Source organism: Stenotrophomonas sp. RG-453 (assembly GCF_033843685.1).
Taxonomy (GTDB): domain Bacteria; phylum Pseudomonadota; class Gammaproteobacteria; order Xanthomonadales; family Xanthomonadaceae; genus Stenotrophomonas; species Stenotrophomonas bentonitica_A.
In genome coordinates, this window is the sequence record NZ_JAMYED010000001.1 from 57,672 (window position 1) to 115,342 (window position 57,671).

Here is a 57,671-nt window from a genome sequence, read left to right on the forward strand (position 1 = left end):
GAAGACGAGCCCAACTGCGAGGCCGCGTGCCCGTACTGCGGCGCCGTGTTCGTGCTCGCCGACTGATCCGCGGACCACACTGTGCGCCGACTGACCGTGGTGCAGCTGCTGCCGGCGCTGCACTCCGGCGGGGTCGAACGCTCCACGCTTGAGATCGCCTCCGCCCTGGTTGCCGCCGGCCACCGGGCCATCGTCGTGTCCGCCGGTGGGCGCCTGGTCGAGCCGCTGCTGGCCAGTGGCGCCGAACACCTGACCCTGGCTATCGGCCGCAAATCGCTGCTGACGCTGCGTCACGTGCTGACCCTGCGCAATCTCTTCAATGAGGTGGGCGCGGACATCGTGCACGCGCGCTCGCGGCTGCCGGCATGGCTGGGCCTGTACGCGGTGCGCAATCTGCCGGCGGCGACCCGTCCACATTGGGTCACCACCGTGCACGGCCTCAATTCCCCGGGCCGCTACAGCGCGGTGATGACCAGCGGCGAGCGCGTGATCTGCGTGTCCAACAGCGTGCGCGAGTTCGTGCAGACGCATTACCCCAGGGTCCCGGCCGAGCGGCTGCAGGTGATCCCCCGCGGTGTCGATGTCGCGCAGTTCCCGCGCGTGGGCCGCCAGGACAGGCGCGCGCGCCTGGCGGTGGCCGGGCAGCATCCGGCGCTGGCCGGCGATGCGCCGCTGCTGTTGCTGCCGGGCCGCGGCACCCGCCTGAAAGGGCATCGCCACGCCCTGACCCTGCTGGCCGGGCTGCATGCTGCCGGCGTGCCGGCCAGACTGTGGATGCCGGGCACGCGCGAGCCGGGTCGCGAATCCTATGTCGCCGAACTGGACGCCCAGGCACGCAGCCTGGGTGTGTTCGATGCGGTGCTGATGACCGCGCCGACCTCGCGCATCGCGCAGGCCTATGCGGCCAGCGATCTGGTGCTGCAGCTCTCGGACAAGGCCGAAGCGTTCGGCCGCACCGTGGTCGAAGCGCTGTCGGTGGGTCGCCCCGTGCTGGGCTGGAACCACGGCGGCGTGGGTGAGTTGTTGACTCAGCTGCAACCCTCCGGCGCGGTACCCTTGGGCGACGCCGATGCGCTGTTGGCGCGCGCGCAGCAGCTGTTGCTGCAGCCGCCGGCCTTGCCGTCGCGGATCCCGTTTACCTTGCAGGCGATGCAGCGTGACACGCTCCAGCTCTATGCCTCCCTCGTCGGCTGAGACGACCCTCGTGCCCGGGTCGCCGGCGTCCCGCGCTGGCCGCTGGGCGCCGTGGTGGGTCATCGCGTTCGTTGCGCTGTGGCCGTTGCCGGGCATCGCCGAAGGCGTGCTGGTGCTCGGCGCGCTGTATGCGGCAGTGCGCATGGTGCAGCTGCGGCTGCAGGGCAATCAGCGCCTGCTCAGCAGCCCGGCGTGGGCACTGACCAGCATTCTGTTCCTGGGCTATTGGCTGCCACAGGCAGTGTCTGCCTTCGATGCGATCGACCCCGGCACCGCGTGGCGCAAAACCGCCGCCGGCCTGCGCTACCTGCCCTTCATGTGGCTGGTGGCGATAGCCGTGGCCACCCCGCAGCGGCGCGCGCTGACCCTGGGCGGCCTGGCCGCGATCACCGGCTTGTGGACCGCCGATGCATTGGCCCAGGCCCTCATCGGCAGCAGTCCGTTGTTCTGGTCGATGGACCAGCTCAAGTGGGCCGTCAGTGGTCACGGCCTGTGCTCGCCTGAAGAGATGGCGCTGGTGGACCGGCTCAGCGGGGTGCTCGGCCCCTGCAATCTCAAGTTCGGCCAGGTGCTGGCCAGCCTCTCGCCGTTCCTGCTGTTTGCTGCCTCCCGCCGCGCCGGCATCCTCGGCTGGTCGCTGGTAGCGGCCGCGGTGGGGGTGGTGCTGGTGCTGGCCGGTTCGCGCGCGGCCTGGCTGACCTATGCGCTGGTGCTGGTGTTCTCCGGCTGGCGCCTGATCGGCGTGCGCGGGCTGCTGGCCTGCGTCGCCTTCGGTGCGGTGGCAGCGGTCGTCCTGACCGTGACCGTGCCCCAGGTCGGTGACCGCGTTGCGCGTACCGCCATGGCCTGGGAGGGTGAGAGCGATGGCGTCAATCAAGCCCTGTCCGGCCGCGCACAGATCTGGGCGGCAGCTGCCTGCATGATCGAAGCGCACCCCATCAACGGCGTCGGCGCACGTGGCTTCCGCGACGCCTACCCGGCCTGCAACCCGGACCCTGCCGCCCAGGAAGTCTGGGGCGCGGGTCCGGCACTGCATGCGCACCAGATCGTGCTCGAGATCCTGTCTGAAACCGGCATCCTCGGCCTGCTGCTGTGGCTGGCGGCGGTCGCACAGGCGTGGCGCGCGTGGCGCTTCGCGCCGGCCCAGGCCCGTGAGCGCGCACGCCCGGCGATGCTGGCGCTGGCGGTGACCGTGTTCCCGCTCAACACGCATCTGGCGTTCTATTCCACCTTCTGGGGTGGCCTCACGCTGTTGTTGGCCGCGCTGTATGCCGGCAGTCTGTTGGCACGCGACGACGGGTAGAGCCACGCCATGCGTGGCTGCTTGTGGCCCGGGTATGGGGACATGCCGACGCACATGCGCGCCATCCACCGATGGGCTCCATGCCCCGGCCAACGCACTCTCGTGCGATGGCCAGCCAACGCCTTCAACGCGGCCGATACTCGCATCCAGGGTATTGCTACGCGCTCACCACCACCACGCACGACAGGCGCAAGTGGTTCGAGGATCCCCTCAACGCAGAGGTAATCATCGACACGCTGCGCTACATGGATCGTTGCGGGGTCAGCTGCACGTTATCTTGGGTGGTAATGCCGGACCATGTGCATTGGTTGATCCAACTGCGGCAAGACACCTTGGCTCGTTGCGTGCTGCTGTTCAAATCACGCAGCAGCCGATTGTTGAATGAGCGTCTGCAGCGAAAGGGAAAGCTCTGGCAGCACGGGTACTTCGACCACGCCGTGAGAAATGAGGCATCCTTGCGCCGGCAGGCGCTGTACATCCTCGCCAACCCGATACGTGCGGGATTGGCCAGTGCGTTGGGGGAGTACCCGCACGCCTGGTCGCGGTGGCCCATGGAAGCGTAGAGCCACCCAATGGGTGGCTGTTCGCGGTCAGGCACCCTGCAGCCACTCATGGGGTGGCGCTACCGAGGGGGCAGCCACCCATGGGGTGGTTCTACCGGTAATAATCGCTGCGGCCGCCGGGCTGGCGCTTGAAGCGGCGGTGGATCCACAGGTACTGGTCCGGGGCCTCGCGCACCATCGCTTCGATGGCCTGGTTGACGCGCGCAGTATCAGCCTCGACATCCTCGCTGGGGAAATTCTCCAGCGGCGCGCCGATCTTCAGGAAGTACTTGCCGCCTTCGCGACGGTGGAAATACGGAATCACCGCGCAGCCGGTCATCCGGGCCAGCTGGTGCGTGGCGGTGATGGTCGAAGCGGTGTGGCCGAAGAACGGCACGAACACCGTGTCCTTGCCGCGCATGTCCTGGTCCGGCGCGTACCAGAGGAAGCCGCCCTTCTTCAGATGCCGCACCGTCGCGCGGATGTCCTCGTTGGCGTACATCGCCTTGGCGTAGCGCAGGCGGCCGAACTTCACCGCCCACTCGTACACCGGGTTGCGATGCTTGCGGTACATGCCGGAGAGCTCGACGTGGTCGCACAGCAGGCGGCCACACATCTCCAGCGTCATGAAGTGGCCGGACACCAGCAGCACCCCACGGCCCTCGGCCTGCATGCGGTGCAGGTGCTCCAGCCCCTCGATCTGCACCTGCGGGCGGATGCTGTCGATGCTGCCCCACCAGGCCCGGGCGAATTCAAAGATGCCCACGCCCAGCGCGTCGAAGCTGTCGCGCAGCAGGCGCTGGCGCCAGGCGTCGTCCTTCTCGGGGAAGCACAGCTTCAGGTTGACCTCGGCGGCGCGCCGGCGGCTGCTGGCCAGCCGGTAGGCCACCGTGCCGACGCCGCGGCCAAGCGCACGCTGCAGCATCCACGGCAGGCGGGCGATCGCGAAGGCGACCAGCATGAAAGCGAAGGTCGGCCAGTGGCGCGGATTGCGCAGGGACGGCCGGGTGGCGGTGGAAGCGTTATCGGACATGCCTCGATTCTAATGGATGCGCCCGGATGCGTCCCGGCAGGGCCATCACGGCGGCGCGGCGTGTCTTCCCCGCGCCGCTCCCGTATCCTTTGCCCATGCGTAAAAGCCCTGTCGAATGGATCCTGCGCGGCCTGTACTCGGCCGTGCTCTACCTGCTGTTGCCGATCACCGTGTACCACCTGGTGTGGCGGGGCTTCCGGGTGCGCGAGTACTTCCAGCGCTGGGATGAGCGCTATGCCTCCTATCCGCACTCCAGCGGCCAGCCGCGGGTCTGGCTGCACGCGGTCTCGGTGGGTGAGGTGAACGCCGCAGCGCCACTGGTGAACGCCTTGCGTGCGCTGCGTCCGGACATCCGCTGGGTGATCACCACCATCACCCCGACCGGCTCCGAACGGGTCCGCGCGCTGTGGGGCGATGCGGTCGACCACGTGTACCTGCCCTACGACGTGCCGGGCAGCGTCGGTCGCTTCCTCGGTCACTTCAAGCCGAGCCTGGCGCTGATCCTGGAAACCGAGCTGTGGCCGAACCTGCTGTTCGGGTGCCGCGACCGCAGGATCCCGGTCTACATCCTCAACGCGCGGTTGTCGGCGCGCTCGCTGCGCGGCTACCGCCTGCTGCGGCCGCTGATCGGCCGCGCGCTGCGTACCGTGACCTGTGTGGCGGCGCAATCGGCCGACGATGCCGAGCGCTTCATCCAGCTCGGCGCCCGCCCGGACCAGGTGCAGCCGCTGGGCAATCTGAAATTCGATATCGCCACGCCGAACGTGCAGGACTTCATCGCGCGCTTCCATGAGCTGGTGCCCGCCCAGCATCCGGTCTGGATCGCCGCCAGTACGCACGAGGGCGAAGAGCAGGCCACCATCGATCTGCACCGCCGCCTGCGCGAGGCGGTGCCGGGCCTGCTGCTGTTGTGGGCGCCACGGCATCCCGAGCGCTTCCCAAGGGTGGAAGCGCTGGCCCGCGAGCAGGGCTGGAAGGTGGCCACGCGCCGCCAGCAGCAGTGGCCGCAGGCCGATACCGATGTGTTCGTGATCGATACGCTTGGCGAGTTGATGTCGTTCTACGGGTGCGCCCAGGTGGCCTTCGTCGGTGGCAGCCTGCAGGCCATCGGGGGGCACAATCTGCTGGAGCCGGCGGCAATGGGCACCGCAGCGGTCACTGGCCCGCACCTGCACAACTTCGCCGAGATTTCCCGGCGCATGCGCGAGGCCGGTGCGGTGGTCATTGCCGAGGATGCCAACGGGGTCGGCGATGCACTGCTGACCCTGCTGCGCGATCCGCAGGCCCGCGAGGACATGGCCCGGGCGGGCTGCGCGCTGGTGAGCAACGGGCGCGGCGCACTGAAGCGCACCGTAGCCCTGATCGCCCCGCAGTTGCCGCCGCCGGTGGCCTGATTGCAGGCCTGATCGCAGGCCTGATCGCGCGATGCGACGACCGGGCCCGCGCCTGCGTCAGGCAGCGGCGACCAGCAGGTCGCCCAGGAAGGCGTAGGCAAAGCCGAAGTAGATGAACACGCCGAGCAGGTCCATCACCGAGGTGATCATCGGGGCCGACAGCGTGGCCGGATCCGCCCCGATGCGGCGTGCGGCGAACGGCAGCAATGCGCCGATGATGCCGCCCAGTGCGGTGCACACCAGCATGCTCGAGCCCACCACCAGCAGCACGTCCATGCCAACGCCCTTGCTGAAATAGGCCAGGACCGCTTCCAGCACGGCGATGCTGATGCCCAGCGCGGCGGCCACCGGCAGTTCGCGTTTGATCACGAACGCCACATCGCGCCAGCTCAGTTTCAATTCGCCCAGTGCCATGCTGCGGATCACCAGCGTGGCCGACTGGCTGCCGGTGTTGCCACCCATGTCCACGATCGGGGCGATGAAGGCGGCCAGCACGATCACCTGCGACAGCAGCTCTTCCTGCGCGGCCACAAAGGTACTGGTGACGATGCCGAAACAGGTCAGGATCGCCAGCCAGAACACCCGCACGCGGAACATCTGCTTCAGTGGCGTGCTGCGAACGTCCAGGTCGTTGCCGTGCGCGCTCACCGTGCCGCCGAAGCGCGCCAGCTGCGAGGCGTCCTGTTCCTTGTCGATGTCCATCGCATCGTCGACGGTGACGATGCCGATCATGCGGTCTCCGCCGTTGGTGACCGGCAGCGCGAGCAGATCGTAGCGACGGATCAGCTCGGCGGCCTGCAGTCGCGGCCAATGTGCCTTCGCGGCGATCGGCTGCTCATGCATGATCGAGGCGACCGTGCGGTTCTCGTTGGCCAGGACCAGATCGCGCAGCGCCACGGTGCCGCGCAGGCGCAGGGTGTGGTCGAGCACGAACAGGATGTTCACCGTCTCGCTGTGCAGTGCGGTGGCGCGGATGTGTGAAAGCGCCTGCGCGACCGTCATTTCCGGCGAGACCCAGACATAGTCGGACGTCGTCGCCGAACCGACCGTGCCCTCGGGATAGGACGCCATCTTGAGGATGTCGTCGCGTTCCACCTTGGTCAGCGCCGGCAGCAGTGTCTGCTTGGCGTCATCGCCAAGGCGGTTGAACAGATCGGCACGATCATCCGATGGCATGTGTTCAAACAGCTGCACTACCGCCTCGCGCGGCATCGCGGCCAGCAGTTGATCCTGGCGGAGCTCGGCGAAGTGCGCGAACAGAGCCGCGCGCGCCGGTGGCGTGAGCGTCATCAGCAACGGCAGCGTCCTGTCCACGCTCAGCGCGTCGAGCGCATCGACCAGATCAGACGGATGGGTGGTCGCGGCGATGCTGGCAAAGCCAGCGGCGTCGAGGGAGAGCGAGAGGGTGCGGATCGAGAACAGGAGGTCTTCGCGGTTCATGGTGGTTCTCCAGCAGAAAGCGGCGCGTGGGGTGACAACGCGCAGTGATGAGGTACAGGCGTGGGACGCATCGGCGTGCGCCCGTGCGAGGCAGGCAGGGGTGTGTGTGCGCGCCGCGTACGCAGCGCAGGCGGCCGGCAGGATCAGTCGGTGCGGTCAGCCGGCACGCGCGGCATTACGGCGCGGCGGCGAGATTGAGGCCGAGCGTGATCCACTGCCCGTCGCGCCGGTGGTGGGCACGTCCCGCGAGCAGATCCACGCTGGCGCCACGCCGGAGTTCGTGGCGCACGCCGAACTGGCTGCTGCGCTGGCGCGCCGCATCGCGGGCGGTTTCGGCCAGCAGTGACCACTGCGGTGCAGCCACGATTTCCACGCCGATGCCATCGGTGCGGCCCCGTGCATCGCCCGTGCGTGCCCAGCCCAGGTTGAGGTGCAGCAGGGTGCGATCCGACGCGCCGAGCACCACCGTCAGCGGTGCATTGAGGCTCCAGTCGTCGGCGCGCGGGCGGTGCCAGTCGCTGCCGAGGCCGGCACTGATCGCCACGCCCCAGCGGCGCTGATCCAGATCACGCAGTGCCCGCTTGGCGCCCACGGCCCACTGCGTCGTCGAGGTGGCGTGTTGATGGCTGACGCCGAGCGACCATTCGGTATCGGCGAACGTGCAGGCCGGGACGGCCGTCCAGTCGTTGCCGGCATCGGTATGGCGGCCCCAGCTTTCCAACTGGCAGCGACCGGCATCGGTGATGGAGGCGTCGTCCACCATCAGGCTGGCGGCGGCGCGGGTGTCGAGCGGAAGCATCGCCACGGCCACGAGGGGCAGGGCGAACACACGGGAAACGTGCATGGGCAATCTCCAGGCAAACGGAAACGCCAGCGGCACCCTTCTTGGGGTCGGTGGAACGGCGATACGGATGATGCGAGGCGGGCGAGCGTGTCAGCTGCGCCGGTGGGCCCCGTCCTGTGCGGACGGAACCGACCTTGGGGTCAGTGGGTCCGTCGGCTCAGGAGCAGCAACGAGATCGACTATGACTGTCCAAGGAGGGGGCCTCTGGAGGGAAAGGGAAGGTGGTGCGGGGCGGACCTTAGTCGGCCGCTGCCGGAGGGTCAAGCCCTTTTTCACGGCACGTGCCGGACTGTGGACCGGTTCACGGTGGAGAGTGTGCGCGGGTAGGCATCGCACGAAGCGGTCGCGATGGCGGCCGCCACGTGGGCAGCATCTGTGGCATGTCGCGATCACCACCTTGCACGCAAAAAAAAACCACCCGCAGGCGGGTGGTTTTTTCTCTCGCCGTGCGCCGTCGATCAGTTGACGGTGGTGCTCGGCGTGGCCGCCTTCTGGGTCAGCAGGCGGTTGATGTCCTGCAGTTCGGCGATGTCCAGCGTGCCGACGGCTTGGCCCAGCTGCAGACGGTTCTGCAGGAAGGTGTAGCGGGCGTTGGCGTAGTCCAGCTGCGCGGAGAACAGGATGCGCTGGTTCTGGATCACGTCCAGCACGGTACGCGTACCGACTTCCAGGCCGACCTGCGAGGCGTCATAGGCGCTCTGTGCCGACACGACCGCCAGGCGACGCGCTTCCACTTCGCTGATGCCCGCCACCAGGGTCTGGTAGGCGTTGCGGGTGTTGCGGTCCAGGGCGCGCTTCTGCTGCTCGTAACCGTCCTGGGCGATGTCACGCTGGGCCAGCGCCTGGCGCACGCCGGACTGGGTGGCGCCGCCGGAGAAGATCGGCACGTTCAGGGTCAGGCCGACGCTGTTGGTGCGGCGGTCCGGGCTGAAGCTGCCGCTGTCGCCGACCACATCACCCCAGCTGGCCGACTTGCCGGCAGTGGCACCGATCGACAGGGTCGGGTAGTGCGCGCCGCGGGCGGCCGAGACGCCGGATTCGGCAGCGTTGACCTTCAGTTCCTGCGCCTTCAGCGCCGGATTCTGCGCAACGGCCTCGTTCACCAGCGTATCGATGGTGGCGTACTTGGCCGGCAGCTCCGGACGGAAATCGGCCGGCAGGGCGCGCAGGTCGGTGACCGGCTGGCCGGTCAGTTCGGTCAGCGCCTGGTAGGCGTCGGCCAGGGTGTTCTGCGCGATGATCGTGTTGGCGCGCGCCTGGTCGTACTGGGCGCGGGCTTCGTGCACGTCGGTGATCGGGGCCAGGCCCACTTCCAGGCGCTTGTCGGCGAAGTCGAACTGCTTCTTGGCAGCGGCTTCGTTGGTCTGCGCGGCCGACAGCGATTCAATGCCCACCAGCACGTTGAAGTACGCCGCCGAGGTGCGCACGATCAGGTCGTCGTTGGCCGAATCCAGGGTGAAATCCGCTGCGCGGCTCAGTTCGCGCTGCGAACGCAGGTTGGCGAACTGGGTGAAGTTGAAGACCGTCTGGCTGCCGTTGATCGTGTAGTTCCGGCTCTTGGTGGTGAACGAGCTGGAGGTCAGATCATGGTTCGGGTTGGTGCGGCTGCGGTTGAGCGAGGCCTCGCCGTTGAGCTGCGGCAGCAATGCGGCACGCGCCTGCACGGCGCCTTCCTTGTCATACAGGCGGGTCGACTCGGCAGCCGAGAGCTGCGGATCGCCGTTGCGCGCCATTTCGTAGACCTGCAGCAGGTCGGCGGCAGAGGCGGTCATCGGCAGCAGGGCGGCGGCCAGCGCAAGGGCGAGGGATCGGCGGATCATTGCGGCTTCCTTGGACTCAGAGTTGGAACTGGGGTGCCGGGGCGGCACCGCGCAGGTAGTCGATATCGGTTTCGAACAGCGATTCAGTGGTGCCGTCCGCCTTGACCAGCACCGCTTCCATGACCGGGGACCGGCCACGGATCACGAACAGTCGACCGCCCGGACGCAGCCACTGGGCGAAACGTGACGGGATGACATCCACCGCGCCGGTGACGCAGATCGCATCGAAGCGGCGCTCGGTATCCCAGCTCAGCGCGTCGGCGGTTTCGATGCGGACGTTGTTGCCCAGGCCGGCGGCGTCCAGACGCGCGCGCGCGGTGGTGGCCAGCTCGGCATCGATCTCCAGGCTCAGCACTTCGCGGGCCAGCTCGCCCATGCAGGCGCTCAGGTAGCCGCTGCCGGTGCCGATTTCCAGCACTTCATCACCCGGCTGCAGATCCAGCGCCTGCAGGGTGCGGCCTTCGATGACCGGCTTCATCATCTTCTGCCCGTTGCCCAGCGGCAGCTCGATATCGGCGTAAGCCAGGGCCCGGTGCGATTCAGCGACGAACGCCTCCCGCGGCAAGCGTGCCAGTACATCGAGCACGCGGATTTCCAGCACATCCCAGGGGCGGATCTGCTGTTCGACCATCAGTTCGCGGGCGTGGGAGTAATCGATCGTCATGAGGTTCTATATCCAGCGCAGTGGGCCGGCCATTTTACCGGTGCCGGGAGCCGGCGGCGCGCTGAGAGCATCGCTGCCGTCGCGCCGGGGTCGCAGTGCCGGAAGTCACCGCGACCTCCGGTCCATTCAGTTTAGTGCCGCCGGGCATACGCCCGCAGGAAAAAGTCGACGCTGGCGCTCACATGAGCGTTGGCATCGCACTCGGCCGGGGCCGGCCGCAGCCCGCACATCATATGCGTATGCAGCTCGCCCTTGATCAAGGTCAGGAACTGGATGGCGGCCGTCGGGAAGTCGGTGATCTCCAGCTCGCCGCGGGCCGTACGGGCACGCAGGAAGTCGGCCAGCGCATCGGTGGTCCGCTGCGGGCCCGCCAGCCAGAACATCTCGCGGATCCGATCATCGGTATCGGGCGACATCATCACCCGCTGCACGGCGACGGCCGCATCGGAGGTGATCAGGGTGAAGAAGGCGTGGCCGATGCCCATCAGTTGGTCGCGCAGCGGGCCTTCGACGTCGGTGACGAACAGTTCGTCAGGCAGCATCTCGACGCATTTGGACTGCACTGCTTCGGTGAAAAGCGTCTCTTTGTCGCCGAAATGGCTGTAAACGGTCAGCTTCGATACGCCCGCTTGGGCGGCGATGCTGTCCATGCTCACCCCGTTGTAGCCTTGGTCGACGAACAGCGACTTGGCCGCTTCCAGGATGGCCGCGCGCTTGCCCAGATCCTTCGGGCGCCCCGGCCCGGCGGCCTTGGCGACCGGCTTGGAGGGCGATTTGGAGGAGGTCGGATCAGTCATCCAATCAATACTAGACCAATCGGTTCGATATTTATACTATACCGACTGGTTCAATATTGAAGCGATTGGAACAGAGCGTTTCCAATGGCTTTTCCCGGGTTACTTTCAGGTCCAGGACCTCATGAAAAACATGCGATGGATGGGTGGTGGGTTGCTGGCGCTGGCGTTGGCAGCATGTGGCAAGCAGGATGCCGAACCGGCCGCACCGATGCCGGTGCTGGTGGTCCACGCCGGCACCGTGGCCGGCCAGGAAGTGGCTGCCTATCCCGGTGAGATCCGGGCCCGCGAGGAAAGCCCGCTGTCGTTCCGCGTCGGGGGCAACCTGATCAAGCGCCACGTCGATGCCGGCCAGCGCGTGCGCAAGGGCCAGTTGCTGGCCGAGCTGGACGCCGCCGACTACGCCTCCCAGGCCAGCGCCTCACAGGCGCAGCTGGCCGCTGCCGAAGCCGACCTGATCCGTGCCCGTGATGACCAGAAGCGCTACGCCACCCTGGCCGAGCAGCAACTGGTCAGCCAGTCCGCGCTGGACAGCCAGACTGCTGCCTTCAAGGCCGCGCAGGGCCAGGCCAATGCTGCCCGCGCCAATCTGGCCGTGGCGCGCAACCAGGCCGAGTACGCGCAGTTGCGGGCGCCGGCCGATGGCGTGATCGCCAGTCGCCAGGCCGAAGCCGGGCAGGTGGTCAGCGCTGGGCAGACCGTGTTCACCCTGGCCGCCGACGGTGGCCGCGAAGTCGTGATCGCCCTGCCGGAGAGCAACATCCGCGATTACCAGGTCGGCCAGCCGGTGCAGGTAGAACTGTGGAACCGCCCCGGCCAGATGCTGCCGGGCACGATCCGTGAGATCGCCCCGGCCGCCGATGCACAGGGGCGCACCTATGCCACCCGCGTCAGCCTGGCACCGGAAGCGTTGACCGAAGTGGAACTGGGCCAGAGCGCGCGCGTGTTCGCCGCCGCAGGACGCCAGGGCACGCTGCAGTTGCCGCTGGCCGCCGTACAGCGCGGCGCCGACGGCCGCAGCAGCGTGTGGGTGGTCGATCCGGCCAAGCGCACCTTGAAGGCCACGCCGGTGACGATCGGGGCGTACGCCGTTGAATCGGTTCCGGTGCTGAGCGGGGTGACTGCGAACGACTGGGTGGTCGCCGCCGGCGGCCATCTGCTGCGCGACGGCCAGCCGGTGACGGCGGTGGACCGCCAGAACCGCCCGGTGCTGGCACCGGCAGCCAAGCCTGCCGCGGCCGACGCGCCTGCTGCCGGCAAGGGGAACTGATCCCGTGCGCCGCTTCAATCTTTCCGAATGGGCGCTGGGCAACCGGCCCCTGGTGCTGTTTGCGATGCTGGCCTTCGCGATCATCGGCGCGTGGTCGTACAAGCACCTGGGCCAGTCCGAAGATCCCCCGTTCACCTTCAAGGTGATGGTGGTGCGCACGAACTGGCCCGGCGCGACCGCCGAACAGGTCTCCCGCCAGGTCACCGAGCCGATCGAAAAAGCCCTGCTGAACACCGGGCAGTACGAGTTCATCCGCTCCTACTCGCGCCCGGGCGAATCGCAGGTGATCTTCGTGGCGCGCGACAGCCTGCGCTCCAAGGCGATTCCCGACCTGTGGTACCAGGTGCGCAAGCGCGTGGGCGACATCAAGCCGACCCTGCCGCGCGAGATCGTCGGTCCGTTCTTCAACGACGAATTCGGCGACACCTTCGGCAACATCTACGCGTTGACCGGGCGGGGCTTCGACTACGCCGTGATGCGCGACTACGCCGACCGCATCCAGCTGGAACTGCAGCGCGTGCCCGATGTGGGCAAGATCGAGCTGGAAGGCCTGCAGGACGAAAAGGTCTGGATCGAGCTGTCCAACACCAAGCTGGCCACGCTGGGCGTATCGCTGCAGCAGGTGCAGCAGGCCTTGGCCGACCAGAACGCGATTGCCGCCACCAGCTTCTTTGAAACCCCGACCGATCGCGTGCAGCTGCGCGTCACCGGCCAGTTCCAGAGCGTGGAGGACATCCGCAGCTTCCCGATCCAGGCCGGCGACCGCACCGTGCACCTGGGCGACATCGCCGAGATCAAACGCGGTTTTGCCGATCCGGCCTCGCCGAAGATGCGCTTCATGGGGGAAGACGCCATCGGCATTGCGGTGGCGATGAAAGACGGCGGCGACATCCTCAAACTGGGCAGTACGCTGGACGCCGAGTTCGAACGCCTGCAGAAGACGCTGCCGGCCGGCATGCAGCTGCGCAAGGTCTCCGACCAGCCGCATGCGGTGGAAGAGTCGGTCGGCGAGTTCGTGCAGGTGCTGACCGAAGCGGTGGTGATCGTGCTGCTGGTGAGCTTCTTCTCGCTCGGACTGCGCACCGGCCTGGTGGTGGGCGTGACCATTCCGCTGGTGCTGGCGATGACCTTCTTCGTCATGCATTACTTCGGCATCGGCCTGCACAAGATTTCCCTGGGCGCGCTGGTGCTGGCGCTGGGCCTGCTGGTGGACGATGCGATCATCGCCGTGGAGATGATGGCGACCAAGATGGAGCAGGGGTACGACCGCCTGCGCGCGGCCAGCTTCGCGTGGGAGTCGACCGCGTTCCCGATGCTGACCGGCACGCTGATCACCGCGGCCGGCTTCCTGCCGATCGCCACGGCCGCCTCCAGCACGGGCGAGTACACCCGCTCGCTGTTCCAGGTGGTGACCATCGCACTGGTGGTGTCGTGGATCGCCGCGGTGCTGTTCATTCCGTACCTGGGCGACAAGATGTTGCCGGACCTGTTCAACCCGCAGCCGCCCAAGCCGGACAGCCTGGTCGGGCGCTGGCACGCGCGTCGCATGCAGTGGGCCGACCGCCATCCCGCGTTCGCGCGCTGGATCGCACCGAAGGTGCATGCGCACGACCACGATCCGTACCAGCGTCCGTTCTACGTGCGCTTCCGCAGGTTCCTCGATGTCTGCCTGCGCCATCGCTGGTGGGTGATCGCCGCCACCGCCGCGCTGTTCGTGTTCTCGCTGCTGATCTTCCGCTTCGTGCCCCAGCAGTTCTTCCCGGATTCGACCCGCCCGGAACTGATGGTGGACATCGAACTGGCCGAGGGCGCCTCGCTGCAGGCGACCCAGGCCCAGGCGGCCAAGCTGGAAAAACTGCTCAAGGACCGCGAGGGCATCAGCAACTATGTCGCTTACGTGGGCACCGGCTCGCCGCGCTTCTACCTGCCGTTGGACCAGCAGCTGCCGGCCACCAACTTCTCGCAGTTCGTGGTGCTGACCGAGAACACCAAGGCACGTGAGGCGACCCGCGACTGGCTGCTCAAGGACGTGATTCCGCAGTTCCCGGACGTGCAGATGCGCGTGACCCGCCTGGAGAACGGCCCGCCGGTCGGCTACCCGGTGCAGATGCGCATCTCCGGCGAGCATATCGAGCAGGTGCAGGCCATCGCCCGGCAGGTGGAAGCCAAGGTGCGTGCGAACCCGCACGTGATGAACGTCAACCTGGACTGGAGCGAGCCGAGCAAAGTGGTACGGCTGGTGATCGACCAGGACCGGGCACGCGCACTGGGTGTGAGCAGCGCGCAGGTGAGCCAGCTGCTGGGCACCTCGTTGTCGGGCATGAGTGTGAGCACCTACCGGGAAGGCAACCGCCTGATCGAAATGCTGCTGCGTGGGCCGGACAACGAACGCGTGCGGCTGGACATGCTGGGCAGCCTGGCGATCCCGACCAGCAGCGGCACCTCGGTGACGCTGTCGCAGGTGGCGCGCCTGGAGTACGTGTTCGAGGACGGCATCATCTGGCACCGCAACCGCCTGCCGACGGTGACGGTGCGCGCCGACATCGCCGATGCGAAGCAGCCGCTGGACGTGGTGCAGCAGATCCTGCCGACACTGGAGGAAATCCGTGCCGGGCTGCCGTCCGGCTACCTGCTTGAAACCGGCGGCACCGTGGAGGATTCCACGCGCGGCCAGGATTCGATCAAGGCCGGCATGCCGCTGTTCCTGATCGTGGTGGCGACCCTGCTGATGCTGCAGCTGCGCAGCTTCTCGCGTGCGGCGATGGTGCTGGTCACCGCGCCGCTGGGCATCATCGGTGCGACCCTGTTCCTGTTGCTGTTCCGTGCACCGTTCGGCTTCGTGGCCCTGCTGGGCACGATCGCGCTGGCTGGCATGATCATGCGCAATTCGGTGATCCTGATCGACCAGATCCAGCAGGACATCGACGCCGGCCACGACCGCTGGCACGCGATCATCGATGCCACCGTGCGCCGCTTCCGACCGATCGTGCTGACCGCGCTGGCCGCGGTGCTGGCGATGATCCCGCTGTCGCGCAGTGCGTTCTACGGCTCGATGGCGATCTCGATCATGGGCGGCCTGATCGTCGGTACCGTGCTGACCCTGGTGTTCCTGCCCGCACTGTATGCGGCGTGGTTCCGAGTGAAGCCGGATGAGGCGGGCGCTGGCACGCCGCACTGACTGACGCGTCAGATGACGCCCAAAGGCGCAGCGGATGCCTTCCGCTGCGCCTTTTTACTGATCCGTGTCAGTAAACGCCCTGCGCCAGCATCGCATCGGCCACTTTGACGAAGCCGGCGATATTGGCGCCATCCACGTAGTTCACGCTGCCATCGGCCCGCTTGCCATGGCGCACGCAGTTGGCGTGGATATCCTTCATGATGCCGTGCAGGCGCTCATCGACATCGGCGTGGTGCCACGACAGGCGCTGCGCGTTCTGGCTCATTTCCAGCCCCGAGGTGGCCACGCCGCCGGCGTTGCTGGCCTTGCCCGGCGCATACAGGGTGCCTGCCTTGAGGAAGACCTCCATGGCCTCCAGTGTCGACGGCATGTTGGCGCCTTCGGCCACGCACAGCACATCGTTGTCCACCAAGGCGCGGGCGTCGTTCTCGTCCAGTTCGTTCTGGGTGGCGCAGGGCAGGGCGATCTCAGCCGGGATGTGCCAGGGGCGCTTGCCGTCCAGGTACTCGAAGCGTGTGTCGTCGGCCAGTTCGGACAGGCAGCCGCGACGTTCGTTGCGCAGTTCCATCACCTCCTGCAGGCCCGCTTCGTCGAAGCCCTCCCGGGCGTACAGCGTGCCGCCGGAATCGGAAAGCGTGAGGACTTTCGCGCCGAGTTCGATGGCTTTGATCGCCGCATGCTGGGCCACGTTGCCAGCGCCGGAAATCAGCACTTTCGCGCCATCGGTATTGCGCCGCGCATGGTGCAGCATCTGCTCGACAAAGTAGACCGTGCCGAAGCCCGTCGCTTCCGGGCGCATCAGGCTGCCACCATAGGAGAGGCCTTTGCCGGTGAACACGCAGGCGGCATTGTTGGTGAGCTTCTTCATCATGCCGGCCATGTAGCCGACCTCGCGCGCGCCCACGCCGATATCGCCAGCCGGTACATCGGTGTCTGCCCCCAGGTGGCGATGCAGTTCCAGCATCAGCGCCTGGCAGAAGCGCATCACCTCGGTGTCGCTGCGGCCCTTGGGATTGAAATCCGAACCGCCCTTGCCACCGCCCATCGGCAGGGTGGTCAGCGCGTTCTTCAGGGTCTGCTCGAACGCCAGGAACTTCAGGATCGACTGGTTCACCGAGGGATGAAAGCGCATGCCGCCCTTGAACGGACCGATCGCCGAGCTGTGCTGCACGCGCCAGCCACGGTTGACATGGGTCTTGCCGGCATCATCGGCCCAGGCAACGCGGAACTGGATCACCCGCTCCGGCTCCACCAGCCGCTCCAGCAGGCCCTGTTCCAGGTAGCGGGGGTGGCGCTGCAGGAACGGCCACAGGCTCTGGATCACTTCTTTGACGGCCTGCAGGAATTCCGGCTGGTGCGGATCACGCTGGGCCACGTGGTTGAGAAAGTCGTCAGAGGAACGATGGTTCAAGGGCTTTCCTTGTTGGGGGCCGGCCGCTGACTGCGACGTGGCCGACGGGACAGGGAGGCCGTGCGGGATGTAGAAACACGAACGCGGCCCTCAGGCCGCGCTCGTTGCGATCATTGCAGCTTGGCAAGGACCGCGTCGGTTGCGGCGGCGGTACTCACCGCGAAACCCTTGGCGGCGAGGTCGGCGGTGAACACGCCGTCATCCAGTACGGCGTACACCGCTGCCTCGACCGTAGCAGCCTCTTCGTCCAGCCCCAGTGAATGCCGCAGCAGCATCGCAGCGCTGAAGATCGTGGCGTAGGGATTGGCGATGCCCTTGCCGGCGATGTCCGGCGCCGAGCCGTGGATCGGCTCGTAGATGCCGACCGCGCCGGGCTCGCCCAGCGAGGCCGAGGGCAGCAGGCCGAGCGAGCCGGCCAGCATCGAGGCTTCGTCGGTGAGGATGTCGCCGAACATGTTCTCGGTCACGATCACGTCGTACTCGCGCGGCTTGGCCAGCAGGTGCATGGCCATCGAATCGACCAGCTGGTGCTCCAGGGCAATCTCCGGGAATTCCTCGCGGCCGATCCGTGCGGCGACGTCGCGCCACAGGCGCGAGGTCTCCAGGACGTTGGCCTTGTCCACCGAGGTGACCTTGCCGCGGCGGGTCTGCGCGAGCCGGAACGCGGTGCGCATGACGCGCTCGATCTCGCCCACGCTGTAACTGCACAGGTCGCTGGCGGTGTCGGCGGTGCGGGTCTTCTCACCGAAGTAGATGCCGCCGGTCAGTTCGCGCACGACGACGAAGTCCACGCCCTCCAGCAGTTCGGCCTTGATCGGCGAAGCGCCGAGCGCGGCGGCATGCGTGCGCACCGGGCGCAGGTTGGCATACAGCCCCAACGCCTTGCGGATCGCCAGCAGGCCCTGTTCCGGGCGCACCTTGGCGTTGGGATCGGACCACTTCGGCCCGCCCACCGCACCGAGCAGGATGGCGTCCGCCTTCCGGCAGGCCTCCAGCGTGGTGGCCGGCAGTGGTTCGCCGTGGCGATCGATGGCGATGCCACCGATGTCGTGCTCCTGGAACCCGAAGGTGTGCCCGAAACGGGTGGCGACGGCCTCCAGCACCGCCACGGCGGCGGCGGCGACTTCCGGACCGATGCCGTCACCCGGCAATACGACAATCTCAGCGTGCATGTTCACTCTCGTAACGTTCGATATCAGGGGTACGGCCCAACAGATACCCCAATTGGTCCACGCCTTCCAGCAGGCAGGTCTGCGAGAAGCCGTCCAGCGGGAAGGTATACACACGCCCGTCGGGCGTGCGCAGTTCGCGTGCGGCCACGTCGATGGTCAGTGCGTCATCCGGGCGCTGCATCAGCGTCTGCACGTCGGCTTCGTCCAGCACGATCGGCAGCAGGCCGTTCTTCAGCGAATTGCCGCGGAAGATATCGGCGATCTCGCTGCTGACGATGGCGCGGAGGCCCAGGTCGGTCAGGGCCCACGGCGCATGCTCACGTGAGGAGCCGCAGCCGAAGTTGCGGCCGGCCAGCAGGATGCTGCGGCCGGCGTTGTGCGGCTGGTTGAAGGCGAACGCCGGGTTCGGCACGCCTTCGCTCTGCCAGCGCCAATCATTGAACGCATGCTTGCCCAGGCCGACGCGCTCGGTGGTGGACAGGAAGCGCGCGGGGATGATCTGGTCGGTATCGATGTTGGTCTCGCGCAGCACCACGCTGGTCGAGGTCAGGGTACGGAAGCCGCTCATCAGGCCACCTCCAGCGTGGCATACAGTTCACGTGGGTCGGCGACGCGGCCGTTCACTGCGGCCCAGGCGGCTGTCATCGGCGAGGCCAGCAGGGTGCGCGAACCGGGGCCCTGGCGGCCTTCGAAATTGCGGTTGCTGGTGCTGACGGCCAGCTGCCCCGGGGCGACCAGGTCGCCGTTCATGGCGATGCACATCGAACAGCCGGGCTCGCGCCATTCGGCACCGGCAGCGCGCACCACCACATCGATGCCTTCGGCTTCGGCCTGGCGCTTGACGATTTCCGAGCCCGGCACCACCAGCATGCGCACGCTCGGGGCGACGCGGCGGCCCTGGAGTACCTGCGCCACTTCGCGCATGTCGCTCAGGCGGCCGTTGGTGCAGGAACCGACGAAGACCACATCCACCGGGGTGCCGGCCAGGGTCTGCCCGGCGTGGAAGTGCATGTAATCCAGGCCCTTCTGGTCGGCCGCATCGTTGGCCGCCGGAATCGGCTGGTCCACGGCGATGGCGGTGCCGGGGTGGGTGCCCCAGGTCAGGGTCGGCCGGATGTCGGCGGCGTCGATGTGGACCTCGACATCGAAGCGCGCACCTTCATCGCTGCGCAGCTGCGACCACGCGGCCACGGCGGTATCGAAGTCGGCGCCCTTGGGGCCACGCGGGGTGGCGGCCACCCAGTCGAAGGTGACCTGGTCGGGGGCGACCATGCCGGCACGTGCCCCGGCTTCGATGGACATGTTGCACAAGGTCATGCGCTGCTCCATGTCCATCGCTTCGATCGCGCTGCCGCGGAACTCCAGCACATGGCCGGTGCCCCCGTTGACGCCGATCACGCCGATGATATGCAGCACCACGTCCTTGGCGCCGACGCCCTGCGCCAGCGTGCCATCCACGGTGATCGCCATCGTTTTCGCCTTGCGCTGCAGCAGGCACTGGGTGGCCAGCACGTGGCCGACCTCGCTGGTGCCGATGCCGAAGGCCAGCGCGCCGAACGCGCCGTGGGTGGAGGTGTGGCTGTCACCGCAGACGATGGTCATCCCCGGCTGGGTAAAGCCCTGTTCGGGGGCGATCACGTGCACGATGCCGCGGCTGGCCGATTGCAGGTCGAACAGCTCGATGCCGTGCGTGGCGCAGTTGTCGGCCAGCATCGCCACCTGGGCTTCGGAGGCGGCGCTGGCATACGGCAGCTTGCCATCGGCAGCGGCCGGCAGGGTCGGGGTGGAGTGGTCCATAGTCGCCTTGGTCCGGTCCGGCCGGCGCGGGGAGAGGCCGCGCTCGCGCAGTTCGGTGAAGGCCTGCGGCGAGGTCACTTCGTGGATCAGGTGCAGGTCGATGTACAGCACGGCGGGGGCGCTGTCGGTTTCGGGCACGACGACGTGGGCGTCCCACAGTTTGTCGTACAGGGTGCGGGGAGCTGGGGTCATGGACTGGCCTTGCTGCGGTTCGGGGTACGTCATGGGGTGCTCAGGCCGCGGCGGTGGCCGTGGGCTGCTCGGTCGTCGCGCTGCGCTGGCGCAGCAGACGGTTGGCCACCTCCAGCCACGCCAATGCGGAGGCTTCGATGATGTCGCGGCTGGTGCCGGTGCCTTCGTACTCCACGCCTTCGTGGCGCACGCTCAGGTTGGCTTCGCCGCGCGCATCGGCGCCGATGCCCACACTGTGCACGTGGTAGCTGTCCAGCATCAACTGCACGCCGGTCGCGGCCGACAGCGCGCCGAACAACGCATCCACCGGGCCATCGCCCTGGGCGGTCTCGGCAACCCGGTTGCCTTCAGGATCGGACAGCTCGACCAGCGCATTGGCGCGGCTGCCGACGTCGCTGATCGTCATCGACGCCAGGCGGTAGCCGTTCTGGGTGGCACTGCCCTGCATCAGGGTCTGCAGGTCGGCATCGGTGACCACGCGCTGCTGCTCGCACAGCGCCTTGAACTGTTCGAAGACCAGCTTCAGCTCTTCTTCTTCCAGCCAGAAGCCCAACGCACGCAGGCGCTGGTCGACCGCGGCGCGGCCACTGTGGCGGCCCAGCACCATCTGCGAGGACTCCCAGCCCACGTCTTCCGGACGCATGATTTCGTAGGTGCCGCGGTGGCGCAGCATGCCGTGCTGGTGGATGCCCGACTCGTGCGCGAAGGCGTTGGCGCCGACGATCGCCTTGTTGCGCTGGACCGGCATGCCGACCAGGCGCTGCAGCAGCTGCGAGGTAGCTACGATGCGCTGGGTGTTGATGCGCGTGTCTTCGTCGTAGAAGGCGTTGCGTACCTTCAGCACCATCGCGATCTCTTCCAGCGAGCAGTTGCCCGCGCGCTCACCGATGCCGTTGATGGTGCACTCGACCTGGCGTGCACCACCTTCGATGGCGGCCAGTGAATTGGCCACGGCCAGGCCCAGATCGTTGTGGCAGTGCGCGCTGAAGATGATGCGGTCGCTGTCGGGCACGCCGGCGATCACCCGCTGGAACATGCCGCGGATCTCTTCGGGCGTGGTGAACCCCACGGTGTCGGGCAGGTTGATGGTGGTGGCGCCGGCGGCCACGGCCACGCGGGCAACCTCGATCAGGAAATCTTCCTCGGTGCGCGTGGCATCTTCAGCGGAGAACTCCACATCGCCCACGTAGCTGCGGGCCAGGCTGACGTGCTTGTGCACCGACTCCAGCACCTGCTCGCGGCTCATGCGCAGCTTGTGCTCGCGATGCAGGGGGCTGGTCGACAGGAATACATGCAGGCGCGGGTTCGCGGCGGCTTCCAGCGCCTTGGCCGAGGTTTCGATATCGGCGGCCAGGCAGCGCGACAGCACGGCCAGGGTCGGGCGACGGACCTCACGGGCGATCATCGCCATCGCTTCGCGGTCGGACTGGGAACTGGCCGGGAAGCCGGTTTCCATGACATCCACGCCCAGCTCGTCCAGCGCGCGGGCCATCACCAGCTTCTGCTGCGGGCTCATGCTGCAGCCGGGCGATTGCTCGCCGTCGCGCAGGGTGGTGTCGAAAATTCTGATTCGGGGGGAGTTGGGCATGGTCACCAGGAGGTCTCCTCGACGGCAATGTCGGATGGGATGGCAGAGGTAGGAATCGAAACGGAAATCGGGGGTGTCGCGAGCACGGTTGGTAGGGGCGGGCGTGTTCGCTCGCTGGCGCGGCGGCGCGGTTTGCGCGGGGGGCGGGGACGGATGTCGGCCAGCAGCTGGGCCAGGACCAGCGCATCGATGTTGCCGCCGGAGACCACCGCGCACTTGCGCTTGCCGGCCACGCGGCGGCCGGCCGCCAGCGCCAGCGCGCCGGCGCCTTCGGCGATGACGTGTTCTTCCAGCGCCAACCGCACCAGGGTTTCGCGCAGCTCGGCTTCGCGGACGATGACGATATCGTCCAGCAACGCGCTGCACAGCCTGCGGGTCAGGAAACCGGGGATCTTCACCTTGACGCCGTCGGCCAGGGTGGCGACCGGGGCGATCTCACGCACGTCGCCGCGGATCGCACGGGCCATCGAATCGACGCCCTCGACCTGCGCGCCGACGATGCGTACACCCTGCGATTTCAGCGCCAGCGCGACGCCCGAAGCCAAGCCACCGCCGCCGATCGGCACGATCACTACGTCGGGCGCATGCGGGGCCAGTTCGATGCCCAAGGTGCCCTGGCCGGCGATCACGTCGGGATCGTCGAAGGCGGACAGGAAACGGTAGCCGTGCTGGTCGGCCAGGGCGCGGGCGAAGGCGTAGGCCTCGTCGTAGCTCTCGCCGTGCTGGCGGACCGTGGCGCCCCAGTGGGCGACACCGGCAATCTTGGTGGCGGGCGCACCGTGGGGCATTACGGTGATCGCGGGGATGTTCAGACGGTAGGCGGCCCAGGCCACGCCCTGGGCGTGGTTGCCGGCGGAGGCGCAGATGACCGGGCGGTCATCGCCGCGCTCACGCCCGGCCAGCAGTGCGTTCAGGGCGCCGCGCACCTTGTACGACCCGGTGCGCTGCAGGTTCTCCAGCTTCAGCCACACGCCGAAACGTTCGGCGTAATGCAGCGGCGTGGGCGGCAGGAAGCGGCGCAGCCGCGCCTGCGCGGCCAGCACGTCGGCGACGCTTACGTCGCCTACATCCGGTTCCTGCGGGGTGCGGCTAGCCGGCATCGTGCACCCGGCCACGGTGATCGTCGCCATGCGGTACGCGCTGCGACGGCGCACGGTGGTACGACGTCGTGCATCCTGCACGCGCACCACTTGCACATCCCTGTGCTGCGAGAAGAGACCTCCGTGCCGGCACCGATGCAGCGGTGCGGGCGTTCATGCGGATACCCCGGGTTCCAGTGCGCTGATCCGCACCGAAACACAGTCGTAGATCTTCTCGATCTGGCGGCGCAGCGTTTCCGGTGGACGGGTGCTGTCCACCACCAGCTGCAGGTGCCAGCGGCCATCGTCGGCGGCATTGGGCGCGCCGGCGATCGCGCGCGGCGCGAAGCCGCGGCGTTCGGCCATGCCGATCACGCGCAGCAGCGCGCCTTCGGCCGGGGTCAGCACCAGGTCAAGCCGGTATTGCATTGGGGAACTCCTGGGACTGATGGGCGGGGTTGCTTTCCAGCATCGTGCTGTTGGCGTTGTTGGGCGGCACCAGCGGCCACACGTTGGCACGGGCATCGATGGCCACATGCAGCAGCGCCGGGCCGGGCTGGGCCAGCATCGCGGCCAGGCCACCTTCGACATCGTCACGTGCTTCGATGCGCGTGGCTGGAATGCCGAATACCTGCGCCAGCGCAGCGAAGTCCGGGTTGTCGGACAGATCGATCTCGCTGTAGCGCTCGGCGAAGAACAGCTCCTGCCACTGGCGGACCATGCCCAGCGAGCTGTTGTCCAGCAGCACGATCTTCACCGGCAGGCGGCAGCGGGCGATGGTGACGAGCTCCTGCACGTTCATCATGAAACTGCCATCGCCGGAGACCAGCACCACGGTGCGGTCGGGGCAGGCGAACTGCGCGCCCATCGCTGCCGGCAGGCCGAAGCCCATCGTGCCCAGCGCGCCGCTGGTCAGGTGGTTGCGTGGGTGGTTGAAGCGGCAGTGCTGGGCGACCCACATCTGATGCTGGCCGACATCGCAGGCGATGATCGCGTCGCTCGGGGCCAGTTCGCTCAGGCGCTTCAGCAGCGCCGGTGCATAGATGTGCTTGCCCGGTGCGTCGTAGCGCGGCGCGAAGCGTTCACGATGGCCCTGGCAGCGCTTCGCCCAGGCTTCCTGCGTGGCCGGGGCGGTGGCCGCGGCGGTCAGGGCGCGCAGCGCCGTACCCACGTTGCCCGGCACCGCGATGTCGGCGGTGCGCAGCTTGGAGATCTCGTACGCGTCGGCATCGATATGCACGACGCGCGCAAACGGAGCGAACTCGTTCAACTTGCCGGTGGCGCGGTCATCGAAACGGGCGCCGACCACCACCAGCAGATCGCTTTCCTGCACCGCCATGTTGGCCGCGCGGGTACCGTGCATGCCCAGCATGCCCAGGTAGTGCGGATGCTGCGGCGGCAGCGCACCCAGTCCGCGCAGGGTCAGCACGGTCGGGATCGCCGTGGCCTCGACGAAGGCACGGAAGTCCTCCACCGCATCGCCCAGCGCCACGCCACCACCGGCATAGATCACCGGCTTCTCGGCCTCGGCGATGGCGGCGATGGCGTGCGCGATGGCCTCGTCCTGCGGCGCAGGCGGTGCCACCACGGTGGAGGGGACGTGGTCGGGCAGATGCGACGCATCGGCGACCTGCACGTCCTTGGGCAGATCGATCAGCACCGGACCCGGGCGACCCTCGCGGGCGATCCGGAACGCATCGGCGACCACCTGCGGCAGGTCATCGACCGAGCGCACCAGCCAGCTGTGCTTGACGATCGGCAGGGTCAGCCCGAACACGTCCAGTTCCTGGAACGCGTCGGTGCCCAGCAGCGGGGTGGCGACCTGGCCGGTGATGCAGACCATCGGCACCGAATCCAGCATCGCATCGGCGATGCCGGTGACCAGGTTGGAGGCGCCCGGGCCGGAGGTGGCGACGCAGACGCCGACCCGGCCACTGGCGCGGGCGAAGCCGTTGGCAGCCAGGGCGGCGCCCTGTTCGTGGCGGACCAGGATGTGCTTCAGCCCGGAATCCACCAGGGCGTCGTAGAACGGCATGATGGTGCCGCCCGGATAGCCGAACAGCGTATGCACGCCCTCGGCTTCCAGGGCCTGCGTCAACCAGCGTGCGCCGTTGCGGGGCGCGGTGCTGTGTGCGGAGGTGTTCATGCGGTGACCTTTACGAAAGCGGGTGGGGGAGCCGCGCGTTTACGCGGCTTGACTTTGCAACCAGACCATCTTGGCGCGCAGTTCCTTGCCTACCTTCTCGATCGGGTGCTCCAGGTCGGCCTGCTTGAACTTGTTGTAGTTCGGCAGGCCCGCTTCGTACTCGGCCACCCAGTTCTTGGTGAAGGTGCCGTTCTGGATGTCGGTCAGCACGTCCTTCATGCGCGCCTTGGTACCGGCATCGATGACGCGCGGGCCGCTGACGTAGTCGCCGTACTGCGCGGTCTCGGAGATGAATTCCAGCATGCGGGTGATGCCGCCTTCGTAGAACAGATCCACGATCAGCTTCAATTCGTGAAGTACTTCGTAATAGGCGATTTCCGGCTGATAGCCGGCTTCGACCAGGGTTTCGAACCCGGCCTGGACCAGTGCCGAAGCACCGCCGCACAGCACGGCCTGTTCGCCGAACAGATCGGTCTCGGTCTCTTCCTTGAAGGTGGTCTGGATCAGGTTGGCGCGCGCGCCGCCCAGACCACCGGCGTAAGCCAGCGCGAACTCGGCGGCCTTGCCACTCTTGTCCTGGTAGACCGCCCAGATGCACGGCACGCCGCGGCCGATTTCATACTCGCGACGGACCAGCGCACCCGGGCCCTTCGGTGCGACCAGCACCACGTCCAGATCCTCGCGCGGGGTGATCATGTCGAAGTGGACGTTCAGGCCATGCGCGAACAGCAGCACCGCGCCCTGTTTCATGTTCGGTGCGAGCACGTCTTCGTAGAGCTTCTTCTGCACCATGTCCGGGGTCAGCACCGCGACCAGATCGGCATCCTTCACCGCTTCGGACGGGGCTTTGACGGTGAAGCCGTCGGCCTGTGCCTTGACCTCGGTCGGACCGCCCGGGCGCAGCCCGACGACGACATCGAAACCGGATTCACGCAGATTCAGCGCGTGCGCGCGGCCCTGGCTGCCGTAGCCGACAACAGCGATCTTGATCTGGGGCAGGTCGTTGGTGCTCATGGGGGAGGTCCTTTGGAGGCAAGAAAAAAGAGGGCCGACGGTCAGCGACGCGTCGGCCCATCAGGGGAAGGGGTGGCACCGGCCTGGCCGCGACCACACGCGAACTCACCCGCCGTGGGGGCGGTGGGCGTCGGCTGGCTCGGGGCGGGCTGGCGGGTCATGGTGGAAGGCAACTCGGAGGGGAGGATGGAAAACAAAGGGTTCTGAAACGAAAAAACCCGCACCTGGTCGGGTGCGGGTTTTGATGGATACCTGGCAGTCTTGCTTACACGCCGGTCCGTCCCGCACCTGTTGGTTGGGTAATAAGTACGAGGACGAAAAGCGAATGGATCGCGGCCGCGCCGGGGTCGGCGTGCTGGATGGATTCGCGGGTGGCTGTGCGCTGCAACATGAGATCGAGAAAACCACACGGGTTTTGGCGGTGTCAACCCTGGCAGGACAATTTCCATCGGTTTCGTCTGCATCCACCGCAATGCCCCGCCAGACAAGGATGGTTGCGGCTGAAAGCGTTCCGGTGAACCGGAATTCAGTATTTTGGCGCTGCCGATTGCGCGGATCCGGGGCCGATTTCCACCCCGGTACATGACCATTGTGGGATGTCATCACAGGCCATCTGCCGCCACCATCGATGTCGCTACCACCCTTCAGGAATTCCCCCGTGTCCCCACGCCTCGCCTGCGGCCTGCTCGCCGCCGCCCTGCTGTCCACGCTGCCCGCCGCGGCGATCGCCGCAGACCGGATCACCGGCCATACCTTTGCCACCCGCTCGGAGGTGATCGCCCCGCACGCGATGGCCGCCACCTCCCAGCCCCTGGCCACGCAGATCGCCCTGGACGTGATGAAGTCCGGTGGCTCGGCCGTGGATGCCGCGATCGCCGCCAACGCTGCCCTCGGCCTGATGGAGCCGACCGGCAATGGCGTGGGTGGCGACCTGTTCGCGATCGTCTGGGACCCCAACACCGAGAAGCTGTATGGCTACAACGGCTCGGGGCGCTCGCCCAAGTCGCTGACCCTGGCCGAGTTCCAGCGGCGCGGCCTGAAGGAAATCCCCGCCACCGGCCCGCTGCCGGTCTCGGTGCCCGGCGCGGTGGACGGCTGGTTCGCCCTGCATGACCGTTTCGGCCGCAAGCCGATGGCCGACAACCTGGCCCCGGCGATCCACTACGCCCGCGAAGGCCACCCGGTCGCCGAGGTCATCGCCTACTACTGGGACCGCTCGGTGCCGCGACTGTCCAGGTACCCTGGCTTCACCGAGCAGTTCACGATCAACGGCCATGCCCCGCGCAAGGGCGAGATGTGGAAGAACCCGAACCTGGCCCACACCCTTGAGCAGATCGCCCAGGGCGGGCGCGATGCCTTCTACAAGGGCGACATCGCCCGCACCATCGGCACCTACTTCAAGGCCAACGGCGGCTACCTGAGCTATGACGACATGGCGAGCCACCACGGCGAGTGGGTGGAGCCGGTCAGCAGCAACTACCGCGGCTATGACGTGTGGGAGCTGCCCCCGAACAGCCAGGGCATCGCGGCGCTGCAGATCCTCAATGTGCTCGAAGGCTACGACTTCTCCAGGATTCCCTTTGGCTCACCCGAACACGTGCACCTGTTCGTGGAGGCCAAGAAGCTGGCCTTCGCCGACCGCGCGCGCTTCTACACCGACCCGGCGTTCCATCCGGCCCCGGTCGACCGGCTGATCTCCAAGGGCTACGCCGCCGAGCGCCGCAAGCTGATCTCGATGGACAAGGCGCTGAGCGAAGTGCAGCCGGGCACGCCCAAGCAGCTGCGGGAAGGCGACACGATCTACATGACCGTGGCCGATGCCGACGGCATGATGGTCTCGCTGATCCAGTCCAACTACCGCGGCATGGGCAGCGGCATGGCGCCTCCGGGCCTGGGATTCATCCTGCAGGACCGTGGCGAGATGTTCGTGCTGCAGAAGGATCACCCGAACGGCTATGCGCCGGGCAAGCGTCCGTTCCAGACCATTATCCCGGGCTTCGTCACCAAGGACGGCAAGCCGTGGATGAGCTTCGGCGTGATGGGGGGCGCGATGCAGCCGCAGGGCCATGCCCAGATCGTGATGAACATGGTCGATTTCGGAATGAATCTGCAGGAAGCCGGGGATGCGCCGCGCATCCAGCACGAGGGCTCGACCGAGCCGACCGGGCAGGCCACCGCGATGAGCGACGGTGGCGAAGTCAACCTGGAAACCGGCTTCCCGTACGAAACAGTGCGCGCGTTGATGCGCAAGGGCCACCGGGTGGTGTTCGCGGATGGTCCCTACGGTGGGTACCAGGCGATCCTGCGTGATCCGGAGACCGGGGTGTACTACGGCGCGTCGGAAAGCCGCAAGGATGGGCAGGCGGCGGGGTACTGATTCCCTCGTGCTTCGTAGCGCCGACCGTTGGTCGGCACTAGCGCAGAGCAGAGCGTAGAGCAGGACGCTTTGGGGCTGCGGGGGGGGCGGTGCGCATGGCAAAAGCGAACACGGCCGAAGCGGTAGAGCCACGCCATGCGTGGCTCCTCTCACTCAGCGATGACCCGATGCATCAGGTCATCGCTGCAACCCCCCCCCGTCCCGCCCCGCCCACCGATAGTCCGGAAGGCGGGATGCTTCAAGCGTTCAGCTCAAGGCGCCCGAGCCGCCTCATCGCGTGTTTCTTCCTGCGCCGCGATTTCCCGCTCGATCCACTCATCCATCAACCGCCGCGCGCGCTGTGCACGGCGCCGCTGCAGCGCATGCTCCATGTCCAGCACCCGGTACAACGACCACATCACCGCCAACATCAACAACGCAAACGGCAGTGCCGCGATCGTGATCATCCCCTGCAGCGCATTAAGGCCACCGGCCAGCAGCAGCACGCCCGCGATCAACGCAATCGCCACGCCCCACACCATCCGGCGCGCCAGCGGCGGATCACCGGATTCCTCGGTCGACATCGTCGCTAGCACGAGCACCGCCGAATCGGCCGAGGTCACGAAGAAGATCATCAACAGCACCAGCGCGATCGCCGACAACACCATCGGCATCGGCAGGCTGTCGAACATCGTGAACAGCACCGTCTCGTAGCCGTTGCCCAGCGCCTGGGCCAGGTCCACGTGGCCGAAGATCTGCGACCACAGCGCGGTGCCGCCGAATACCGAGAACCACAGGAAGCCCAGCACGCTCGGTGCGATCACCACGCCCAGCACGAACTCGCGGATGCTGCGCCCACGCGAGACGCGGGCGATGAACGAGCCCACGAACGGCGCCCACGCGATCCACCAGGCCCAGTAGAAGATCGTCCAGTCCGCCACCCAGGTGCTGCCCGAGAACGGCGACATGCGCAGGCTCATGGTGACCAGCGAATTGAGGTAGGAGCCGATCGTGGTGGTGAACGTATCGAAGATGAAACCGGTGGGCCCCAGCACCATCACCAGCGCCAGCAGTACCGCTGCCAGACCCAGGTTGAAGTTGGAGAGCCACTTGATGCCACGGTTGACGCCGCTGGTGGTGGAGGCCATGTACAGCACGAACGCCACCGCGATGATGGTCAGCTGCACCGGCACCGAGGCCTGGATGCCGAACACGCGCTCGAGACCGGCGGCGATCTGGATCGTGCCGAAGCCCAGCGTCGTTGCCACACCGATCGCCGTGGCGACCACTGCAGCGACGTTGACGACAGTGCCCATCCAGCCCCGGTGATGCGCACCGATGATCGGCTGCAGCAGATCACTGATCAGCCCGCGGCCGTTGCGGTTGAACTGGAACCACGCCATCGCCAGGCCGATCAGGGCGTAGATCGCCCAGGGATGCAGGCCCCAGTGGAAGAACGCATAGCGCATCGATGCGCGCGCCGCCTCCATGCTTTGCGGGGCCAACCCTTCCGGTGGCTTCACGAAATGCGAGATCGGCTCGGCCGCGCCCCAGAACACCAGGCCGATGCCCATGCCGGCCGCGAACAGCATCGACATCCAGCTCGCGTTGGAGAAGTCGGGTTCGGCATCTTCGCCGCCGATGCGCAGTGAACCGAAGCGGCCGAAGGCCAGGTACATCAGGAACGACAGGGTGATGAACACCACCAGCAGGTACAGCCAGCCGGTACTGCGGATGATGGTAGACAGGCCGCTCTGGACGACCTCGTTGAAGGGGCCCGGCGCGAGGCCGGCGATCAGCACCAGCAGTGCGACCAGTGCGATGGAAATGCGGAACACCATGCAGGCGTGTCTCCGATCAGTAGGGGCGAGCCGAGGCTTGCAATCTCCAGCGGCACGGCGGCAACGACTGGGGCGGATCAAGCCGGTCGAGGCCGGTCAGTACGGACGTCAATGGCGTCGAACAATGCGCAATGCGCGCGTGATCGGGACGCTACCGCCGATCGCACCGCATACCGCGCTGCAGCATGGTAGTGCATCGGATGTCGGCACGCTGTTCACACCCAGGGCCAAGCAGCTTGGTTGGTCTGCCCCAGCGCGCCGAGGGTCATCGCTTTGTGCTCTAATTCGCCCCGAAGCGGGGGTACCGCGGCCCAGTGGCCAAGGTTGAGACAGTCCCTTCGAACCTGATCCGGTTGATACCGGCGTAGGGAAGCTTCGCAATTGCTGATGCACTGCGCCGTAGGGCTGCCCCGCCCAAAGACCGCCCGTGTTGCGTCTGCCGTGCGCCGCCGCTTCGTCCGTTCCGCCCATTCCCGGGCGGGACCCGATCCAGGACGACGTCATGAACGCAGCGCTTTCCTCCCTGCAGCAGCAGGCCCAGCAATTGTCCGAATCGGTCACCCGCCCGATTCCCGGCTCACGCAAGATCCATGTGCCCGGCTCACGCAGCGACCTGCAGGTGCCCATGCGCGAGATCGTGCTGACCCGCACGCCGACCCTGTTTGGTGGGGAAGAGAACGCGCCGGTCACCGTGTATGACACGTCCGGCCCGTATACCGATCCGAATGCACGGATCGACCTCTCCGTGGGGCTGCCGCCGTTGCGTGCCGGCTGGGTGGCCGAGCGGGGCGATACCGATGTGCTCGACGGCCTGAGCTCGGCGTTTGGCCGCTCCCGCGAAACCGATGCGCGCCTGGATGCGGTGCGCTTCCCGTCGCGGCTGCAGCCACGGCGCGCGCGGGCCGGTGCCAACGTCACCCAGATGCACTACGCACGCCGCGGCATCATCACCCCGGAAATGGAATTCGTCGCCATCCGCGAAAACCAGCGTCTCGAGGCCATCGTCGATGCCGCGCTGCTCAGGCAGCATCCCGGCGAAGCCTTCGGCGCGTCCATCCCGGCGCGCATCACACCGGAATTTGTCCGCGATGAAATCGCCCGCGGCCGTGCGGTGCTGCCCAACAACATCAACCACCCGGAAAGCGAACCGATGATCATCGGCCGCAACTTCCTCACCAAGATCAACGCCAACATCGGCAACAGCGCGGTTTCCTCGGGCATCGCCGAGGAAGTGGAAAAGCTGGTCTGGGCGATCCGCTGGGGCGGTGACACCGTGATGGACCTGTCCACCGGCAAGCACATCCACGAGACCCGCGAATGGATCCTGCGCAACTCGCCGGTGGCCATTGGCACCGTGCCGATCTACCAGGCACTGGAAAAGGTCGATGGCCGCGCGGAGGAACTCACCTGGGACATCTTCCGCGACACGCTGATCGAGCAGGCCGAGCAGGGCGTGGATTACTTCACCATCCATGCCGGTGTGCTGCTGCGCTATGTGCCGTTGACCGCCGGGCGCGTGACCGGGATCGTCTCGCGGGGCGGCTCGATCATGGCCAAATGGTGCCTGGCGCATCACAAGGAGAACTTCCTCTACACGCACTTCGAGGACATCTGCGAGATCATGAAGGCCTACGACGTGACCTTCTCGCTGGGTGACGGCCTGCGCCCGGGCTGTATCGCCGATGCCAACGATGCCGCGCAGTTCGGCGAGCTGGAGACGCTGGGCGAGCTGACGAAGATCGCGTGGAAGCACGACGTGCAGACCATGATCGAAGGCCCCGGCCACGTGCCGATGCAGCTGATCAAGGAAAACATGGACAAGCAGCTGCGTGAGTGCGGTGAGGCGCCGTTCTACACACTCGGCCCGCTGACCACCGATATCGCCCCGGGCTACGACCACATCACCAGTGCGATCGGCGCGGCCATGATCGGCTGGTACGGCACGGCGATGCTCTGTTACGTCACGCCCAAAGAGCACCTGGGGCTGCCCAATCGCCAGGACGTGCGCGACGGCATCATGGCCTACCGCATCGCCGCGCACGCCTCGGACCTGGCCAAGGGCCACCCCGGCGCGCAGGTGCGTGACAACGCGCTGAGCAAGGCACGCTTCGAATTCCGCTGGGAAGACCAGTTCCATCTCGGGCTGGATCCGGAGAAAGCCAAGGAGTTCCACGACGAAACGCTGCCCAAGGACGCGCACAAGCTGGCCCACTTCTGCTCGATGTGTGGCCCGCACTTCTGCTCGATGAAAATCACCCAGGACGTGCGTGACTATGCAGCGGGGCAGGGCCTGGATGAGCGCACGGCGCTGGAGGCCGGCATGGCCGAAAAGTCCGCACAGTTCCGCGATCTGGGCGCAGAGGTGTATCGGCAGGAGTGACGCATCGGCCGGGGCGGGCACGCCGTCCCGGCCATCATCCGGCGCGCGCACGATTCCGGCTAAGCTCGGCGCGACCAGGCAGGGGTGGGGGACCACAATGGCGATAGCACGCAGCACCAAATGGCTGGCCATCGCGCGCCGGCATCCCTCGGCCTGGTTATTGGCCGTGCAGCTGCTGGGCGTGCTGCTTTACCCCGCGATGGACGAGGCCGGCGCCAGCCGCGCGCTGTTCGGCGCGTTCGGCATCGCCGTGCTCGGCCTGGCGCTGTGGGTGGTGCGGCGCAGTCCGCTTGGAATGTGGGTGGCGCTGGTGCTGGCGATTCCCTCGGTGGTGTTCTCCATTGCAGGCGCCCTGCTGGAGCGCCCGGCACTGGTCACCACCGCACAGCTGCTGGAATGCCTGCTGTATTTCTATACGGCCGGCAGCCTGATCGCCTACATGCTGCAGGACCACAAGGTGACCCGTGACGAACTGTTCGCTGCGGGCGCCACGTTCACGCTTTTGGCCTGGGCCTTCGCCTTCGCGTTCGCGGTCTGCCAGCAGTGGTACCCGGGCAGTTTCGTGGCAACCAGCGAGAGCGAATTGAGGACCTGGATGGAGCTGCTTTATCTCAGCTTCAGCTTGTTGTCCGGGGTGGGGTTGAGCGACGTCGTGCCGATCCATTCCCAAGCGCGCGCATTGGTAATGCTGGAGCAGTTTTCAGGCGTGATGTACGTCGCCCTGGTGGTCTCGCGGCTCGTCGGGCTGACCATGCTGGCGCGTGCACGAAACTGAATCCAGGATAAAAAATTCGCGCCAGAAGGCGCGAATGGTGATGCGATTTATGTGAATTCATCGGCGAGAGAGAGCCTGTCGTCACCCGCGCGCATAGGCGTGGTTAACCGGCATAGGCTAGTATTCGCGCGCCTTGGTGTTTTTGCGGTTTGCGCCGATGGCGTGTGCGGAATCTGGCGGTTCGTCCGGTTGTATCGATTGTGACGATCGCGTGAGTTCCAGTGGTTTTTTTGCATTTCCACGTGTTCTGGATGATCAGCAACGACAGTGAGCGCCCCTCCGCCGATGTGATTCGAATCGGCGACTTCATCGTCACTTTCTCCTCGCGGGAAGTGATGAGCGAAGGCATGCGTCGCCCACGTCGGCTCACACCCAAGGCGCTGGGCGTGCTCAGGATGCTGCTGCGATCGCCGGGCGCCGTCGTGACCCGGGATGAACTGTTCGCGGAGGTCTGGCCGGATACCCTGCCGACCAACGACGTGCTGACCCAGGCGGTGACCCAGCTGCGCAAGGCGTTCGCCAGCGATGATGACGCGGCCTCGCCCTATATCGAAACCATCGCCAAGACCGGTTACCGGCTTCTGGTGGCCGTCAGCGTGGTCGAGGATGCCGCGCCTGCACTGCTGATCGAGCCTGACCTCCAGCAGCCGGCCGCAAGCGTGCTCACCGTGGCTGAAGTGCCTGCGGCATTGCCGCCGGTGCTGACCGAGCTGGACCCGATCAAACGCCGTCGGCGTCGCCTGCGTCGCTATGCGGTGGTGGCGGTCGGCATGGCGATGCTGGTGGCGCTGCTGGTGATGGCAGGAATGCTGATGCAGCGCGATCCGCCCGCCTCGGCGGTGGACGCGGCGGTGGAAGATGGCACGCGGGTGATCGGCAGCCCGCAGCGGCCTTACCGGCTGATCACCGCAACGGCAGGGTTCGAGACGTATCCCACATTGTCCCCGGATGGATCGCAGATCGCCTATGAGGCCGATGTGCCCAGCCGCCCGGGCAGCGTCATCAAAGTGCAGACCTCCGGCAATACGCCTGCCCGCCTGTTGGTCGAGCCCCCCAAGGGAATGTCCGACCGGTTCCCGAGCTGGTCGCCCGACGGTCGTGAGATTGCGTTCGCCCGGTTCGGCCCTGCCGAGAGTTGCGAAGTGCTGATCGCCAGTGCGACCGGCGGCGCAGTGCGCCATGTCACCCGGTGCGACGGTACCGAACTGCTCAGCTTCGATTGGACGCCCGATGGGCGGGGTCTGGTGTTCGGCTCGCTGTCCGGCCGGTATGCGCAGCGCGGTATCCGCACCCTGGATATCGCCAGCGGACGATGGCAGTCGCTTGATTACGATCTCGGCCGTGACAACTTCGAATACGCGCCACGCTATTCGCCGGACGGTCGCTGGATCGTGTTCGTCCGCAATCCCCAGATCGGCGATCTGTGGCGGATGCCTGCCGAAGGGGGCACCCCGGAGCAGCTGACCGACGATTCAGCGGAGATCCGTGGCTGGGCCTGGCGCAGCGACAGCCGCCACCTCGTGTTCGGCCGCCGCGTCGACAGCGAATCGCGCCTGTATGAACTGGATACTGATACCCGCGTGCTGCGCGATGTCGGCCTGGACGATGCGCAGTCGCCGACCGTTTCGCGCACCGGCGACATGCTCGCCTTCGTGCACCGCCGCCCGCAGTTCGGCCTGTTCCGGGTTCCGGTGGCGGCCGGGGGACTGGGCGCACCGGAGCGCTTGTTCCCCTCCAGTGGACGCGATGCGCAGCCGATGGTGTCGCCGGATGGCCAGCAGATCGTGTTTTCGTCGGACCGTTCGGGCAGCTACGCGCTGTGGTGGGCCGACATGCAGCGGCCGGAGTCGCTGCGTCCGATCGAAGGGCTGCGGCCTGAGGCACGCCAGTCCTCCGACTGGTCGCACGACGGTAAACGCGTGCTGGTGCTGGGCCGCGATGAACATGCCAACCCCGGCATCTATGAGGTGTCTCCGCGCGATGAGCAGACCGTGCGCCTGCCCGTGCCGGTACGGCAGCCGCTGCAGGCGCTGTACGGCAGGGATGGGCAGCAGCTGCTGGTGGTGGAGCGCGACCGTGACGAACGCATGCGCTTGTCCCTGTTCGATCGCAGCGTGACGCCATGGCGCCTGCTCGGCAGCATCGAGGGGGTCTCGCAGGCACGCTATGACATCGCCGGCGAACGTGTGCTGTTCACCCGCCTCTCGGCCGGGGGGCTGTGGCAGGCCGATGCCGCCCTGACGCCGGGCAGCATCCGCCAGATCAGTGAAGACCGGCCCACGCGCTGGCGCTATCGCACCTGGACCGTATCGGCGCAGGGCAGCATCGACTACCTGTCCAACCGTGCCGATTGCGCGACCGTATTCACGCGCATCGCACAGCCGGTCGCCGACCAGGAGCACTGCCTGGACGCGGAGCGGCTGAGTGCCAGCAATGGATTCAGCGCGGGCCCGGGCGGCGAGGCGCTGTACTTGGCCCTGGCCGTGGCCGATGGCACGGACATTGGCGTGATGTCGCTTCCCGAGCGCGTCCCGTCGCTGTTCCCCGGCTTCGTCAAGTCCATGATTTTCAAGACGAAAGACCCTTCGTAAGTTCTTCGTAAGGTTCTCGCCTCGAATTCGGATCAATCTCGCCAGGACTTCCTGAGGCAGTGGCCTGATTTGGCAACACTGCAGGCCAGCAAAGGCAAACTCACGGTGTCGTCATGCGTCAGCTCTCCCTGGCCGATCGCGGTCAAGCGCTCTCTCTGGACAAGGTCGTCGACGACGGTCCCCTGCCAACCTGCCTGGGCGTGGCCCGCCTGGGCAGCCTGCAGAGCCCTGGCACGACCTTCACGGTGTGGATCCAGCTGCGCGGCAGCGCATGGGTGGAATCCAAAGAGGGGCGCTTCCGGCTGCGCCAACGTGAGTGGATCGCCTTCGAGAAGGAATCCCGCCCGATGGTCCAGGCCGGTCGCGATGGCCTGTGCATCGGCCTGAGCCTGGCCCCGGACGCACTGCGCGCGCTGGGTGAGCTTACCGACTGCAGCCTCTACGCCGGCCGCGGCAGCATGAGCCGCAGCGATGCCCGTGTCGCGCTGCGCCTGTGGCGTGATGTGCTGGCCAGCGGCCACCCGACCCAGGCGCTGCGCCCGGTGCTGTTGCACCTTGCGGCCCTGCAGCAGGGCATGGCGACCGGCGTGCAGCGTTGCCCGGGCCGCTCCCGCAGCCGCAAGCGCCAGGTGTTTGGACGCATGCAGCGCGCGCGCCTGTACCTGGAGGGCAACAGCCACCGGGTGGTGCGCATCGGTGAGCTGGCCGAGCTGACCAACTTCTCCAGCTGGTACCTGTCCAAGACGTTCCAGAGCCTGTATGCCGAGAGTCCGCAATCGCTGTCCGCGCGCCTGCGCCTGGAGCGGGCCGCCGATCTGCTGCGCGATACGGACATGATGGTGGGCGAAGTGGCGGCCGCCAGCGGATTTGACAACTGCTGCAGCTTCGCACGGGCGTTTCGGGCCCGCTTCGGGTTGTCTGCGTCACGCTATCGTGAGGCCGGTGCGAATCTCTCGCCAGATTCGGCAAAGTCTTCGGTTGTCTCCCGCAAATAATTCACTGCAACGCAATCGTAACTTTCCGAGGCGTTTTTAACACGCTACTAACGTACCTCGGAGAGATAAATGAATTTTCGTACTCCCGCAGTGCGGCTGGGCCTTCTGCCCGCCGGCATTGCGCTTGCCCTGACGCCGGCCTTTGTTTCGGCTCAGGAAGCAAGCGGCACGACCGACCTGGACCGCATCCAGGTCACCGGTTCGCGTATCCGTCAGGCCAGCACTGAAACCGCGCAGCCGGTGATCGCGCTGCAGCGCGCCGACATCGAGAAGCAGGGCTTCACCAGCGTCGCCGACATCGTGCAGAACCTGTCGGCCACCGGCTCGCCGGCGATCAGCCGCGCCGATGCGCTGTCCTCGGGCGAAGAAGTCGGCGGCCAGTACGTCGACCTGCGCAACCTCGGTCCGGAGCGCACCCTGGTGCTGCTCGACGGCAAGCGCATGGGCGTCAGCTCCGGCGGCTACACCGACCTGGCCTCGATCCCGACCTCGGTCGTGGAGCGCATCGAAGTGCTGACCGACGGCGCCTCGGCGATCTACGGTTCCGACGCGATCGCCGGCGTGGTGAACATCATCACCCGCAAGAATTTCGACGGCCTGGAAGCCAGCGTCTACAAGGGCCAGTACGGCCAGGGCGACGGCGACAAGACCACCTACAACTTCGTCTACGGCCAGACCGGCGATCGCGGTTCGATCACCCTTGGCGCCGAGTACAGCGAAGAAGAGCCGGTTCTGGCCAAGAACCGTCGCTACAGCGCCTCTGCCAACGGCTATCGTCATCCGGTTCCGACCGACGACGACACCAACGGCTGGAGCGCGATCACCGAAAAGGGCGTGCTGGTTACGGATGATGGCAACTACGTCCTGAACCCGGGCGGCGCCTCGAACAACTTCGGCGACTACCACGAGCTGGGCAACGCCGATCTGTCCAACCCGTCGCAGCAGATGTACCTGTCGACCGGCATCAAGCGTCGTTCGGTCTTCTCCAACGGTCAGTTCGACTTCACCGACAACATCCGCGGTACCGCCAGCGTCCTGTACACCGAACGCGAAGCGCTGCAGCAGATCGCCGGCTACCCGTACCGTTCGGCTGCCTACGACACCCAGATGTCCGGCGACAGCGTCTTCAACCCGCTCGATACCGACGTTGATTTCATGCGTCGTACGTGGGAAGTGCCGCGCCAGACCAAGTCCGAGCTCAACACCTTCCGCTTCAGCGGTGGTCTGGAAGGCTCGTTCGAGTTCGCCGACAAGTACTTCGACTGGGATGTGGGCTACGTCTACAACCGCAACAAGGGCGTCAAGACCGGCACCGGCAACCTGTTCATTCCGAACGTGAAGAATGCCGTGGGCCCGTCGTACCTGGATGCCAACGGTATCGCCCAGTGCGGTACCGCCGCTGCGCCGATCGCCGGCTGCACCCCGTGGAACCCGCTGCTGCCGTACGGCTCCACCGCGGACGGTTCGCTGTCCAACCCGGACCTGCAGAAGTACCTGTTCCTGCCGACCCACGATACCTCGCTGACCACCAGCAAGGTCTACAGCGCCAACCTGAGCGGCGCCATCGTGACCCTGCCGGCCGGTGACCTGTCCTTCGCGACCGGTTACGAGCACCGCGAAGAAGACGCCGAGTACAACCCGGATGCACTGCTGCAGTCGGGCCTGAGCACCGACCTGGCCGGTGCGCCGACCGCCGGTGGCTACAAGCTGGACGAGTTCTACCTGGAACTGAACGTGCCGATCCTCGCCGATCTGCCGTTCGCCAAGGAACTGTCGGTCGACATGGCCGGCCGTTACTCGGACTACAACACCTTCGGCGACACGGTGAACTCCAAGTTCGGCCTGAAGTGGAAGCCGATCGACGACCTGCTGGTCCGTGGCACCTATGCCACCGGCTTCCGTGCGCCGACCGTGGCCAACCTGTACGGTGGCACCTCGCAGAGCTTCGACAAGTACACCGACCCGTGCGACACCTTCTTCGGTGCTGCCGTGCGCAACCCCGACGTCGCTGCCCGTTGCGGCGGCGCCGTGCCGGCCAACTTCCGTCAGGAAGCGTCGGGTGGCATCGATGCCACCGGCCCGGGCGCACAGTCGAACTACCCGTACCTGTCCGGTTCCAATGACGGCCTGCTGCCGGAAACCTCCAAGACCTGGACCGTCGGCCTGGTGTACAGCCCGAACTTCGTGCAGGGCCTGGACGTCAGCCTGGACTGGTGGAAGATCCGCATCGACAACGTCATCGCGGCGGAGTCGGTCACCTCGATCCTCAACCAGTGCTACGTGCTGAACAACGCCAACGCCTGTGACCGTGTCACCCGTGACACCGATTCGGGCCAGGTCGTCGACGTGACCCGTACGCTGATCAACGGCGGCTACCAGGAAACCGCAGGTTACGACCTGGGTATCCGTTACCGTCTGCCGGAACTGTCCTTCGGCAACATCGTCATCGACTGGAAGACCACCTATGTGGACTACCTCGAGTACAAGCGCGACAACGAAGCTGAAACCGCCGTCGAGCAGCACACCGGCTGGGGCACGGGCGACTGGGGCGGCAACTTCCGCGTCCGTTCCAACCTGAACATCGATTGGAGCCTGGGCAACTTCGGCGTCAACTGGGGCATGCGTTACTACTCCGGTCTGAAGGAAGAGTGCGCCTACGATCGCGAAGGCGGTCCGGAGTGCAACAACCCGAGCTACTCCTCGGCCTACACGCTGGCGATCCCGGTGCGCAACACCGGCTCGAACACGTTCCATGACCTGCAGGTGCGTTACAACACCCCGTGGGATGCCACCATCTCGGCTGGCGCGAACAACGTGTTCAACCACGAAGGCCCGGTGATGTACAGCCAGCCGAACTCGAGCTTCTCCTACTACGGCGGCTTCGACATCGGTCGGTTCTACTACCTGAAGTACACCCAGCGCTTCTGATCCATCGAAGCAATGGCGTAAAAAAAGGAGGGCGGGCCGCAAGGTCCGCCCTCTTTGCGTTGTGGGGTAGGGAAAGTCTGAGTTTCAGCGAACGGTGATCCGCCTCACAATTCGAGCGGAAATGCAGTTGATACCGTCAATCGGTCCAATCGTGGACGATTGAGAGATCGATATGAAAATGACGCTCGCTCAGAAGATTTCCGCTGTACTGCTTGCCTCCCTGGCGACCGCGGCCAGTGCGTCGCCCGGCCTGATCATCTGCGGGGGAGGGCGCTACTGCGAAGACGTCCGCATCGAATGCCTCGCCGACGGTGGCTCGGCCGCCATGTGCGAGCGCCTGTGGCGCTTGTGCGTGCTGGACGCCTGTCCGCAGCGCTGAAACGACGATGGCGCGCCACGGGGCGCGCCATCCTTCAAGCATGCTCCGCCCCACACTCAGGCGTCGCTGGCCACCAGCCCCATCAGTGCGTTGGCGTGATCGCGCCACTGCGGGAGCTTGTTGAGCACGCCGGCCCGCTGCAGATACTCCTCGTCGACCGGGTCACCGTTGATCAGCGCCAGGGCCACGTGGACCGCACCGGTCACCCAGAAGCTGCGGGTGGTGGAGCGATGCGGCTGCAGGTGGAACGCCACGGCTTCGATGATCGGCATCGGCAGGCCCCACAGCCCCAGCAGGTAGGCGCCCGCCTCGGCATGGCCGGGGCGATTGTCGGCCGCGTCTTCGGGCGTGCGCTCGTTGCGCACGCCCGGCAGCAGCAGGCCGATGTCGGCCAGCAGGGCCGCGGTGGCGCCCAGTTCGGCGCTGGAATCAGGCAGCAGTTTGGCGGCCAGGCGCGAGGCCAGCAGTGCGCGCTGCTGCAGCGAGTTGCGCTCGGCACCGGACAGCGGTTGGGCCGAGAACACTTCGCTGGCCAGCACCAGGTCGCGCAGGGTCGACAGTCCCAGTCGGGTCACGGCGGTGCGCAGGTCGGAAATGATCCGGCCGCTGTTGAAGAACGCCGAGTTGGACAACTGCAGCACCTTCGCCGCGATGGCCGGGTCGGCCGCGACCAGCTTGGCCACGTCGGCGGTATTGGTGTCGTCGTCGTGTTCCAGCGCCTGGGTGAGGGACAGATACAGGTGCGGTGGCGAGGGCAGCTTCTCGATCCGGCCGATGGCACTGCGCAGGCGTGCGCTGTCGAGCAGTTCGCGCAGCTCTTCCAGGCTGGTCAGCGCTTCGAGCAGCACTTCCGGGGCCAGCGGCATCGGCAGGAAGCGGTGGGCGACACCGATCAGGCGCGCCGGCGGCGGGCGGTTGCCGTGCTCGGCATCCACCAGTGCGATTCGGATGGTCTCAGGGCGCAGCGTGCGGATCTGGCCGAGCAGCGTGGTGGCGTTGAGATCGGGCAACTGCGGGCACACGATCACCGCATCCACCGGCGAGCCGGCAACGATGCCCATGGCGCTCTGGCCATCGGCAGCGGTCAGCGGTTGCCACTCTTCCCCAAGATCGGCAATGAATTCCAACAGCTCAGCCGACAGGCTGGCTTCGTCCCCAACAAGCAGAATGCGCACGACACGGTCCCCTGGCTGACCACGGTGAAACGCACCGTGGACGGTGTGAAGAGACGCAATGTACCCAATCCGGCACGAATAGTGATGTGCCGCATTGGAAAAACGTGATGCACATCGCTCCGGCAGGCGGTGCCGGAGCGATGCCGGTCAATCTCAGGCGATGTTGCCGAGGTAGCGCTGGTGCGCTTCGACCAGGATCTTCTTGGCTTCGGCGGCGCCGCCCCAGCCATCGAGCTTGACCCACTTGCCCTTTTCCAGGTCCTTGTAATGCTCGAAGAAGTGGCCGATGCGCTCCAGCCAGTGGCTGGACACCTGCTCGATGTCTTCCACGTGGGCATAGCCACTGAAGACCTTGGAGATCGGCACGGCCAGGATCTTTTCGTCGCTGCCGGCCTCATCGCTCATCTTGAGCACGCCGACCGGACGGCAACGCACCACCGAGCCCGGGACCAGCGGCAGCGGCAGCACCACCAGCACGTCGGCCGGATCGCCGTCGCCACACAGGGTGCTCGGCACGTAGCCGTAGTTGCACGGGTAGCGCATCGGGGTGGAGAGGATGCGGTCGACGAAGATCGCGCCGGTTTCCTTGTCCACTTCGTACTTCACCGGCTCGGAATCCTTCGGGATCTCGATGATGACGTTGATTTCTTCCGGCGGGTTCTTGCCCGGCGAAACGAGTTCCAGACCCATGGGTGTGCTCCAGCTGAGAGGGGGTAGGGCGCAAAGTCCGCCATTTTATGCCTTTGCCGGCCAACGTGCAGCGGCCTGGCCGCCGGGGCGCCGAATCGGTCCGCCAGGCAGGGAAGAATCGCCACACAGCGGCGCCTTCCATCCCGACGCGGCGCTGGGTTGAGGCCTGATGGCCGGGCCCGGCGCCGCTGGCGATCATGGCGTGGAACCCACTCCGAGCCTGGCGATGCCCAAGATGACCCCGATGGCCGGCCTTTCGATGGCGGCGGCACTCTGCCTGGTGGCCCCGGCCGCCGCGGCCCATGCCTCGTCCAGACCGTACGTGGACCTGGTCGACTTTCCCTACAAGGAGGCGAACTGGGACCGTTTCTACGCCCTCGAGGGCCACTTGATGCGGGAGTTTCATGACCTGTGCGGCGTCACCTATTGCCAGGGTGTCTATGCCAACCATGTCCTGCTGCAGTTCCGCTGTTCGGTGCACGCGGCCACGGGCACCGTGACGGAATGCGCGCTGGTCATTGCGGCCGGCAACCTGGAGGTGGACGCCGCCACCGGCAAGGTCATGCCCGACAACCGTACCTGGGCGTGCGCCGTGCCACTGGCCCCACATACGCCTGTGGAGGCCCTGCATGCCGCCCTGGGACGTCGTGACGCGTTGATCCTGCCGCTGCCGGGTACCGGACGGTCGGTCCATGACGCGCTTCTCGGCTGCCTCGGCGAAGGCGGTTCGCTTGCCGCGTCCCACAGGAGACACCCATGAACCGCTTCCTCGCGAGCGTCGCGCTTGTACTTGCAGCCGCCAGCTTCCCGGCAGGGGGCACCACTGCGCAGACCTTCATCGATGCGCGCAGCTATCCGACGCCGGCCGCCGGGTGGGAGCGCTTCCTCGCGCTGGAAACGCGACTGGTCCGCGGCTTCGATGAGGTCTGCGGCGATACCTTCTGCGAAGGGGAGTATCACAACCTGCAGTCACTGCGTTTCCGCTGTTCGGTCAACGCCGCCGATGGCGGCGTGGAGGAGTGCGTATGGACGTTTACCGGCAGCACCGCGCGGGTAGATGGATCGACCGGGAGGATCATCGTCGATGCGCGCAGCTGGGCCTGCCCCGTCCCGCTGGCCGCCAGGACGCCCCTGCCGATACTGCTTCAGGCCTTGGAACAGGACGATCCACTGCACGTGCGGCTGCCCGGCACCACGACCAATCTCTACAAAGGGTTGACCGGATGCCTGTGACCGGCATGAGGCTTGGCCAAACGTGACTCATTCTCATTTGCGGAGTAACATGCCGCGCCTTACGGGTTGCCGTCTCCCTGCGGTCCCGCTTTGTGCACTGGCCCATGTCCTCCAACGCCACCACTCTCACCGAGCTGTTGATACGCGAACGCCCGGCGCTGCTGCGCCTGGTGCAGCGCATTCTGGGCAGTGATGGCGGCGCGGAGGATGTGATCCAGTCAATCTGGTTCAAGGCCCGGGGTGTCGACGGCGGCCAGCCGATCAGCAACCCCCGGGCGTACCTGTATCGGCTGGCGGCGAATCTGGCCACCGACCACGGCCGTGAGCGCACGCGACGCACGCGCCTGTTGGCCGAGCATTACCTGTGGGGGCCGGACGAGGTGCTCTCTACCGAAGAGCAGGCGATGGCGCAGGACGACCTGCAGCGCGTGCTGGCGGCGGCCGAACATCTTCCCGAGCCGACCCGCACGATCTTCCGCCTCAACCGCCTGCAGGGCATGACCCAGGTCGAGGTCGCCAAGCGCCAGGGCGTGTCGGTGACGACCGTCGAAAACCACGTGCGCAGCGCCTTGCAGCGCCTGGCCTGGGCGCGCAGCGGGCGCTGAGCGGCACGCATCCGGGCTTGGGGAAGCCCGTTTCCCATCCGTCTTGATCATAATGCCGACCCTTCCGGCCTCTTCTTCGTCCGCGCGCGCGTGCGCACCCACTGCCAGCCATGAGCCCGCACGAACAGCCTCCGATGTCCCGACCCTTGCCACCGTCCGACCCTGCTGCCGTCCAGGCCCGCGCCTGGATTGCCTGGCTCGCCTCCGGTGCGGTCGAGCCCGGGCAGATGCAGGCCTTCGAGCAGTGGCTGGCCGAGCCGGACAACCGGCGCACCTTCGAATACGAACGCCAGCTGTGGCGCAGTCTCGGGCCGCAACCGGCCCCGGCGGTGGTGGCCCGCCGGCCGCCGCGCCGCCTGCGCTGGCCCGCCGTTGGCGCGGCCACGGCCGCCTTGGTGGCGTTGGCCTGGGTGGCGCCGGAAGCCTGGTTGCGGCTGCAGGCCGATCACCGCAGCGGCACGGCCATCCACTCCGTGGTGCTTCCCGATGGCAGCCGCGCCGTGCTTGATGCCGACAGCGCCATCGCCATCCGCTACGACGGGCAGGTGCGGCGCATCGCGCTGCTGCGCGGCCAAGCGTGGTTCCAGGTGACACCCGACGCGGCGCGCCCATTCCAGGTGGATGCGCAGGGCGGGGTGATCGAGGACATTTCCACGGCGTTCGCGGTCGCACGCGAAGGCGACCACGTGGACACCGTCGTGGCGCAGGGCCGGGTCCGGGTCGCAGCGGCCGATCGGGGTGGCTGGACCTATCTGGACGCGGGCCAGCGTGCGCGCTTCGCAGCGGGTGGGCGGGTCACACGGCAGGAAGACGTCGCGCTGGACAGGATCGCGGCCTGGCGTGAGGGCGAACTGCTGCTCGACGCAACCGGGGTGGAAGAGGCGGTGCGGCGCATCGCGCGCTATCGGTCCGGGCCCACCTTCGTGCGCGGGGATCTGGCCAGTCTGCCCGCGATCAATGCGGCCTTCCGCATCGACCGGCCGGAGCAGGCCCTGGACGCCCTGGCGGTCAGCGCCGGGTTGAGCGTGACCCGCCTGCCGATGGGCGTGGCGATCGTGGCACCGGCCACCCACCCGTAGCGCGGCGGGCCTGCTGCGGAGGCGGCGTGGCGTGCGTCCAGTCGGGGGGCGGCGCATTGGTCTTGGGGCAGCGACCTGTTCGTTCGTCTTACCCGGCATAACGTACCCGCCGCCGCCACGTACGTCCGCTGCATCCGCACCTGCGTGCGGATGACCCGCCTCCGCGGCACTGATCTTTCGACAGGTTTTTTCATGCGTACTTCCACCCGCGCGGGGCATCGCCTGCGCCCGTCACGTCTCTGCATCGCCCTGCTCAGCGCCGGCCTGGCCGCCGCGCCGGCACTGCCGGCCCTGGCCCAGTCCAGCCCGGCCTCCGCTGCGGCCACGCTGCGTTTCGACATTCCCGCCCAGCCGCTGGCCGACGCGCTGCGCACCTACATGCGGCAATCCGGTGTCCAGGTCGCCTATCCGGCAGCACTGGCCGAAGGGCTGACCTCCACGGCGGTGGCCGGGCAGATGGATGCACCGTCGGCCTTGCTGCGCCTGCTGCAGGGCAGTGGGTTGAACATGCGCCAGGTCGGGCCGGAAGCAGTAACGCTGGAGCGCGCACGGGTGGCCGGCAACGACGACGGCCTGATCGTCACCGATGCGCTCAGCGTGGCAGGTGATCGCATCGAGGGCGGCAGCGACGCCGAGCGCGCGCTGGACGTGTACCGCACCGCCGGTTCCAGCGCCTACATCGACCGCACCACCATCGAGCGCTTTCGCGGCACCTCCACCTCGGACATCGTCAAGGGCGTGGCCGGTGTGACCGCCGGCGATCCGCGCACCGCCAACGCGCTGGACGTGAACATCCGCGGCATCCAGGGCCAGAGCCGCATTCCGGTGATCATCGACGGCGGGCAGTCGACCATGGATACCTACCGGGGTTACGCAGGCCAGTCGCAACGCACCTATCTGGATCCGGACCTGATCTCCAACATCACCATCACCAAGGGGCCGAGCCTGGGCGTCAACGCCTCCGGCGGCATCGGTGGCGTGGTCGAGATGGAAACCCTGAAGATCGAGGACGTGCTGCGTGAGGGCCGCGACGCCGGGCTGCGCGTGCGCACCGGCATGGCCAATGCCAGCGCCAACAACGTGCCCGCCTACGACGCCGCACCGCGCACCGACCGCAGCGCCCTGGGCAGCCAGTTCTTCAACATCGCCACCGCCAAGCATTGGGATCGTTTCGACCTGGTCGCCGCCTACGCATGGCGCGAGAACGGCAACTATTTCTCCGGCAAGCACGGCTACGACGACTTTCCACAGACCCGGCGCACGCTGGCGCCGTTGAATCCGCCGGATACCGAGGTGTTCAACACCTCCTCGCGCTCGGAGTCCTTCCTGCTCAAGGGCACTTGGCGCATCGACGATGACCAGACGCTGGAAGCGGGCTACCGCCGTTATGAAGGCACCGCCGGCGAGATCATGGCCTCGCAGATCATCCGCGTGGACCGCGACCGCGTGCCGCAGTGGGACCCGGGCCATGTCGACATGGATGCCTACAACCTGCGCTACCGCTTCAACCCGGACAACGAGCGGATCGATCTGAAGGCCAACCTCTGGTACACCGATGCCGACAGCCTGATGTACAACGGTCTGACCGGCATCACCCCGTGGTACTTCGATCGCCGTACCGAGTGGTACGACGGCCCCTCGTTCAACACCGACCCGGGCTACATGGATGCCTACCGCAATGAGCTGACCCAGACCCGGCTTGGTTTCGATGTGGGCAACACCACGCATCTGGACGGTCGCGCCGGATTGTTCACGCTGGACTACGGCCTGTCCTTCAGCGACGAGGACGTCGGCCCGGGCCCGCACTCGCCGGTCATGCACGACGACCTGGTCAACAACCGCTTCCTGCGCAACGCCGAGCGCAAGGAATACAGCGCGGTGGCCTCGGTCAAATGGCAGCCGGACGAGCATTGGGAAGTGGTGGTCGGTGGCCGCTACAACCGCGTCAACGTGCACGACCGCAATCGCCTGGCCACGCCGGAAACGTACGGGGTGATCGGTCAGTACCGCTACACCCAGCTGCTCGATGGCAACCCCAATCTGCCGGCATGGCGCGCCAAGCGCATCGCCATGCTCAACTGGTATCCGGATGCCAACGGCCAGTTCACCGAGGCCTCGCTGCTGGCATCACCGTATGAGAAGGGCACGGTGGCTGACATCACCGGCTGGAACTTCTACGACGCTGATGATGCCGAAGATCTGAGCGTGCCGGTCAGCTGGACCTGGTCGCAGCCGATCCGTCGGCGCGACAGCGCCTTCATGCCCAGCGCCAGCGTCGCCTACCGTTTCGACGAAGACACGATGGTGTACGTGAAGTACGCCGAGGGCGTGAAGCTGCCGAGCCTGTTCGAGACCACGCTGGGCCTGTTCACCGCGGCCAAGCCGACCGGTGAGCTCAAGCCGGAGCGGGCAGGGACCTGGGAGATCGGCGCGAGCACGGTGCGCCACAGCCTGTTCACCGAGGGCGACCAGGCCGGCTTCAAGCTGGCCTACTTCAACACGCGCATCGATGATCTGATCACCCGCGACTACCGCACCCTGTCGGCCGGGCTGATCCGCAACGTGGACCGCTTCAAGGTCTCCGGCGTGGAGTTCCAGTCCAGCTATGACAGCGGCATGGTGTTCGCCGATCTGTCCGCGCACTACTACATTCAGGCCAAGACCTGCGCGCCGGACATCGCCGCCGAGCGTCGTGCCTACGGCATCCAGCGGAAGATCGAGGAACTGAAGAACACGCCGGACTGCGTGGATGGTGGCTTTGAAGGGTCCTACAGCAACACCCAGAACCCGCCGCGCTACAACGTCAACCTGACCCTGGGCTCGCGCCTGTTCGACCAGCGCCTGAGCTTCGGCACCCGGGTGATCCACAACGCCGGCCCGATCAGCACGCTGGACAAGGAATGGAACGTGGGCCTGTCGGCGATCCAGCAGCTGTACCGCCCGGCGACCATCGTGGATCTGTTCGCCAGCTGGCAGGCCAGCGAGCAGTTCGCGGTCGACCTCAACGTGGACAACCTGACCGACCGCTACTATCTCGATCCGCTGGCGCTGGGCGTGATGCCCGCACCGGGCCGGACGGTGCGGCTGGCGCTGACCTACCGCTACTGATGCCCGGACACGACAGGGGCCGGCATGGCCGGCCCCTGTCGTGCATCCAGCCTGCCCATCCTTGGCCGGCCGGCATCAGATGCCCGTGATCGCTCAGCCGGCGTTGGCCTGCGCGGTCGCATCGGCGTGCAGGGCTTCGCTGAGCTCATCGACCACGATCGCCCACTCCGCATCCGAGCGCAGCTGCTCGGTCAGGAACTGGCGCTGCCCATCGTTCCAGTACGGCGCTTCGATCAGGCGGATATCGTTGGAGAGCTGGTGGTCGCGGATGAAGGCGGCGATCGCCTCCTCGCTGGCTTCCAGCCCGAGCTGCAGGAACAGATTGGTCATGCGCGGTTCGGTGGTGATCATCGTGTCATTCCAGTGGCAGGGCGTGGCCCGTATTATCGGGGCAAGGCCGTGACGGTGGCATGTGACGGACGCAACGCTCCCCACGCGACAATGGGCTTGGGGTTGCAGCCGTGACAGACGTCTTCAACAGAGAACCGCGCCCCACTTCCCCATCCAAGCAGTGCCATGATCGTCATCGATACTCCCCAAGCCACCCGCAGCCAACGCCTCAAGGCCGCCACCCGTGACAGCCACGGCGCGCTGGACAAGCGCATCATGGCCGGCGACATCTTCGCCAGCCGCGACCTGTTCGCGAAATTCGTGCGCGTGCAGTTCCGCTTTCACCGCGACATCGACGCGCTGTATGGCAACCCCGCGCTGGACGCGCTGCTGCCCGACCTGGACGAGCGCCGCCGGCTGCCGCTGATCGCCCGCGACCTGGCCGATCTGGAACAGACCCTGCCACTGCCGGCATCCGCCGGCCTGGATGGCGACCTGCCGCTGCCGGCCGCGCTCGGCTGGCTGTATGTGGCCGAAGGCTCCAACCTGGGGGGCACCGTGTTGTACAAGATGGCCGCCAGGCTCGGCCTGGACAGTGACTTCGGCGCGCGCCACCTGGCCGCACATCCCGATGGCGCGGCCCGCCATTGGCGCGCGTTCACCGCCGCGCTCGACGGCGTCGCGCTCACCCGGGCGCAGGAACAACAGGTGATCGATGCCGCCGATGCCGCTTTCCGCAGCGTGCACGGTCATGTCGAGGAAGAATTCGCATGAGCACCGCTCGGCACAGCTCCGCCGTGCCGGACCGCCACGGCCACCCGTGATGCGCTGGCTCTGGTTCGGCCTGGGCTGGATCATGGTGGCGCTGGGCGTCATCGGCGCCCTGCTGCCGGTGATGCCGACCACCATCTTCCTGATCCTGGCCGTCGGCTGCTTCGCGCGCAGCTCGCCGAAGTTCGAGCGTCGGCTGCTCGAGCATCCTCGTTACGGCCCACCGCTGCGCCTGTGGCGCGAGCAGGGCGCGATCAGCCGCAAGGGCAAGGCCTTTGCCGGCGCCGGCATGGCGTTCGGCTTCGTCATGTTCTGCTGGGGCGCGCATCCGTCCTGGCCGCTGCTGCTCGGCGTCGGCCTGTTCTTCGCCGCCAGCGCGGCCTATGTGCTGTCACGGCCCGCGCCGCGGCCATCGGCCACGCCGGATCGCCCGTCGGAGCGCTGAAGGTGCTGTCCGCCCCGCACTGATTCCGACCGCTTCGCCCCCCGATACTCCTCCGCCCTTTGCCTGCCTCCGGCCCTGTCACGCGCCGCGATGCCCTGACCGACGACTCCGCCCATGACCCTGCCCATCGCTCTTCCTGCCACCGTGGCGGCGCTGCCGCATGACCTGACTCCCTGGGGCATGTACCAGGCCGCCGATGGCGTGGTGCAGGCCGTGATGATCGGGCTGGCGCTCGCCTCGATCGCCACCTGGACCGTGCTGGTCGCCAAGACCTGGGAGCTGGCGCGGCAGCGCACGACGTTGCGCGCGGCCCGTGCGCTGCTGCTGCAGGCCGCGCACCTGCCGGCGCCGCAGACGCAGCCGTTGCTGGACGAGGGCGTCGCGCATGCGTTGATCGATGCCGCCCGTACCGAGCTGCGCCTCTCGCACGACGCGCATGATCCGGTCGGGATCAAGGACCGCGTCGCGTCGCGCCTGGAACGCATCGAACTGGCGCATGCGCGCCAGCTGCGCACCGGCGTAGGCCTGCTCGCCAGCATCGGCGCGATCGCGCCGTTCGTCGGCCTGTTCGGCACGGTCTGGGGAATCATGAACAGTTTCATCGGCATCGCCCATGCCAACACCACCAATCTTGCCGTCGTCGCGCCGGGTATCGCCGAGGCGCTGCTTGCCACCGCACTGGGCCTGGTAGCGGCGATTCCCGCCGTGGTGATCTACAACCACTTCACCCGCGTGCTGGCCGGTATCCGCGGCCTGCTGGGGGATCTGTCCGCGGGCGTGCAGCAACTGGTCTCGCGCGATCTGGACCGGCCTGGCAAGGCGCCGGCCGTGCACGACGCGCGCTGAGGACCGGCCATGCCCATCAAGACCGCCCGCCACGACGACGACGCGCTGGAAGAAAGCCACGAGATCAATGTCACGCCCTTCATCGACGTCATGCTGGTGCTGCTGATCATCTTCATGGTCGCCGCGCCGCTGGCCACCGTGGACACGCCGGTGGACCTGCCGGCCAGCACTGCGCAGCCGCAGCCACGTGATGGCGAACCGGTGTTCCTCTCGGTGCAGGCCGATCTGTCACTGAGCATCAACGACGTGCCGGTGGGCCGTGATGGCCTGAAAGCCACGCTGGAGCGGCTGACAGCCGGTGACCACGAGCAGCGCATCTACCTGCGCGCCGACCAGGCGGTGCCCTATGGCGATCTGATGCAGACCATGAATGCCCTGCGCACGGCGGGGTATCGCAGAATCGCGCTGGTCGGGCTGGAGCAGCGCCGCGAATGAGCCGCGACCCCGCCGCGACGCTGCGCTGGGTGGGCAGCCTGGCCCTCGTGTTGGCCGTGCATGGCGCGCTGATCGGCGGCGCGCTGTGGTGGCAGCAGCGTGCGCCGGTGCTGGCCAGCGACACGCCCGTGGAAGCGGTGATGGTGGAACTGGCGCCGGTGCCTGAGGCGCCATCCGCGCCACCGAAGGAGATGCCGCCCGGGCCGCTGCAGCACGAACAGCATCGGCCCGAGCCCACGCCGGTGCCGAAGATCGATCTGCCGCCGGCCGACACCCCGGACGCGCAGGACGTGCTGCGTCGCCAGACGCCGCGAGAAGAGGAGCCGACCGACCCGCACAACGTCGATCAGACGCTGGCACCGCCGGATGTCTCCGCACGCCCGTCCGAACGCTACGCTGCCACGCAGACCGTGGCCGGCCGCCAGGGCAACGCGGCGGTCACCTGGCAGGGGCTGCTGCTCGGCCATCTGGAACAGTACCGCCGCTATCCGCGCCAGGCCGAGCGCCTTCGCCAGCAGGGCGTGGCCTATGTGCGCTTCTCAGTGGACCGCCAGGGCAACGCCTCCAACATCCGGCTGGGCCAGAGCAGCGGTCATCCGCTGCTGGATGAGGAAACCCTGGCCACGGTGCGCCGCGGCAGCCCGCTGCCACCGCCGCCCGCCGAGGTGGCCGGTGATCCGGTGGAGGTGATGGTACCGGTGACGTTCTTCATCCGGCGGCGTTGAGGCGCGGCAGGAGAACACCCCTTGGGCGCGCTGGCCAACGAGGCCCGCGCGCCCGTCCTGCCTCAGAGCAGCGGCACCAGCAGCAACGCCACGATGTTGATGATCTTGATCAGCGGGTTGATCGCCGGGCCGGCCGTGTCCTTGTACGGATCACCGACGGTATCGCCGGTCACCGCGGCCTTGTGCGCCTCGCTGCCCTTGCCGCCGAAGTGGCCATCTTCGATGTACTTCTTGGCGTTGTCCCAGGCGCCGCCGCCGGTGGTCATCGAGATCGCCACGAACAGACCGGTGACGATGGTGCCGATCAGCAGGCCACCGAGCGCACGCGGCCCGAGCAGCAGGCCGACCACCACCGGCACGGCGACGGGCAACAGCGAGGGGATGATCATTTCGCGGATCGCCGAGCGGGTCAGCATGTCCACCGCGCGGTCGTACTGCGGTTTGCCGGTGCCTTCCATGATCCCGGGAATCTCGCGGAACTGGCGGCGCACTTCCTCCACCACCGCACCTGCCGCGCGACCCACCGCTTCCATCGCCATCGCACCGAACAGGTAGGGGATCAGGCCGCCGATCAGCAGGCCGATGATCACTTCATGGTTGGACAGATCGAAGGCGAAGGTCTCGCCGGGATTGGCGGCCTGCAGGTTGTGCGTGTAATCGGCGAACAGCACCAGCGCGGCCAGGGCCGCTGAGCCGATGGCGTAGCCCTTGGTCACCGCCTTGGTGGTGTTGCCGACCGCATCCAGCGGGTCGGTGATGTCGCGGATTTCCGGCGGCAGTTCGGCCATCTCGGCAATACCGCCGGCGTTGTCGGTGATCGGGCCGTAGGCATCGAGTGCGACGATCATCCCGGCCATCGAGAGCATCGCCGTGGCGGCGATGGCGATGCCGTACAGGCCGCCGAAATAGTGTGCCAGCCAGATCGCCACGCACACCGCGATCACCGGCAGGGCGGTGGACTTCATCGAGACACCGAGGCCGGCGATGATGTTGGTGCCATGCCCGGTGGTGGAGGCCTGCGCCACGTGCTGCACCGGTTTGTACTGGGTGCCGGTGTAGTACTCGGTGATCCACACGATCAACCCGGTCAGCACCAGCCCGATCAACGCGCAGAAATACAGGTTCAGCGCGCCATGCGCGTTGTCCGGCATCAACTGCGTGGTGATCGGGTAGAACGCGATCGCCGCCAGCACCCCGGATACGATCACGCCCTTGTACAGCGCGCCCATGATCGAGCCGCCCGGTTTTACTTTGACGAACAGCGCGCCCACGATCGAGGCGATGATCGAGACGCCGCCCAGCACCAGCGGATACAGCACCGCATTGGCACCGGCCTCGGCGATCATCAGGTTGCCGAGCAGCATCGTGGCGATCACGGTGACGGCGTAGGTTTCGAACAGGTCCGCCGCCATGCCGGCGCAGTCGCCGACGTTGTCACCCACGTTGTCGGCGATCACCGCCGGGTTGCGCGGGTCGTCCTCGGGAATGCCTGCTTCGACCTTGCCGACCAGGTCCGCGCCGACGTCGGCGCCCTTGGTGAAGATGCCGCCGCCCAGCCGCGCGAAGATCGAGATCAGCGACGAACCGAACGCCAGCCCGACCAGCGCGTGCAGCGTCTGCGCGACATCCAGCCCGAGCTTCAACAGCAGCGCGTAGTACCCGGCCACGCCCAGCAGGCCCAGCCCGACCACCAGCATGCCGGTGATCGCACCGCCGCGGAAGGCCACGTCCATGGCCGCGCTCAGGCCGTTGCGGGCCGCCTCGGCGGTGCGCACGTTGGCGCGGACCGAGACGTTCATGCCGATGTAGCCGGCCGCGCCGGAGAGCACGGCGCCGATCGCGAAGCCGATCGCGGTGTACCAGCTGAGGAAGATGCCGACCAGCACGAACAGCACGGCACCGGCGATGGCGATGGTCAGGTATTGGCGGTTGAGGTAGGCGCGCGCGCCTTCCTGGATGGCGGCGGCGATTTCCTGCATGCGCGCATTGCCAGCCGGCTGCCGGAGGATCCAGCGTGCCGACACGATGCCGTAGAGAATCGCGAGGATGGCGCAGAACAGCGCCAGAGAAAGCCCATAACGTTCCAGCATGTCCCCTCCCGGGTGATGGAATGACATCCAGTGAACGGATGAACTTCTCCACGCGGGGGCACAACGGGCTGCAACCATGAACCAACCCGTTCAGACCGTGCCCGGTCGTCAAGCGTGTGGCGGTGTTCAGCAATCCCTGGTGGCCCGAGTATGCGGGCAAATCCTCGATGCAAGCCAGCAAGGATTACAAACCGCATGCGTGAGGCCGAACTGTCAGTGACATGGGTAGCGCCGACCCGTGGCATGGGTAGCGCCGGCCGCTGGCCGGGAACCACGCAGATCCGGACGACGGGCCCCCTTTGCCATGCCGTTCAGCCACCCACTGGCAGCCTCGGCCCATTCCCCCGCCGTTGGAGTCCTGCCATGTCCCCCCGTCATCTGCTCTGGCTGGCCCTGCTGCCCGCCGTGTCCGCCTTCGCTGCGGAAACCCCCGAACTGCAGCGCGCCGCAGGAACGCCGCAGGCGGTGGGCGCTGCGCATACACTCCGCCAGATCCCCGAAGCCTGTGCACGGCTGGAAGGCGTGTTCACGGGCGAGGCGGCACAGCCGTACAAGTTTGCCGTGGTCCGTACCAGCGAGCAGTGCCGGCCGCGCGCCCGCTTTGTGGACTACGACAAGGCGCAGCCCAGCGAGGCCAAGGGCTGGAAACTCAATGATGTGATCCGTGTGCCGAATGCGGGCTGCCCGGCCCAGCAGGCGGTGGTGCGCGTGTGGCGCATGCCGGTCACCACCACGCCCGAACGCGATGGCCAGGGCCAGTCGCGCATCTACCTGGAAGACGCCAAGAAGCAGGCCGCCGCCGGCAAGATCGCGCAGGTGCCGATGTTCGCCGCGCAGATGAAGGTCGAGGGCAAGGCCTGCAACTGACCTGACCACGCACCGGTAGTGCCGGCCGCTTGCCGGCTCCCGGACTCTGCCGGGGACACGGCGCTGCCGGCCAGCGGCCGGCACCACCTCAGGGCCTGGGAGCACCGCGCTGCCGGCGAGCGGCCGGCACCGACGGGTTGCTCATGCTTCAAAGGCAGGCAGCTTCTTCTTCACTGCCACGTTCTTCAGCGTCACGTACTTCGGCAGCCCATCAGGCCCGTAGGGCAACGGGGCTTCCCCCTTGATCAGCGGGGCGAGATAGGCGCGGGCCTTGTCGGTGATGCCGAAGCCATCGCGGCGGATGAAGCCGGCCGGCATCTTCTTCTCGTGGTTGGCCACCTTGTGCAGCGGGGCGGCCTCGATTTTCCAGCGATAGGGCTTATCGCTGGTGCGCACGATCACCGGCATCACCGCGTTCTGGCCCTTCAACGCGAACTGCACCGCCGCCTTGCCCACCGCCTGCGCCTGTTCCCAGTCGGTTTTGGAGGCCAGATGGCGCGCCGAGCGCTGCAGGTAGTCGGGCAGGGTCCAGTGGACCTTGTAGCCCAGTCCATCCTTGACCCGGGCCGCCAGCTGCGAGGCCACGCCGCCGAGCTGGGTATGCCCGAACGAATCGGTGCCACCGCCCGCATCGGCGACGAAACGGCCATCGGCCGTCTGGATGCCCTCGGAGGCCACCACCACGCAGTAGCCCACGCGCTCGACCACCTGTTTCACTTTGGCCAGAAACGCGGCCTCGTCGTAGGCGCGCTCGGGCAGCAGGATGATGTGCGGGGCGTCATCGGCGCCCTGGCCGGCCAGCCCCGCGGCCGCCGCGAGCCAGCCGGCATGGCGGCCCATCGCTTCGTACACGAACACCTTGGTCGAGGTCTCGGCCATCGCGGCCACGTCCAGCGCCGCTTCGCGCACAGAGACGGCCGTGTACTTGGCGGCCGAGCCGAAGCCCGGGCAGGTATCGGTCACGGCCAGATCGTTGTCGATGGTCTTGGGCACGCCGATGCAGGTCAGGTCGTAGTCGAAGGCCTTGGCCAGCTGGGAGACCTTCCAGGCGGTATCGGCCGAATCGTTGCCGCCGTTGTAGAGGAACCAGCGCACATCGTGCGCGCGCAGCACCTGGAGCAGCCGCTCGTACCTGCCGCGGTCGGCCTCCAGTGATTTGAGCTTGTAGCGGCACGAGCCGAACGCGCCGCCGGGGGTATGGGCGAGGGCGGCGATCGCGGCAGCGGTTTCCTTCGAGGTGTCGATCAGGTCCTCGCGGAGCGCGCCGAGAATACCGTTGCGTGCGGCCAAGACCTTGATTCCTTTGGCCCTTGCCGTGCTGATGACCGCCGAGGCCGTGGCATTGATGACGGCGGTGACGCCGCCTGACTGGGCGTAGAGCAGGGTACCGTTGGGCATGGTGCGACCTTGGTCTGGGGGAAGGACATTGCAGAGACATTACCGGTATGGGGTAAAGTGCGCGTATTGCGGTGCAGCGTGATTGTGGACAATCCCGGGGCGCGCGCCCTTCCATTTTCTTACCACGTTGGAGTCAGGTTGATGCGATTGGTTCTGTTGGGACCGCCCGGTTCGGGCAAGGGGACGCAGGCGACGCGCCTGAAGGAACATCTTTCGATTGCGCACATTTCCACCGGCGACCTGCTGCGTGCCGAAGTGGCTGCGGGGACCGAGCTGGGCAAGCAGGCCAAGGCCGTGATGGATGCCGGCAACCTGGTGTCCGATGACATCCTGCTGGGCATGCTCGAGTCGCGCCTGGGCCAGGACGATGTGGCCAAGGGCTTCATCCTGGATGGTTACCCGCGCAACGTGGCCCAGGCCAATGCGCTGGACAGCCTGCTGGCCAAGATCGGCCAGCCGCTGGATGCGGTCGTGCAGCTGGACGTGCCGACCGAACTGCTGGTCGAGCGCATCGCCGGCCGCGCCGCCGAGCAGGGCCGTGCCGATGACAACCCCGAATCGGTGCGTCAGCGCCTGCAGGTCTACAACGACCAGACCGCGCCCGTGGTGGATTTCTATGCCGGCCGTGGCACGCTCGCACGCGTTGATGGCGTGGGTGAACTGAACGACGTGGAAGCGCGCATCCGCGCCGCGATCCAGGCCTGATCCGGTCGGTGCCGCTACGGCGGCACCGCACGGGCAGTGCGCTGCCCAGTGCCTGAAACACACACGCCCGGCCCCCGAAGGGACCAGGCGTGTGGTTTGAAGGTGCCAGCGAGCGGGCTTGCTCAGAGCCCCGCAGCATGAGCCCCCCTGGGGATGGCCTCTTGGGGAGTAGGACCAATGGGGTGCTGCGGCTGGCCCATGGAATTGTGTCCGTCTTCACAGTACGGCGCTATCGGGATTTCCCTGACACCGTGATGGACTTCTCTGATACTCGACTAGGAGTTATCTGACGGCGATGTCCATCGACGGTGATGATCGGCGACAATCGCAGGCATGAGCACGATCCACATTCTTGGTATTGCAGGCACTTTCATGGGCGGCGTGGCCGCGCTGGCACGCGAGAAGGGCCATACGGTCCGCGGCAGCGACCAGGCGATCTACCCGCCGATGTCCACCCAGCTCGAACGCCTGGGCATCGCCCTGGATCCGGGCTACCGCGCCGACAGCGTGGCACCGGACTGCGACGAGGTGGTGATCGGCAATGCGCTCTCGCGCGGCAACCCTGCCGTGGAAGCGGTGCTGGATGCAGGCCAGCGCTATATCTCCGGGGCCCAGTGGCTGTCCGAGCAGGTGCTGCCGGGCCGCGACACCCTGGCTGTGGCCGGCACGCACGGCAAGACCACCACCACCACCATCCTGACCTGGCTGCTGCACAGCGCCGGGCGTGAGCCGGGCTTTCTGATCGGCGGCGTGGCGGAGGATTTCGGCGTCTCCGCGCGCATCGGCAGCGGCCGCGAGTTCGTGGTCGAGGCCGACGAGTACGACACTGCGTTCTTCGACAAGCGCAGCAAGTTCGTGCACTACCGGCCGCTGGTGGCGATCCTCAACAACCTCGAATACGACCACGCCGACATCTTCCCGGACGTGGCCGCGATCCAGCGCCAGTTCCATCACCTGATCCGCACCGTGCCCGCGCGCGGGCGCCTGATCGTCAACGGCGAAGATGCCTATCTCGCCGAGGTGCTGGCGATGGGGTGCTGGACGCCGGT

General features: G+C 67.0%; 48 protein-coding genes and 1 riboswitch (2 of these 49 cut by a window edge). Of the genes, 27 read left to right on the forward strand and 21 right to left on the reverse strand.

Translation table 11 applies throughout. The features are described from left to right. The 4 genes from NJD74_RS00240 to NJD74_RS00255 all read left to right on the forward strand — a co-directional run. Positions 1–66, forward strand: partial view of a zinc-finger domain-containing protein gene (locus NJD74_RS00240; protein ID WP_019183790.1) — the 3' end only. The gene continues 132 nt to the left of window position 1, outside the view; only the last 66 of its 198 coding nucleotides appear in the window; the start codon falls outside the window, past its left edge; it ends in the stop codon at positions 64–66. Between the two features lie 15 nt (positions 67–81). Next, entirely contained in the window at positions 82–1,194 is a 1,113-nt protein-coding gene (locus NJD74_RS00245; RefSeq protein WP_319623449.1) for a glycosyltransferase, read from the forward strand. Further along, a complete protein-coding gene (locus NJD74_RS00250; protein WP_070473613.1) occupies positions 1,175–2,497 on the forward strand; it encodes an O-antigen ligase family protein in 1,323 nt (440 codons plus the stop codon). The genes NJD74_RS00245 and NJD74_RS00250 overlap by 20 nt, the downstream gene beginning before the upstream one ends. Positions 2,498–2,604: 107 nt before the next feature. Further along, the gene (locus tag NJD74_RS00255; RefSeq protein WP_070473612.1) at positions 2,605–3,060 is read left to right on the forward strand and encodes a transposase; all 456 of its coding nucleotides are present in this window, start codon (positions 2,605–2,607) and stop codon (positions 3,058–3,060) included. Positions 3,061–3,151: 91 nt separating this feature from the next. Here NJD74_RS00255 and NJD74_RS00260 read toward each other — a convergent pair whose 3' ends face one another. Beyond that, positions 3,152–4,072, reverse strand: coding sequence for an LpxL/LpxP family Kdo(2)-lipid IV(A) lauroyl/palmitoleoyl acyltransferase (locus tag NJD74_RS00260; protein ID WP_019183794.1), 921 nt, complete (start codon positions 4,070–4,072; stop codon positions 3,152–3,154). 95 nt (positions 4,073–4,167) lie between these two features. Here NJD74_RS00260 and waaA point away from each other — a divergent pair, with 95 nt between their 5' ends. Beyond that, positions 4,168–5,466 (forward strand): lipid IV(A) 3-deoxy-D-manno-octulosonic acid transferase, encoded by a 1,299-nt coding sequence (gene waaA / locus NJD74_RS00265; protein ID WP_019183795.1) that lies wholly within the window; start codon positions 4,168–4,170, stop codon positions 5,464–5,466. A gap of 57 nt (positions 5,467–5,523) precedes the next feature. Here waaA and mgtE read toward each other — a convergent pair whose 3' ends face one another. The 5 genes from mgtE to NJD74_RS00290 all read right to left on the reverse strand — a co-directional run bounded on the left by mgtE (position 5,524) and on the right by NJD74_RS00290 (position 11,031). Next, the gene (gene mgtE, locus NJD74_RS00270) at positions 5,524–6,906 is read right to left on the reverse strand and encodes a magnesium transporter (RefSeq protein ID WP_070473609.1); all 1,383 of its coding nucleotides are present in this window, start codon (positions 6,904–6,906) and stop codon (positions 5,524–5,526) included. Between the two features lie 175 nt (positions 6,907–7,081). Then, a complete protein-coding gene (locus NJD74_RS00275; RefSeq protein WP_319623450.1) occupies positions 7,082–7,750 on the reverse strand; it encodes a hypothetical protein in 669 nt (222 codons plus the stop codon). A gap of 458 nt (positions 7,751–8,208) precedes the next feature. After that, a complete protein-coding gene (locus NJD74_RS00280; RefSeq protein WP_019183798.1) occupies positions 8,209–9,570 on the reverse strand; it encodes a TolC family outer membrane protein in 1,362 nt (453 codons plus the stop codon). Between the two features lie 16 nt (positions 9,571–9,586). Beyond that, positions 9,587–10,234 carry a protein-L-isoaspartate O-methyltransferase gene (locus NJD74_RS00285; protein ID WP_019183799.1) on the reverse strand — a complete coding sequence of 216 codons (648 nt, stop codon included), beginning with the start codon at positions 10,232–10,234 and terminating at the stop codon, positions 9,587–9,589. A gap of 131 nt (positions 10,235–10,365) precedes the next feature. After that, the gene (locus NJD74_RS00290) at positions 10,366–11,031 is read right to left on the reverse strand and encodes a TetR/AcrR family transcriptional regulator (RefSeq protein ID WP_070425872.1); all 666 of its coding nucleotides are present in this window, start codon (positions 11,029–11,031) and stop codon (positions 10,366–10,368) included. 121 nt (positions 11,032–11,152) lie between these two features. Here NJD74_RS00290 and NJD74_RS00295 point away from each other — a divergent pair, with 121 nt between their 5' ends. Both NJD74_RS00295 and NJD74_RS00300 read left to right on the forward strand, forming a co-directional pair. Beyond that, positions 11,153–12,298 (forward strand): efflux RND transporter periplasmic adaptor subunit, encoded by a 1,146-nt coding sequence (locus NJD74_RS00295; protein ID WP_319623451.1) that lies wholly within the window; start codon positions 11,153–11,155, stop codon positions 12,296–12,298. Positions 12,299–12,302: 4 nt separating this feature from the next. After that, entirely contained in the window at positions 12,303–15,476 is a 3,174-nt protein-coding gene (locus NJD74_RS00300; protein WP_070473601.1) for an efflux RND transporter permease subunit, read from the forward strand. Between the two features lie 67 nt (positions 15,477–15,543). Here the strand turns inward: NJD74_RS00300 and gdhA are convergent, their stop codons facing one another. The 9 genes from gdhA to ilvC form a co-directional block, all read right to left on the reverse strand. Continuing rightward, positions 15,544–16,887 (reverse strand): NADP-specific glutamate dehydrogenase, encoded by a 1,344-nt coding sequence (gdhA, locus tag NJD74_RS00305; RefSeq protein WP_070473598.1) that lies wholly within the window; start codon positions 16,885–16,887, stop codon positions 15,544–15,546. A 110-nt stretch (positions 16,888–16,997) separates the two neighbouring features. After that, a complete protein-coding gene (leuB, locus tag NJD74_RS00310; RefSeq protein WP_019183805.1) occupies positions 16,998–18,059 on the reverse strand; it encodes a 3-isopropylmalate dehydrogenase in 1,062 nt (353 codons plus the stop codon). Next, the gene (gene leuD, locus NJD74_RS00315) at positions 18,049–18,627 is read right to left on the reverse strand and encodes a 3-isopropylmalate dehydratase small subunit (RefSeq protein ID WP_019183806.1); all 579 of its coding nucleotides are present in this window, start codon (positions 18,625–18,627) and stop codon (positions 18,049–18,051) included. Before leuD ends, leuB begins: the two co-directional genes overlap by 11 nt. Further along, positions 18,627–20,048: a 3-isopropylmalate dehydratase large subunit gene (gene leuC, locus NJD74_RS00320; RefSeq protein ID WP_070473688.1), complete on the reverse strand. Its 1,422-nt coding sequence runs from the start codon at positions 20,046–20,048 to the stop codon at positions 18,627–18,629. Before leuC ends, leuD begins: the two co-directional genes overlap by 1 nt. Positions 20,049–20,088: 40 nt before the next feature. Further along, on the reverse strand, positions 20,089–21,636 hold the full coding sequence (locus tag NJD74_RS00325) for a 2-isopropylmalate synthase (protein WP_037553334.1): 1,548 nt from the start codon (positions 21,634–21,636) through the stop codon (positions 20,089–20,091). Positions 21,637–21,638: 2 nt separating this feature from the next. Further along, complete coding sequence (locus NJD74_RS00330) at positions 21,639–22,736, reverse strand: threonine dehydratase (RefSeq protein ID WP_284129675.1); 1,098 nt, start codon at positions 22,734–22,736, stop codon at positions 21,639–21,641. 153 nt (positions 22,737–22,889) lie between these two features. Continuing rightward, positions 22,890–23,144, reverse strand: a complete 255-nt coding sequence (locus NJD74_RS00335; RefSeq protein WP_019183810.1) for an ACT domain-containing protein — start codon at positions 23,142–23,144, stop codon at positions 22,890–22,892. Continuing rightward, positions 23,128–24,861, reverse strand: a complete 1,734-nt coding sequence (ilvG, locus tag NJD74_RS00340) for an acetolactate synthase 2 catalytic subunit (protein WP_046273524.1) — start codon at positions 24,859–24,861, stop codon at positions 23,128–23,130. Before ilvG ends, NJD74_RS00335 begins: the two co-directional genes overlap by 17 nt. 39 nt (positions 24,862–24,900) lie before the next feature. Beyond that, complete coding sequence (gene ilvC, locus NJD74_RS00345) at positions 24,901–25,875, reverse strand: ketol-acid reductoisomerase (RefSeq protein WP_019183812.1); 975 nt, start codon at positions 25,873–25,875, stop codon at positions 24,901–24,903. 658 nt (positions 25,876–26,533) lie between these two features. Here ilvC and ggt point away from each other — a divergent pair. Further along, entirely contained in the window at positions 26,534–28,252 is a 1,719-nt protein-coding gene (ggt, locus tag NJD74_RS00350; protein ID WP_319623452.1) for a gamma-glutamyltransferase, read from the forward strand. A gap of 251 nt (positions 28,253–28,503) precedes the next feature. Here ggt and NJD74_RS00355 read toward each other — a convergent pair whose 3' ends face one another. Continuing rightward, complete coding sequence (locus NJD74_RS00355) at positions 28,504–30,072, reverse strand: BCCT family transporter (RefSeq protein WP_019183813.1); 1,569 nt, start codon at positions 30,070–30,072, stop codon at positions 28,504–28,506. Positions 30,073–30,359: 287 nt separating this feature from the next. Further along, positions 30,360–30,461, forward strand: a riboswitch (TPP riboswitch). A 113-nt stretch (positions 30,462–30,574) separates the two neighbouring features. Between NJD74_RS00355 and thiC the strand changes: the two genes are divergently transcribed. The 6 genes from thiC (at position 30,575) to NJD74_RS00385 (ending at position 40,120) form a co-directional block, all read left to right on the forward strand. After that, the gene (gene thiC / locus NJD74_RS00360) at positions 30,575–32,452 is read left to right on the forward strand and encodes a phosphomethylpyrimidine synthase ThiC (RefSeq protein WP_019183814.1); all 1,878 of its coding nucleotides are present in this window, start codon (positions 30,575–30,577) and stop codon (positions 32,450–32,452) included. A gap of 97 nt (positions 32,453–32,549) precedes the next feature. After that, positions 32,550–33,227, forward strand: a complete 678-nt coding sequence (locus NJD74_RS00365) for an ion channel (protein WP_019183815.1) — start codon at positions 32,550–32,552, stop codon at positions 33,225–33,227. 251 nt (positions 33,228–33,478) lie between these two features. Continuing rightward, positions 33,479–35,818: a winged helix-turn-helix domain-containing protein gene (locus NJD74_RS00370; RefSeq protein ID WP_319623614.1), complete on the forward strand. Its 2,340-nt coding sequence runs from the start codon at positions 33,479–33,481 to the stop codon at positions 35,816–35,818. A gap of 113 nt (positions 35,819–35,931) precedes the next feature. Continuing rightward, on the forward strand, positions 35,932–36,813 hold the full coding sequence (locus NJD74_RS00375; protein ID WP_019183817.1) for a helix-turn-helix transcriptional regulator: 882 nt from the start codon (positions 35,932–35,934) through the stop codon (positions 36,811–36,813). A gap of 69 nt (positions 36,814–36,882) precedes the next feature. Then, a complete protein-coding gene (locus NJD74_RS00380) occupies positions 36,883–39,741 on the forward strand; it encodes a TonB-dependent receptor (RefSeq protein WP_319623453.1) in 2,859 nt (952 codons plus the stop codon). Between the two features lie 178 nt (positions 39,742–39,919). Continuing rightward, complete coding sequence (locus NJD74_RS00385) at positions 39,920–40,120, forward strand: hypothetical protein (RefSeq protein WP_254427770.1); 201 nt, start codon at positions 39,920–39,922, stop codon at positions 40,118–40,120. A gap of 56 nt (positions 40,121–40,176) precedes the next feature. Here NJD74_RS00385 and NJD74_RS00390 read toward each other — a convergent pair whose 3' ends face one another. Next, positions 40,177–41,295, reverse strand: coding sequence for an HDOD domain-containing protein (locus tag NJD74_RS00390; RefSeq protein WP_019183820.1), 1,119 nt, complete (start codon positions 41,293–41,295; stop codon positions 40,177–40,179). 153 nt (positions 41,296–41,448) lie between these two features. Then, positions 41,449–41,985, reverse strand: a complete 537-nt coding sequence (gene ppa / locus NJD74_RS00395) for an inorganic diphosphatase (RefSeq protein ID WP_019183821.1) — start codon at positions 41,983–41,985, stop codon at positions 41,449–41,451. A 226-nt stretch (positions 41,986–42,211) separates the two neighbouring features. On the opposite strand from ppa, the gene NJD74_RS00400 reads away from it, so the two are divergent. The 5 genes from NJD74_RS00400 to NJD74_RS00420 all read left to right on the forward strand — a co-directional run bounded on the left by NJD74_RS00400 (position 42,212) and on the right by NJD74_RS00420 (position 48,010). Then, positions 42,212–42,745: a hypothetical protein gene (locus NJD74_RS00400; RefSeq protein ID WP_237740305.1), complete on the forward strand. Its 534-nt coding sequence runs from the start codon at positions 42,212–42,214 to the stop codon at positions 42,743–42,745. Further along, positions 42,742–43,218 (forward strand): hypothetical protein, encoded by a 477-nt coding sequence (locus tag NJD74_RS00405; protein ID WP_070473583.1) that lies wholly within the window; start codon positions 42,742–42,744, stop codon positions 43,216–43,218. The genes NJD74_RS00400 and NJD74_RS00405 overlap by 4 nt, the downstream gene beginning before the upstream one ends. 104 nt (positions 43,219–43,322) lie before the next feature. Next, positions 43,323–43,823, forward strand: a complete 501-nt coding sequence (locus tag NJD74_RS00410) for a sigma-70 family RNA polymerase sigma factor (protein WP_070473580.1) — start codon at positions 43,323–43,325, stop codon at positions 43,821–43,823. A 134-nt stretch (positions 43,824–43,957) separates the two neighbouring features. After that, a complete protein-coding gene (locus NJD74_RS00415; protein ID WP_070473578.1) occupies positions 43,958–44,902 on the forward strand; it encodes a FecR domain-containing protein in 945 nt (314 codons plus the stop codon). A 192-nt stretch (positions 44,903–45,094) separates the two neighbouring features. After that, a complete protein-coding gene (locus NJD74_RS00420; RefSeq protein ID WP_319623454.1) occupies positions 45,095–48,010 on the forward strand; it encodes a TonB-dependent receptor in 2,916 nt (971 codons plus the stop codon). Between the two features lie 93 nt (positions 48,011–48,103). On the opposite strand, the gene NJD74_RS00425 is transcribed toward NJD74_RS00420, so the two are convergent. Further along, positions 48,104–48,361, reverse strand: coding sequence for a DUF2789 domain-containing protein (locus NJD74_RS00425; protein ID WP_019183827.1), 258 nt, complete (start codon positions 48,359–48,361; stop codon positions 48,104–48,106). A gap of 165 nt (positions 48,362–48,526) precedes the next feature. On the opposite strand from NJD74_RS00425, the gene NJD74_RS00430 reads away from it, so the two are divergent. From NJD74_RS00430 to NJD74_RS00450, 5 genes are all read left to right on the forward strand, one after another. After that, on the forward strand, positions 48,527–49,114 hold the full coding sequence (locus tag NJD74_RS00430) for a biliverdin-producing heme oxygenase (RefSeq protein WP_102788202.1): 588 nt from the start codon (positions 48,527–48,529) through the stop codon (positions 49,112–49,114). A 49-nt stretch (positions 49,115–49,163) separates the two neighbouring features. Beyond that, positions 49,164–49,556, forward strand: a complete 393-nt coding sequence (locus NJD74_RS00435; protein ID WP_046274323.1) for a YbaN family protein — start codon at positions 49,164–49,166, stop codon at positions 49,554–49,556. A gap of 114 nt (positions 49,557–49,670) precedes the next feature. Beyond that, positions 49,671–50,402 carry a tonB-system energizer ExbB gene (gene exbB, locus NJD74_RS00440; protein WP_083298821.1) on the forward strand — a complete coding sequence of 244 codons (732 nt, stop codon included), beginning with the start codon at positions 49,671–49,673 and terminating at the stop codon, positions 50,400–50,402. A gap of 9 nt (positions 50,403–50,411) precedes the next feature. Then, positions 50,412–50,837: a TonB system transport protein ExbD gene (gene exbD, locus NJD74_RS00445; protein ID WP_070473572.1), complete on the forward strand. Its 426-nt coding sequence runs from the start codon at positions 50,412–50,414 to the stop codon at positions 50,835–50,837. Beyond that, on the forward strand, positions 50,834–51,562 hold the full coding sequence (locus NJD74_RS00450) for an energy transducer TonB (protein ID WP_070473570.1): 729 nt from the start codon (positions 50,834–50,836) through the stop codon (positions 51,560–51,562). Before exbD ends, NJD74_RS00450 begins: the two co-directional genes overlap by 4 nt. A 62-nt stretch (positions 51,563–51,624) precedes the next feature. Here NJD74_RS00450 and NJD74_RS00455 read toward each other — a convergent pair whose 3' ends face one another. Next, on the reverse strand, positions 51,625–53,652 hold the full coding sequence (locus NJD74_RS00455; RefSeq protein ID WP_019183833.1) for a sodium-translocating pyrophosphatase: 2,028 nt from the start codon (positions 53,650–53,652) through the stop codon (positions 51,625–51,627). Between the two features lie 363 nt (positions 53,653–54,015). Between NJD74_RS00455 and NJD74_RS00460 the strand changes: the two genes are divergently transcribed. Further along, positions 54,016–54,519, forward strand: coding sequence for a hypothetical protein (locus NJD74_RS00460; RefSeq protein ID WP_102788199.1), 504 nt, complete (start codon positions 54,016–54,018; stop codon positions 54,517–54,519). A gap of 141 nt (positions 54,520–54,660) precedes the next feature. Here the strand turns inward: NJD74_RS00460 and NJD74_RS00465 are convergent, their stop codons facing one another. Then, positions 54,661–55,917 carry a 6-phosphofructokinase gene (locus NJD74_RS00465; protein ID WP_019183835.1) on the reverse strand — a complete coding sequence of 419 codons (1,257 nt, stop codon included), beginning with the start codon at positions 55,915–55,917 and terminating at the stop codon, positions 54,661–54,663. 141 nt (positions 55,918–56,058) lie between these two features. Between NJD74_RS00465 and NJD74_RS00470 the strand changes: the two genes are divergently transcribed. Continuing rightward, positions 56,059–56,622 (forward strand): adenylate kinase, encoded by a 564-nt coding sequence (locus tag NJD74_RS00470; protein WP_019183836.1) that lies wholly within the window; start codon positions 56,059–56,061, stop codon positions 56,620–56,622. Positions 56,623–56,955: 333 nt separating this feature from the next. Beyond that, positions 56,956–57,671: the 5' portion of a UDP-N-acetylmuramate:L-alanyl-gamma-D-glutamyl-meso-diaminopimelate ligase gene (mpl, locus tag NJD74_RS00475; RefSeq protein ID WP_319623455.1), read on the forward strand. 649 nt of this gene lie beyond the right edge of the window; 716 of the gene's 1,365 nt are visible here — the first part of the coding sequence; it begins with the start codon at positions 56,956–56,958; its stop codon lies beyond the right edge, outside the window.

Coding starts and splice junctions, on each gene's coding strand:
- NJD74_RS00280 (WP_019183798.1), bottom strand. CDS start 9,570: ATGATCCGCCGATCCCTCGCCCTTGCGCTGGCCGCCGCCCTGCTGCCG.
- NJD74_RS00365 (WP_019183815.1), top strand. CDS start 32,550: ATGGCGATAGCACGCAGCACCAAATGGCTGGCCATCGCGCGCCGGCAT.
- leuD (WP_019183806.1), bottom strand. CDS start 18,627: ATGAGCGGCTTCCGTACCCTGACCTCGACCAGCGTGGTGCTGCGCGAG.
- NJD74_RS00255 (WP_070473612.1), top strand. CDS start 2,605: ATGGCCAGCCAACGCCTTCAACGCGGCCGATACTCGCATCCAGGGTAT.
- NJD74_RS00250 (WP_070473613.1), top strand. CDS start 1,175: ATGCCTCCCTCGTCGGCTGAGACGACCCTCGTGCCCGGGTCGCCGGCG.
- NJD74_RS00375 (WP_019183817.1), top strand. CDS start 35,932: ATGCGTCAGCTCTCCCTGGCCGATCGCGGTCAAGCGCTCTCTCTGGAC.
- NJD74_RS00405 (WP_070473583.1), top strand. CDS start 42,742: ATGAACCGCTTCCTCGCGAGCGTCGCGCTTGTACTTGCAGCCGCCAGC.
- NJD74_RS00430 (WP_102788202.1), top strand. CDS start 48,527: ATGATCGTCATCGATACTCCCCAAGCCACCCGCAGCCAACGCCTCAAG.
- NJD74_RS00435 (WP_046274323.1), top strand. CDS start 49,164: ATGCGCTGGCTCTGGTTCGGCCTGGGCTGGATCATGGTGGCGCTGGGC.
- NJD74_RS00330 (WP_284129675.1), bottom strand. CDS start 22,736: ATGCCGGCTAGCCGCACCCCGCAGGAACCGGATGTAGGCGACGTAAGC.
- NJD74_RS00420 (WP_319623454.1), top strand. CDS start 45,095: ATGCGTACTTCCACCCGCGCGGGGCATCGCCTGCGCCCGTCACGTCTC.
- exbD (WP_070473572.1), top strand. CDS start 50,412: ATGCCCATCAAGACCGCCCGCCACGACGACGACGCGCTGGAAGAAAGC.
- ppa (WP_019183821.1), bottom strand. CDS start 41,985: ATGGGTCTGGAACTCGTTTCGCCGGGCAAGAACCCGCCGGAAGAAATC.
- leuB (WP_019183805.1), bottom strand. CDS start 18,059: ATGCACGCTGAGATTGTCGTATTGCCGGGTGACGGCATCGGTCCGGAA.
- waaA (WP_019183795.1), top strand. CDS start 4,168: ATGCGTAAAAGCCCTGTCGAATGGATCCTGCGCGGCCTGTACTCGGCC.
- NJD74_RS00295 (WP_319623451.1), top strand. CDS start 11,153: ATGAAAAACATGCGATGGATGGGTGGTGGGTTGCTGGCGCTGGCGTTG.
- NJD74_RS00285 (WP_019183799.1), bottom strand. CDS start 10,234: ATGACGATCGATTACTCCCACGCCCGCGAACTGATGGTCGAACAGCAG.
- NJD74_RS00290 (WP_070425872.1), bottom strand. CDS start 11,031: ATGACTGATCCGACCTCCTCCAAATCGCCCTCCAAGCCGGTCGCCAAG.
- NJD74_RS00410 (WP_070473580.1), top strand. CDS start 43,323: ATGTCCTCCAACGCCACCACTCTCACCGAGCTGTTGATACGCGAACGC.
- leuC (WP_070473688.1), bottom strand. CDS start 20,048: ATGACCCCAGCTCCCCGCACCCTGTACGACAAACTGTGGGACGCCCAC.
- NJD74_RS00355 (WP_019183813.1), bottom strand. CDS start 30,072: ATGGTGTTCCGCATTTCCATCGCACTGGTCGCACTGCTGGTGCTGATC.
- NJD74_RS00385 (WP_254427770.1), top strand. CDS start 39,920: ATGACGCTCGCTCAGAAGATTTCCGCTGTACTGCTTGCCTCCCTGGCG.
- NJD74_RS00425 (WP_019183827.1), bottom strand. CDS start 48,361: ATGATCACCACCGAACCGCGCATGACCAATCTGTTCCTGCAGCTCGGG.
- NJD74_RS00260 (WP_019183794.1), bottom strand. CDS start 4,072: ATGTCCGATAACGCTTCCACCGCCACCCGGCCGTCCCTGCGCAATCCG.
- NJD74_RS00470 (WP_019183836.1), top strand. CDS start 56,059: ATGCGATTGGTTCTGTTGGGACCGCCCGGTTCGGGCAAGGGGACGCAG.
- NJD74_RS00275 (WP_319623450.1), bottom strand. CDS start 7,750: ATGCACGTTTCCCGTGTGTTCGCCCTGCCCCTCGTGGCCGTGGCGATG.
- thiC (WP_019183814.1), top strand. CDS start 30,575: ATGAACGCAGCGCTTTCCTCCCTGCAGCAGCAGGCCCAGCAATTGTCC.
- NJD74_RS00415 (WP_070473578.1), top strand. CDS start 43,958: ATGTCCCGACCCTTGCCACCGTCCGACCCTGCTGCCGTCCAGGCCCGC.
- NJD74_RS00325 (WP_037553334.1), bottom strand. CDS start 21,636: ATGCCCAACTCCCCCCGAATCAGAATTTTCGACACCACCCTGCGCGAC.
- NJD74_RS00455 (WP_019183833.1), bottom strand. CDS start 53,652: ATGCTGGAACGTTATGGGCTTTCTCTGGCGCTGTTCTGCGCCATCCTC.
- NJD74_RS00465 (WP_019183835.1), bottom strand. CDS start 55,917: ATGCCCAACGGTACCCTGCTCTACGCCCAGTCAGGCGGCGTCACCGCC.
- NJD74_RS00370 (WP_319623614.1), top strand. CDS start 33,479: ATGATCAGCAACGACAGTGAGCGCCCCTCCGCCGATGTGATTCGAATC.
- NJD74_RS00380 (WP_319623453.1), top strand. CDS start 36,883: ATGAATTTTCGTACTCCCGCAGTGCGGCTGGGCCTTCTGCCCGCCGGC.
- NJD74_RS00450 (WP_070473570.1), top strand. CDS start 50,834: ATGAGCCGCGACCCCGCCGCGACGCTGCGCTGGGTGGGCAGCCTGGCC.
- ilvG (WP_046273524.1), bottom strand. CDS start 24,861: ATGAACACCTCCGCACACAGCACCGCGCCCCGCAACGGCGCACGCTGG.
- NJD74_RS00335 (WP_019183810.1), bottom strand. CDS start 23,144: ATGCAATACCGGCTTGACCTGGTGCTGACCCCGGCCGAAGGCGCGCTG.
- exbB (WP_083298821.1), top strand. CDS start 49,671: ATGACCCTGCCCATCGCTCTTCCTGCCACCGTGGCGGCGCTGCCGCAT.
- ilvC (WP_019183812.1), bottom strand. CDS start 25,875: ATGAGCACCAACGACCTGCCCCAGATCAAGATCGCTGTTGTCGGCTAC.
- NJD74_RS00400 (WP_237740305.1), top strand. CDS start 42,212: ATGCCCAAGATGACCCCGATGGCCGGCCTTTCGATGGCGGCGGCACTC.
- mgtE (WP_070473609.1), bottom strand. CDS start 6,906: ATGAACCGCGAAGACCTCCTGTTCTCGATCCGCACCCTCTCGCTCTCC.
- NJD74_RS00460 (WP_102788199.1), top strand. CDS start 54,016: ATGTCCCCCCGTCATCTGCTCTGGCTGGCCCTGCTGCCCGCCGTGTCC.